Here is a 56,988-nt window from a genome sequence, read left to right on the forward strand (position 1 = left end):
TCTAATCGAATGGCAGACGGTATGAAGGAGGAGAGAGACATGGCACAGCTTATGACGGAACTTCTCCTTCGACCGTACAGAACGGGAGTGTGAAAACGATGTCTTCAAATCAGGGAACAGAAGTATTGATGCCGCAGTTGGCAGAATCCCTTGTACAGGCGACTATCGGCAAATGGCTGAAACGTCCAGGGGAGACCTTTGATGCGTATGAACCGATTTGTGAAGTGATTACAGATAAGGTCGTAGCTGAATTGCCGGCAACAGAAGCAGGCATTATGCAAGAAATTGTGGCGCATGAAGGCGAAACCGTTGCGGTAGGCACGGTGATCTGCCGTGTTCAGTCACAAGCTGCTGCATCTGTGCCATCGTCAGCTGCAGGTGCCTCTGAGCAGAATCAGGGCCATTCAGCGGATGCTTCAGTAAATCAAACGGGGCAGGATATGCGCAATCGGTATTCACCCGCCGTGCAGCGACTTGCGCAGGAGCACGGAATTGATTTGCAGCGAGTGGCTGGTTCTGGATTGGGCGGCCGCATTACACGCAAAGATGTAATGGCTGCAATTGAAGCTGGTGGAGAAACCGTAGTAACACCATCAAGTGCTGCTGCAGCTGGCAATGCACCAGCCTCATCGTCTGGTATAGAAATAGCTGGTGGAGCAAGTGCAGCCCCGCAACCAAGTGCGGTGCAGCATGCAAGCGGGCATGTGCGCAACACCGGACTTCATCTTACAGAAACGCCGCGCATTCCTTCGATTGAAATAGAAGGAAGAACACAAGCTGGCAATGGAGAGACCTTCATTGACGTCACACCGATTCGGCATACTATCGCAACGCGTATGCGCCAGAGCGTCTCTGAAATTCCGCATGCTTGGACGACAATTGAAGTCGACGTTACGAATCTTGTACAGCTTCGCAACAAGATTAAGGATGAATTCAAGCGCAAGGAAGGCATTAACCTGACTTATTTGGCATTCGTGCTGAAGGCGATCGTCAATGCGATCAAGGATTATCCGATTATGAACTCGGTGTGGGCTGTCGATAAGATTATCGTGAAGCGCGACATAAACTTGTCTTTGGCTGTAGGTACAGAAGATTCTGTATTAACGCCTGTCATTAAGAAGGCTGATCAGAAGAACATTGCAGGGTTGGCACGAGAGATTGATGAGCTGGCACGGAAGACAAGAGAGGGAACTTTGTCTCCGAATGATATGCAGGGTGGGACATTTACCGTGAATAATACGGGGTCGTTCGGCTCCATCCTGTCTTATCCGATCATTAATTATCCGCAGGCTGCCATTCTTACCTTTGAATCGATCGTGAAGAAGCCTGTTGTGATTAATGACATGATTGCCGTCCGCTCGATGGCGAATATGTGTCTGTCGTTGGATCACCGGATATTAGATGGCGTAATTTGCGGTAGATTTTTACAACGCGTGAAAGAAAATCTCGAAAGCTTCTCATTGGACACGAAAGTGTATTAAAATAGAATCAGCACGAATCGACGGAAGAAAGCGTGATGACAATGAATAATGAATGGAACAAAGCGGATAAGGCTCTTCGTGTAACCCATATGGGGCGTGTCGATTATGGCGCAGCATGGGATATGCAGAAGGAACTCGTTCACGCCATTGATGGTGGTACGAGAGAAGATACGCTGCTGCTATTGGAGCACCCTCCTACGTATACAATCGGTTCACAGCGCCACCCGGAGCATTTGCTGCTAAGCAAGGAAGAACTGGAGAGACAAGGAATTGCACTGTACGAGATTGATCGTGGCGGGGATATTACATATCACGGTCCAGGACAGCTGGTTGGTTATCCGTTAGTGCTATTGGATGGGCCACAGCTTGATCTTCACGGGTATTTGCGATCATTGGAAGAAGCGATTATTCAATTTCTTGCGACATTCGGTGTAATCGGAAGCCGCAAGCCAGAGTATACCGGTGTGTGGGTTGGCAATGTTAAGATAGCTGCGATAGGTGTGAAATTCAATAAATGCAGACGCCGTCGTGGCTTCGTAACCAGCCATGGCTTTGCACTCAATGTGAAGAGCGGCATCCAGCATGAAGGGTTCTCAGGCATTATTCCGTGTGGAATTAGCGAGTATGGGGTAACATCACTGGAGGATTGCACAGGTCAAACCTTCACAGTGGAGCAAGTAGGCCAATTGCTGCTGCCTCATCTTATTCATGTTTTCGGATTCGAAGCGGCCAAGCTTGACACTTCGCTGTTGGTTTAGGAGGCCGCAATAAGTTCAAGCCATGCGATTGCTCGCATGGCTTGTCCCGTAGCTGCTCTGCTTATGTGGTTGCAAGATGAGATGCAGCTAGGTACCCCTAGCATGGATCAGCTTGAAGCACTAGCCATATATAAATGGCTCGACAATCACAAGCACGGTGGATGCGAGCATCGCGGCGAGCATGACATATATAATGATTTTAAACCATCGTTTGGATTGCATAAGAACAGAGAACTCCTTTCATCAATAAGATCATGAGTTATTCTCTATTGTACCTTAAATAAACGTTTGGAGGAAAGAGATATGGTTCAACAGGAAAGACTTGTAAAGCACTTTATGGAATTGGTTCAAATTGATAGTGAGACGAAAAACGAACGTGCGATCTGTGATGCGTTGAAACAGCAGTTCGAGGCACTTGGCCTCCAAGTAACGGAAGATGATACAACGTCTGCAACGGGACATGGAGCAGGAAACCTGATTGTGAACTGGCCAGCAACAGAAGGTCAAGAGAGCGCAAAGCGTTTGTTCTTCACCTCCCATATGGATACTGTTACACCGGGCAATGGCATTAAGCCGCAGCTTGGCGAAGATGGATATATCCGCAGTGACGGTACGACGATTCTTGGATCAGACGACAAGGCAGGCCTTGCTGCTATGTTCGAAGCGATCCGACTCATTCAAGAATCGAATACACCACACGGTTCGATCCAGTTTATCATTACAGTAGGTGAGGAATCCGGCCTTGTAGGTGCTCGTGCAATGGACAGCAGCCACTTGCAGGCTGACTTCGGTTATGCGCTGGACTCAAATGGTGAGATTGGAGCAATTGCAGTTGCGGCTCCTACGCAAGCGAAAATTACAATGGAAGTGTTCGGTAAGTCCGCGCATGCAGGCGTGAATCCGGAAGATGGCATCAGTGCAATTCAAGTTGCCAGCAAAGCGATCTCCCGTATGCCGCTTGGACGTGTTGACCACGAAACGACTGCGAACATCGGCAAATTCGAAGGCGGTGGAGCGACGAACATTGTATGCGACTATGTGAAGCTGCATGCGGAAGCACGCAGTATCGTACAGCATAAGGTTGAAGCTCAAGTGAAGGCAATGAAGGAAGCGCTCGAGAGTGCTGCAGAGGAATGTGGAGCAAGAGCCGAGTTCCACAGTGACATCGTGTACCCTGCATTCCAATTCACAGAGAAAGATGAAGTTGTGCAGCTCGCTAAGCGTGCTATTGAGAGTATTGGCGCAACGACGCGCTTGTTCCATTCAGGCGGCGGCAGTGATGCAAATATCTTCAACGGCATGGGTGTACCTACGGTTAACTTGGCAGTAGGATACTTGGACATCCATACAACGAAGGAGCGTATTCACGTATCCGACCTGGTGAAGACGAGTGAATTGGTAGTCGCGATTATTCAACAAGCTGCACAAGTATAATGCACGACATGTAGCTTGCTTCTGAATGATTATTGCAGGAAATGAATGAAATGATTATCATACTCAGCAGTTGTGCTGCATAGGAGAAGCCCTTGTTCGATACCATTCATGAACAAGGGCTTAATTGTTTTGAAACGGTTCGATTGTGCATAAGATGCAGGGGGATTAAGCATGGTAAGGACAGAACAGCGGAAGCCGCCAAGAGGTAAGCTATTTGCTCGGTAATTTGCGGGTGGCGGGTTGGTTGTCCAATATCTGAGACAGTGGAGTGTTTCCACCATGGCGCATCATGAGACGACGCAGTTCGACGATTACTTCTTGCTTCTTGCCTACTAACAGCATTTCCTGTGCTTGATATATGCGTTGCATCCATTCATCACTCCCGGATCGAATCGGACAAGCCGTAATGATATAATGGGTATGTTCAGCGGAACGGAAATATGTACATAAAGGAGCACGAATATATGAATGAGCAACGAGGTTCTGAACGGGCAAGCAATCCCTTAGAAGAAGTTACAATAGAGACGAAGCCTATTTTTGATGGGAAGATCATTAAGCTTCAGGTAGATACGGTTACGCTTCCTAACGGTTCGACTGCAACAAGGGAGATTGTCCGTCATCCAGGGGCTGTTGCGGTATTAGCGATCAAAGAGGATAAAATGCTTGTTGTTGAACAGTATCGCAAGCCTCTTGGGCGCAATCAGGTTGAGATTCCAGCAGGCAAGCTTGATCCGGGTGAAGAGCCAATCGTAGCTGCAATGCGTGAGCTTGCGGAGGAGACAGGCTATCGTACAGAACATCTCATTCCATTAGGCTCATTCTATACATCGCCTGGTTTTGCGGATGAAATCATTCATTTGTACGCAGCAGATCAATTGATAGCCGGCGAAGCACATACGGACGAAGATGAATTTTTGGAAGTAGATGCGATGACGCTAGAGGAAGCATTTGCTGCGATGCGCGCAGGGCGAATTAGCGATGCGAAGACTATCAATGCGATGTATGCATGGCAAATTTACAAACTAACAGGAAAGTGGCCGGTATAACCGAATGGAGAATGCAGCAAGAAGTGGACAGCATGAAGAGTTGCATACCATGTATGGTGACTTCCATATTCATATAGGCAGTACCTCGGAAGGACAGCCTGTGAAAATCAGCGCGAGCCGCAACTTGACCTTCGAGGCAATAGCACATGAAGCTTCCGAACACAAAGGGGTTCATCTGATTGGCATCATTGATGCGCATGCGCCGGGTGTACTGCGGGATATCGCAACGCTTCTTGATAAAGGCGAGATGGAGGAACTTCAGGATGGCGGTATCCGGTATAAGAACACCACGATATTTCTAGGAACCGAGCTCGAAATTCGTGAAGAAGGATATGGCATTGCACATGTGCTGTGTTATTTGCCGAATATCCATGCTATGGAACGATTCTCGAATTGGCTATCCCCTCATGTCACCAACATGAGTTTATCGTCCCAGCGTGTGTACTTGCCAGGGCGAGCACTGCAGGAAGAAACTGCGGCATATGGGGGATTGTTCGTGCCTGCGCATGTGTTCACACCTTTTAAAAGTATATATGGGAACTGTGCTGACAGAATGGCAGATGTGCTCGATCTGGAGATTATAGATGCTGTGGAGTTGGGCTTAAGTGCTGATACGGAAATGGCGGGATGTATCTCTGAGTTGGATCGATTTACATTGCTGACGAATTCAGATGCACATTCACTAAGTAAAATTGCAAGGGAGTACAATGCACTTGCCATGGCTTCACCAACATTCAAGGAGTGGGCAATGGCCTTGCGTAGGGAAGCTGGTCGCGGGGTTACAGCCAATTATGGTCTTAATCCGCGGCTTGGTAAATATCATCGCACTTCTTGTGCGAAATGTGGCCACGTTGTAGACAGTACTGCTTCCGTAGAAATCACAGATACCCACGCGAATCAGGTACAGCCAAGATGTCCAGAATGTGGTTCAACGAAGTTCATCCGTGGTGTATCCGAGCGGATACGTTCTATCGCAGATCGCGAACAATCGGAGATTCCAGCTTATCGCCCACCATATTGCATGCAGATTCCGCTTGAATTCATCCCTGGTGTAGGGAAGCGAACGCTTGCCAAGCTGCTGGAGCATTTCGGAACGGAGATGAACGTACTGCACCATGCAACGGAGGAGGAACTCAAGCAAGTGGTTGGACAAGCTACAGCAGAACTTATTGTGCTCGCTAGGAGCGGACAGCTGTCTCTACAAAGCGGCGGCGGAGGCACATACGGCAAAGTAATTACAGGAGAATAGTTCGAATCATAAAGGGACGAGCATGAGCATAAGCTGGATGGACGAGATATTCGTCGCTTCAACTTATTCGAAAGGGGCATCATCCATGAAGCCTATTGCTCACTCTTTTCGCTCTCAGCTCCATTTATATATTTTCGTGTCCGTTCTCTTCCTCGTCGGCGTTGTGTTTGGTTCCTTGCTCGTGAATGCACTGACATTGGAACAACAGCAGGATATCGGGAACCATGTGAGTCAGTTTGTGTCCACAATGGGACAAGAGTCTGCTGCTTCTAATCAGGTGGGGAATAGTGGAGAGACGTTTTTGAACTCGACGATGTTCTACGTCAAATGGATTGCATTAATTGCATTGCTTGGCATATCTATAATCGGATTTCCGCTTGTGCTTGCACTTGTATTTGCGAAGGGTGTGTTTATCGGATTCTCGGTGGGGACACTCATCAGTCAGTATGCATGGAAAGGCGTATTATTCGCATTAGTATCAGTCGCCCCGCATAATATTATTGCGATTCCTTTTCTGATGATTGCAAGCGTTGCGTCTATGGTATTTGCCATGCATATTCTGAAAAATCGATTGTTCGTTCCTAGGATGCAATCCTTGCGTGAGCCTCTGCAGCGCTTCATGACACTGCAATCTGTATCCTTAGTAGGAATGGCAGGAGTTGCAGCTGTTGCAACTTGGGTGTCACCTCTTCTAATGAGATGGGTTGTGCCAATATTGACAACGTGATCAGGAATAGACAACACCAAGAATATTGACTTTGTGCAATTCATTTGACACTGCTTGCGTTCTCCCCCTATAATATATAGAAGTGATACAAATGAAACGTGGATGGCAGGCAAGGGGGGAGACCATTGGAAGCGCGGATTGAGAAGATTAAGCAGCAACTTCAATCCCAAGGGTACAAGCTGACACCACAGCGCGAGGCAACCGTGCGCGTCCTGCTCGAGAATGAAGAAGATCATCTTAGTGCTGAGGACGTATTCATGCTCGTGAAAGAGAAAGCGCCTGAAATCGGTCTTGCCACCGTATATCGTACATTGGAACTGTTAAGTGAGCTGCATGTCGTGGAGAAGATGAACTTCGGCGACGGCGTTGCACGATATGATTTGCGCGGTGATACGAATAAGCACCATCATCACCATTTAATATGTGTCCAATGCGGCTCTATGCAAGAAATCCGTGAGGATTGGCTTGGGCCATTGGAAGAGCGCTTGGAGCGAGAATTTCAATTTTCTGTCGTAGATCATCGTTTGGATTTCCAAGGCATTTGTAAGAATTGTCGGGAGAAGCAAGCAGAAGAGCAGGCGGAATAACCGCAAGCATTCAACAGGGAATTGAAATGGCGCTACGCTATGACAGCAGGTCGATAGCAGCGAATGAGCGAATGAAGATGGATATGATGAGGAAGCCTCGGCAGGACTGCCGAGGCTTTATTGCTTGAGCAATTACATAATTGAAGGATTCGTAGATACCCTTCTTCTTCGCTGCACTTGCCGTTTGCGATGAGCGGCAGAGGTGCTTTTGGCGCCGATGGAGGAATGCCGCGGGACAACAGCTTGAGAATGACGGACGGCACGTTGACGATTGCGGCGACGAATTACCAGCACCTTTGACCTGTGTTTGTGTCGGGAAGCGGCTGCAGCCTGAATAGGGATGGCTGGAGTCGAATGCGCTGATTCGAAACCCTCGCTGGCTTCTGCTTCTTGCTGAGCGGCAATAGAGAGTGAAGAGAAGGCGCGGTCTGCTTGAATAAGGCCAGATCCTTGTGAATGGCGAGAGTAGCCGTTCAGAGGCCTCGCAGTATCCATGAGCAGCTTGCGAATAAGGGAAGGTTTTACCTTGCGGTTGTGAGCAAGCAGCAATGCAGCTGTACCTGATACATGCGGGGCAGCCATAGATGTTCCTGAATTTGTGATGAATCCTTGTTTATTGCTTGTGGATACAATATCGCTGCCGGGCGCAGCAACATCAATTCCGCGTCCGCGGCTGCTAAATGATGCAATGCGATTGTTTTTGTCAGTGGCGGCTACTGCGATGACTTCCGGGTAGCTGGCAGGCTGATCGATTTTACCGCTGTTTCTTCCTTCATTTCCAGCTGAGGACACGATCACGATGCCCTTGCGATGAGCACGTTTGACCATAGAGCGCAGCGATGCACTGGCGCCATTCAGTCCTAAGCTCATATTGATGACATCCATGTTATTGCGTATGCACCATTCCAACCCTTCCACAATATCTGACACATATCCGTCACCAGACTGATCCAGTACCTTTACAGCATACAGAATGACCTCTGGGGCAACGCCATACTGCATACCACTTTTTCCAAGTGCAGCAACAATCCCGGCTACATGTGTTCCATGACCATTATCGTCTCTATAGGAACCTCCCTTGCGAATCGTGTTCACACCACCCGCAATATTGAGATCAGGATGAGCCGATATCCCTGTGTCGACTACGGCTACCTTTATGCTCTTCCCCTGGGATGATTTCCATACTTCTGGAGCCTGTATACGCTTGACGCCCCACGGAATTTGCTTGCTGGAAGTAGGTTCTGCTGTAACAGAATTCAGGATCTGACTAGCAGGATAGTACGATAAGGGATAAATATGTGCCCTTACTCTCGCATCCGTTTCAATTCTGCGGACGCTGGGGTGCTTCCTTAATCGCTGCAAGGCATGATGGTTGCCGTCCATATGACAGCACAGCATGTTAGCTGAACCTACTTGTTTTACTGGGGTAATGCCAAATTTTTTGAGTTCGAGTATGCATGCATTGTAGCTTTTTTCGTCTTTTAAAATGATCATTTTACGTACAGCTTTACGATGAGGACGGCTGCTTACAGCCGCCTTCAACATGCGTGATAAGGTGCGCATGCTTGCTAGCCCTCCAGTTCGAAACGAATTTGTGCAACTTCTTAGACTAGTGGAATGGAATGCCTTGTTGTATCGTATGAGACAAATATAGAACGGTGAAATGTTTTAGCAGCGAATTTCAAAAGGGAATACGGAGAGAACCGCATATCCTAAGGCTTGGCATCATATGTTACAGGAGAGTCGAACTTGCCCAGCGGAAGGGGATGAGCAGTGTGATAGTGCCTTTGCGAGCTCTATTAAGACGAATCAAGTTTATGGCGTTATTCCTCATGATGACCTATGCGGTTGCTTATATTATGGGGGCCGTCAGTGACTGGATTTATCCAGTGGACAAGTACCGCGAGCCACATGGCAAGGCAGTTAAGGTCTTCCGCTGGGAGGATGGCTTGGATAGAGAGCATATGACGTTCACAGAACGATTGCGGTTGTACTATTGGTTGGGCGAGTAGCGAACTGTTCGGACAAGGGAAGGGATTTACACTCGTGTTGTTGAATTATTGTAGAGCAGTTGCTTAGATTTGCAGATGTGAAAGTCGCAAGGTAAGGAGTATAGTACGATGGCAGGCTTAATCGAACAACAGGTGGAAGCATACCGAGATTATTTAATACATGAACGGCGAGTGTCCTCGAATACGCGAGAAGCCTATATGCGTGATATACAGATGTTCATCGCATCAGTCGCCGACAATGTGAGCATGGTGGACGACATTCGTGCGTATCATGTGAATCATTATATGTATCAATTGAAGCGGGATGGACGTGCAGCCTCGAGTATTGCGCGCATTGCGGCCTCACTGCGATCCTTTTTCCATTTCTGTATCCGTGAAGGAAATTTGAAGCTGGATCCATCCTATGAAGTAGAGCGCCCGAAGGCATCTTCCAAAGCGCCAGAGATCTTGTCATTGCAAGATACAGAGCGGTTGCTGGCATTACCTGACGAGAGCAATCCGTTAGGGATTCGTGATCGGGCGATGCTGGAGACTTTATATGCGACAGGGGTTCGAGTGTCGGAGCTTATGTCGCTTAATATGGAGGATGTTCAGCCTAAGCTGGGGTTTCTGCGCTGCATGAGCGGCAAGGAGCGTGTTGTGCCTCTCGGACAGGTTGCGGTTGAAGCGTTGGAACGATACTTGAACGATGCACGCCCTCAATTATTATCCTCCTCTTCACAGGCTGATGGATTGGAGATTACAGAGCATAATGCGCTCTTTGTCAATGTGCGTGGACAAAGGATGTCACGGCAAGGCTTCTGGAAAATGATCAAAAAATATGCAGAAGAGTTGGAGTTATCCTTTCCCATTGCGCCCCATACGCTGCGGCACTCGTTCGCTGTTCATATGTTATCGAATGGCGCGGATGTGCGGGCAGTGCAAGAAATGCTCGGGCATGCAGAGCTTGCGACCACACAGCGGTATGTGGAGCATATGAGAAAGTCAAGTATGAAGGACGTATATACCTCCGCCCATCCAAGAGCGAAGAAGAAATAGCGGGAGTATGGTTCAAATCTCCTTAACATAATCTAAGACAAAGAAAGAGAAGGAGTGGTAACCGTGGATAGAGAGAGCAAGCAATTTGGACGCATTGCAGTTATTGTTCTGGACAGTGTTGGCATTGGGGAACTGCCGGATGCTTCGCAATTTGGCGATGCGGGTACACATACCTTGGGACATATCATAGAGCATAAACCGAGTATTAAAATTTCGAATTTACAGCGCCTTGGCTTAGGCAATATCGCCGATCTTGGCAGCTTGAAGGCTGCAGAGTGCCCAGAAGGCGTATATGGCAAGATGGCGGAGATTTCAGTCGGCAAAGACACGATGACCGGTCACTGGGAACTGATGGGTCTTCGCATTACTTCACCTTTCAATACGTATCCAAATGGATTCCCACAAGAGCTGATTGAAGCATTCGAGCAAGAAACGGGCCGCAAAGTGTTGGCCAACAAGCCAGCATCAGGCACCGAAATCCTTGACGAGTATGGTGAGGAACAGATGGCGACTGGATCGTGGATCGTATACACATCTGCGGACAGCGTGTTCCAAATTGCTGCGCATGAAGATATTATTCCACTTGATGAGCTATATCGTGCTTGTGAGATCGCCCGGAAGCTGACATTGTGTGAACCGCACACTGTCGGCCGTGTTATCGCACGGCCTTATATTGGCAAGCCAGGTGCATTCACGAGAACGCCGAATCGCCATGATTACGCAATCAAGCCTCCGGCAAATACCGTGCTCAATCTGCTGCAGCAGGCAGGCAAGGATGTTATTTCGGTGGGGAAAATCAATGACATTTTCTCAGGAGAAGGGATAAGTGCTTCTTATCCGACCAAGAGCAATGCACATGGCATCGACACGACGATCGAGTTGCTAGATCAATCATTTGAAGGGCTGCTGTTCGTCAACTTAGTGGATTTCGATTCATTGTACGGACATCGCCGTGATCCGGCAGGGTATGCGAAGGCATTGGAGGAGTTCGACGCCGCCCTACCTAAGATGATGGATAGAATCGGGCCGGATGATTTATTAGTCATTACGGCAGATCATGGCAATGATCCGACACATACGGGTACCGATCATACGAGGGAGTATGTTCCACTTCTGCTGTACAGCCCTTCCCTGCATGCGGGGCAATCACTTGGGGTTCGTACCACATATGCGGATTTGGGTGCTACGATCGCAGATAATTTCCGAGCAGGCCAACCTCAAGTAGGCACTAGCTTTTTGCATGAACTGTAAAGGGTATGGGCAACAATGGGGAACAACACATTTTGAAAAGCATGATGAAGACGATGTTACAACCGATCGATTCTGATCGGACAATGATGAATGGGGGAAATAAGATGAGCAACACAATTACACACGATCATATTCAAGAGGCAGCGACTTATATCCAATCTAAGATCAGTGATACGCCTGAAGTAGGTTTGATTTTGGGATCTGGACTAGGTGTGCTGGCAGATTTGGTGGAACAGCCTGTAACGATTGCATACGGGGACATTCCGCATTTCCCTGTATCGACTGTAGAAGGCCATGCGGGCGAGCTTCTGATCGGCAAGATCGCAGGTCGTACGGTAGCGATGATGAAGGGCCGCTTCCATATGTACGAAGGATATGGACCAGAGCTGACCGCATTCCCGGTTCGCGTTATGAAGGCGATTGGCGTATCCAAGTTGCTCGTAACGAATGCGGCAGGCGGGATCAACACTTCCTATAAGCCTGGGGATCTGATGATCATTTCCGATCATTTGAACATGACTGGGCGCAATCCGCTGATTGGTGCGAACGACAGCCGTCTCGGGGTACGCTTCCCGGATATGTCTCAGGCATACAGCCCGCAGCTTCGCCAGAAGGCGAAGGACGTTGCAGCTTCGCAGGGTGTTGAACTGCAGGAAGGTGTATATGTCGGCTTTCTTGGCCCGAACTACGAGACGCCTGCGGAAATCCGCATGCTTCGTGTGCTAGGTGGCGACGCTGTAGGGATGTCGACGGTATCCGAAGTAATTGTTGCACAACATGCAGGCATGGAAGTGCTCGGTATTTCCTGCATCAGCAACATGGCGGCGGGCATTCTGGATCAGCCATTGTCGCACGATGAGGTCATGGAGACGGCAGAGCTCGTTCGAGACCAATTCCTTAAGCTTGTTATCGGGATTATCCCTGTGATGTAAAGGGAACCTATTATGTGAAAAAAGGCCGCTGCATGGCTGTCCGTTGATCGGGCAGCAGCAGCGGCCTTATCTTATGGTTCCAGCAATATAAAATGAGCGAGTCCATTCGAAGAAGGCAATTGTATAACGTTCAATTCGATGAGCTGGTTAGTCACATAAGTATATAAAAAATGATAATACCAAATAAAATACTCCTCGAAGGAAGTTTCTTCAGCGAAAGGAGAGGCGTGATACGCTTGAACTAGCATAGAACGATAATCCTCGAACAGTCTGATCAAATCCGCCGTAATAAGATTGGCAATGCGATGCAGTGCTTGATATTCCTCGTTGTTCAGTACAGGGATCATCAGCTTGCCGTTCTTCCACAAATGTAACTGCTTCAAACCCTTTCGTATCTCACTGTCAATCGAACCGTTGCCAGATGAGCTTTGAATAATGTGATCGATTATCGTTGGAATTGCAGCCTTATTTTCTGATAATTCAGGGCCAAATAAAGTACATACCTGTTCCTTGCTGAACAGGGGAAGAAGAGGCTGATTGTATCTGTTATTCCCATACGCGCAATAGTACGCCGAACCGATAGGAACACAGTGGTTTCCGTAAATTCCGAACGGCTCTAGCTGCTGATCAGCATGTTTTTCCAACAAACCATAGTAATAGTTCTTTCCATTGCGAGACGGTCTGTCGGACTTGAGGAATAACTGTTCCACATAGTCGATTTGCACGAAATCTAATAATACATCGCTCATTATAAATAGGGAGAGATCAGCAAATTCAAAATTGTGCAATGCCGGGATCTTGAAAGTCTCTTGCTGGATTCGATTCGCGTTGTGATTGATTAGAGATACGATGTCATTTCCGATTGCGATGCTAAGCTGGTAGAACTGTTGCCCCGCCTCATGTGAGATGACCGGAAATGTCGGAACATATCGCCCCTCTACTTTTTTGGCGAGACCTTCACCATAGAGCAGATCGATGCTCTTCTCCCACTGTGCTTGCGAAATAGAGAGCTCCTTCATTAGCTGTTCCTCTGAATAGCCCAGATGCAGCCCGATACAGATGCGATCAAGGTTATCCTTAGTAAAATCAAAATTCGGGAAATTCAACCCCCGCGAGATCATTTTGTGTTCAAATTGCGACTGAAGCATGATGTCATCCTCTCTCGTTGTGTACTGCATTTCATTTTCATAGGCATAAATTTATTTCCCAAATTTTTTCGACATCATGACATGATAAACCTTCCAAGATCTGCTCTATCTTTCGATAAGAGTGGAATATTTTGCTTCTGAAAGGTAACACTGGATAGAAAGTGCATCCTGCGCATGTAATGCGCTCAGAATGTACGCTATTTAGATAGGAGGGGACAATCTGTGAACAAATGGCTGTGTGCTAGCCTTAGCTTTTTATTTGCTGCCGCTTGTATATTGCCTTCTTCGGCGAACGCATCTTATGCACGGGCAGACTTGCCGCCTTGGACAAATTCAGAAACGCCAAGCCAAGCAACATCCTCTGCTGCGCCGGAAGCCCAATTGGCGGATAACGCGCGCTCAGCGGTGCTTATGGATGCGGACACGGGAACGGTGATTTTCGAGAAAAATAGCCACGATCGGCTTCCGCCAGCGAGTATTACGAAAATTATGACGATGCTGCTTGTCATGGAAGCCATTGACAAAGGAAAGCTGAAGATGACGGACAAGGTGGCAACAAGCGAGTATGCCGCGTCTATGGGCGGATCGCAAATCTTTCTGGAACCGGGCGAAGAGATGACGGTTGAGGAAATGATGAAGGGAATCGCAATGGCCTCAGGCAATGATGCATCGGTTGCGATGGCTGAGAAGATCGGCGGCTCCGAGAAGGCGTTCGTACAAATGATGAACGATAAGGCTGCAGAGCTTGGCATGAAGGATACACATTTTGTAAATTGCAATGGCCTCCCTGCTGAGAATCATTATACGTCAGCGCATGATATTGCCTTGATGTCGCAAGCGTTGTTGAAATATCCGTATGTAACGAAATTTACAGGTGCATATGAGGATTATTTGCGACAGAACACCAGCAAGAAATTTTGGCTTGTCAATACGAATAAGCTTGTACGGTTCTACCAAGGTGCAGATGGGTTGAAAACAGGCTTTACTTCAGAAGCTCGTTATTGCCTGTCTGCGACAGCGAAACGGGATAATATGCGTGTGGTAGCTGTTGTGCTTGGCGAGCCGAATACGAAGACACGCAATGCAGAAGTCACGCAAATGTTCGATTATGCCTTCGCTCAGTATACGAATGTTCCGCTGCTGAAAAGCGGAGATAAGATTGGCGATATTCGTGTGGAGAAAGGGATGGTCGAGAATATTGAGCTAAAGGCTCAGCGTCCATATCATGTTTTACTCAAAAAAGGCGAGGGCACTGACAATCTTCGCTTCGAACTGGAAGGTCCGAAATCTGTAAAGGCTCCAGTAGCGGCGGGTCAGTCGCTTGGGAAACTTGTCGTTTATCAGGGAGATAAGAAGGTTCGTGAATATCCTGTCGAATCCACCGAGGAAATTGCGAAAGCTGGCTGGTGGACACTCTTTAAACGTACGTGCGGCAAGTTGTTTTTTGTCAATTAACGGCGTGCAGCTTCTAGTTTTGTCGTCAGGCAGGAATTGGTTATCCCATTGACGAACTGTATCGGCATCATGGGGAGGAGAGTGAAGCGCCATGAATCTGCAGGTGGAATTGGAACACCAGCGCAACGTATTGATTACCCGTCTGAGAGGGGAACTGGATCATCATACGTCTGAGTACGTACGAATTCAGCTCGACGAAGCGATTCAACGCAAGCAAGTGAACCATGTCGTGCTAAGCCTTCGTGATTTGACGTTTATGGACAGTTCGGGTTTGGGGGTCATTCTAGGAAGATACAAGCAGATCAAGGGACGAGGCGGAAAAATGGCGGTATGCGATATGAATCCCGCGGTACGACGTCTGTTCGAATTGTCTGGCTTGTTTAAAATTGTGCATGTTTACGATAATGAGCGCAAAGCGCTTAATGGGTTGGAGGTCGTATCATGAGTGTACAATCAGACACGAACGTAATGACGCTGCAATTTTCCAGTCGTTCCGAGAATGAAGCATTTGCCCGTGTGGCTGTTGCAGCCTTTGTATCGCAGCTGGATCCGACAATGGACGAGCTGACAGATATGAAGACCGTAATCTCTGAGGCAGTGACGAATTGTATCATCCACGGATATGATAATGATCCTACTGGGATGGTTACGATTTCAGCGGTTATTTCCGGTGAGGAGATTATGCTGACCGTATCAGACAATGGACGAGGCATTGAGGATCTTGAGCTTGCAAGACAGCCGCTGTATACGTCGAAGCCGGACATGGAACGCTCTGGCATGGGCTTCACGATCATGGAGAACTTCATGGATGAATGCGAAGTAACTACCGAACTGGGCGTGGGTACGAGCATCCGCATGAAGAAGCGGATTGAATCGAAAAAAGCGCTCTATAATTAGGGGTTGAAGCCATGGAAGCTGATTTGAAGCAGTCGTCGCCCAATTATTTGGATGACGCGGAAGTGAAGCGTCTGATTGCACTCAGTCAGACAGGTGACTCGTTAGCGAGAGAAACACTTGTCAATTGCAACATACGCCTTGTCTGGTCCGTCGTTCAGCGCTTTATGAATCGAGGATATGATCCAGATGATTTGTTCCAGATTGGTTGCATCGGATTGCTGAAATCTGTTGATAAATTCGATTTATCATATGACGTGAAGTTCTCGACTTACGCAGTGCCGATGATCATCGGTGAAATTCAGCGTTTTCTGCGTGATGATGGAACGCTGAAGGTGAGTCGATCACTGAAGGAGATGGCGAACAAAGTTCGCAAGACGAAGGATGAGTTGTCCAAGCGGCTCAATCGGCTTCCAACGATTAAGGAAGTTGCAGCGGAGCTTGGGGTATCACCGGAGGATGTTGTGTTCGCACAAGAAGCGAATAAACCACCGACATCCATTCATGAGACGGTATTCGAAAATGATGGTGATCCAATTACGTTAATGGATCAAATTGCCGATGATACGCAGGACAAATGGTTTGATAAGCTTGCGCTGAATGAAGCGATAGAAGGCTTGAGTGAACGGGAGCAGCTTATTGTCTATTTGCGGTACTATCGGGATCAGACGCAATCTGAGGTTGCCAGTCGCCTCGGAATATCGCAGGTGCAAGTGTCACGGCTGGAGAAGAAAATATTGCAATCCATCAAAGCCCAGATCGCTCAGTGAGCCAGAGAGGGTATGAGGAGCAAACCGCAGGGAGATGTCCTTGCGGTTTTTTTGCTGTCTATTCAACCATACTAACACTATGGAGGAAGGAGGGGGATGAACATGGCGACTTTGGATGAGTTGCCTGATTCCGGCAGTACCTGCTATATCCGGCTGCGCAAGCAATCTTCGGTCAAGCCAGATCATCCGATTCGACTTAAGGATGTAGCTGAGGTCATTGCAGACGATGCATGGTACACGAAATTAAGAGAGCTTGTGCTGAAGGAACCAAAGACAAGCGACGGCAACATGATATTGATTGACATGATGCACATTACGAGGGCAATTAAGGAACTGTGTCCGAGAATGACCATAGAATGCTTCGGCCAGCCGCATACATTAGTTGAGGTTGTGACGCAGGTGAAGAAGCCAAATATCGCCCTAATTGTTCTTGTCTGGCTGCTGCTGTTCTTCGGTTCAGGCCTCGCGATCATGAACTTTCACGCCGATGTAAGCATGCTCCCTGTACATAAACGAATTGTAGAAATGCTTACGGGTCGGAAGGATGCGAATCCATTTTGGTTCCAAGCCTGTTATTCCATTGGCATCGGTCTTGGGATGGTCGTATTTTTTAATCACTTTTTCCGCAAGAAGTTCAATGAAGAGCCGACACCGCTTGAAGTTGAGATGTTCCTATATCAGGAAAACTTGAACCAGTACATGATAACCGAGGAATACAAGCGATTGCGCAAGGAGGATTTGAAGCGTGACTGAGACTTGGCTGTATGGTCTTGCACAGCTGCTGGCATCGTTCGCGGGAATCGCTGGCGGGATTACGGTTGGGGGCGCGATGGTGGCATTATTTGTCGTGCTTGACATGCTTCCACGGCTAGCACAGCTTACTCGCTCCTTCCACTGTTCGTATTGGTTTGAATACGCCATTATTGCGGGCACGCTGTTCTTTACCGTAACAGATTTATGGAGTATCCGATTCTTCTATGCGGGATGGTTCTCTCCATTCATCGGACTGCTGGATGGGGTATTCGTGGGACTCTTGGCTGCAGCGCTGACGGAGGTATTGAATGTTTTTCCGATATTGGCGAAACGGCTTGGTATGACACATGCGCTCCCTCATCTACTGACCGCAATGGTAATTGGCAAGGTTCTTGGATCTTGGTTCGACTGTTTTAAATACCCGCATTGAAATTTCTGTGTGAATGATGAGAATCTCGCAATGAAGGATATGCCAAGATATGGAGATTCAATAAGAAGGAGGATATTGCCCAATGACAGAGCAGCAAACTGAACAAGAATCGTCGCAAAAGGACGTACTTTCCCCTCCTCATTCGAAATCACCGAAAGAGCAGTCTGAGGATGGGGGCAATCATCAGCATGCATCTGAGCAAGGCAGCTTGCATGACAGAAAAAAGCAGCGTGAGAAGTCCGATACGATAGAAGAGTCCATCATCTATTGGCAGGACAAGGACGAAATCTCCAAGAAGCTGGACGAGACGAAACGAACGCTGCAACAGGTAGTTGGACTTGGGGAGTCGTTCGATATCGTGCTGCGCGAGATGGTCTTCGGCGAGCGGCGGGTAGGTCTGTTCTATGTGAATGGTTTTGCTAAGGACGAAGTGATGACGTTAATCTTGTCCCGAATGTCATACTTGGATAAGGAAGAAATGTCGCCGAACGCACTCAAATCCTTGTTCGAACGCTATATCCCTCATGTTCAAGTAGAGCGGGAGAATAAGTTAAGCAGCGTCATTAATAAAGTGCTCGCTGGCAGCAGCGCTTTCTTTATTGATCATGAATCAAGTGCGATTATTGTGGACTGCAAGACTTTCCCTGTGCGGGGTCTTGAAGAACCGTCGCTCGAGCGGGTGGTTCGGGGTGCACGTGACGGATTCGGCGAGACACTGCTTACGAACGTTACCCTTGTCCGACGCCGCTTGCGTGATCCGGGGCTTATGTATGAAATGGTGCAGGTGGGACGGCGTACCCGTACCGATGTGTGTATTGCCTATATAGATGATATTGCTGACAAGCGTCAAGTGGAGTCGGTTCGTAATAAAATAAAAGCGGTGAATGTGGATGGTCTGCCACTGGCCGACAAGCAACTGGAGGAGGCGATTATCAATAAGGCGTGGAACCCTTATCCGCTAGTACGATACTCGGAACGTCCAGATGTTGTCGCTTCCCATTTGATGGATGGCAGCATTGTCATATTTGTCGACACATCTCCATCTGTCATCATTTTACCGACGACGTTTTTCGACTTATGTCAGCATGCAGAAGAGAATCGACAAACTGCATTTATGGGAACCTATTTGCGGAGTGTGCGCTTCATCGGTATTTTTGCATCGCTCTTCATTCTCCCATTGTGGCTGCTGCTCGTTATCGAGCCGGGATTAAAGCCTGCCGCCCTACAAATTATTGGACCGCAGGAGACAGGGAAGATACCGCTCATTTTCCAGTTCCTCATCGCAGAGCTCGGCGTGGATCTCATGCGAATGGCGGCTGTTCATACTCCGTCGCCGCTTGCGATAGCATTGGGCTTGCTAGCTGCGATACTCGTAGGTGACATAGCGGTCAAAACAGGAGTGTTCGTCAATGAGGTTATTTTGTACATGGCTGTTGCTGCCGTAGGGATGTTTGCGACACCGAGCTATGAGCTGGCGCTGGCCAATCGAATCGTGAGGCTCGTGCTGCTTGTTTCGGTTGCGCTATTCAGAGTTCCCGGACTCGTCATTGGTACAACCGTTTGGCTGCTCTGGCTGACCCTGCATCGCTCGTACAATGCATCATACTTATGGCCGTTCATTCCGTTCAATGCCAAAGCGATGTACAATATCATCGTGCGACAGCCATTCTTGCTGATAAAGACGCGCCCTAGCTTGAATCAGACGCGAGATAATACAAAGATGCCGCCAAGAACGAAGCGATAGCTTCAACGTTTGGAAGGCAATGTGTTTGTCCCTTGACAACCTCTATAATGCAAATGATGGACGGAAAAATCCATTCTTTCAAGATCGAATAAGCTGATATACTCGATGTAATATTTTCACCAACAATTGGAACAACATGAGGGGATAGACATAGAAGATCGAGTGGGAGTGGGGAGAAATGACGATGTACTTACACGGAACGAGCAAGATTAATGGGAATGGACATTTAGAAATTGGCGGTTGCGATGTAACCGAATTGAAGCAGCAATTTGGTACTCCGCTTTATATTTTTGACGAAGCATTAGTCAGAGAACGCTGTGGACAATACATGGAAGCATTTCGCGAGTCTGGGTTAACCTTTCAAGTTGCATATGCAAGCAAAGCATTCTGTACAACAGCAATGTGCCGGTTAGTCGACCAAGAGGGGCTGTCGCTAGATGTTGTATCGGAAGGGGAATTGTATACAGCCTTGCAGGCTGGATTCCCGGCCCAGCGAATCCACTTCCATGGGAATAATAAGACGCCCGAGGAGATCGAAATGGCGCTTGATGCCCGCATCGGCTGCTTTGTTGTTGATAATTTCACGGAGCTGAAGCTGTTGAATGCGATTTGCCAAGAACGCAATCAGTCCGTACCTGTGCTGCTCCGCGTTACACCGGGTGTTGAGGCACATACGCATGAATACATTTCGACAGGTCAGACGGATTCGAAGTTTGGCTTTGACATCGGCAATGGTACGGCGCTTGAGGCTGTGCGTCATGCGGCGGATGCAACTCATTTGGAGCTGCTGGGCATCCACTCGCATATCGGATCTCAAATATTCGAAACTGAAGGATTCCAAATGGCGGTTGAACGCGTTGCACAATTTGCTCGTGGGGTGAAGGAACAGCTAGGGATCGCATTCCGGGTTGTGAACTTGGGCGGCGGTTTCGGCATCCGCTATGTAGAAGGGGATACGCCTCTGCATGTTCGCGATTATGTAAAGGCCATTACAGATGCTGTAAAGCAGCATTTTGCTGACATCGGAGAATGTTTGCCTGAAATTTGGGTAGAGCCAGGCCGCAGTATTGTTGGAGAAGCGGGAACAACACTGTATACAGTTGGCTCTGTGAAGGATATTCCAGGAGTGCGCAAATATGTAGCTGTTGATGGAGGGATGACCGACAACCCTCGACCAGCGCTGTATGAGTCTCGTTATGAGGCACTGCTTGCTAACCGTTCGACTAATGAGTCCACGGAGACAGTGTCGATAGCAGGAAAATGCTGCGAAAGCGGCGATATGCTGATTTGGGATGCTGTGCTTCCTGCCGTCCAGCAGGGCGATCTGTTGGCTGTGTCCTGCACAGGTGCGTACAATTATTCGATGGCAAGCAACTATAACCGTATTCCAAGACCAGCTGTCGTGTTCGTGCACAAGGGGGAAGCGGATATTGTTGTACGTCGTGAGTCGCATGAAGATATCGTGCGCAATGACTGCATTCCAGCTCGTCTACGCAACGAGCCAGCGCTGAAATAGTACGGGATGTGACGATTGCAAGCTCCACGGCAGCAGTTGAATTTCACATCCGAAGTTACACCATATATGGAAATTAATACAACACCCAATCTTCTGTCTTGTCGTGGCATAACGATGAGGCAGAAATCGGGTGTTTTCTTTTTGTTAAGAAATAACGTATAATCGGATGAGCAAGCGTGAGCATTGTACATATGGAAGGAGACGATACATGATGAGCAAATATGCATTGATTGAATTGGAAAAAGGCGGCACGGTGAAAATCCAGCTCCATGAGCAAGAGGCACCAGGTACCGTTGCAAACTTTGAGAAGCTGTCCAACGAAGGTTTCTATAACGGCTTGACATTCCACCGTGTTATTCCGGGCTTTGTAGCGCAAGGCGGTTGCCCGCACGGAACAGGTACAGGCGGCCCAGGCTACACAATCAAATGTGAGACAAAAGGCAACCCGCACAAGCATGAGCGTGGTGTACTTGCGATGGCGCATGCCGGCAAGGATACAGGCGGTTCCCAATTCTACATCACTTACGATGCATTCCCTCACTTGGATGGCGTGCATACGGTATTTGGCAAAATTGTAGAGGGCATGGAGCATGTAGATGCTGTTAAGCAAGGCGACAAGATGAAGCAAGTTACCATCGTGGAAGAATAGAAATAATTGAGGGAAGGCGTGTATGCAGCTTGGCTGCTGCACGTCTTTTTTATTTGAACGCATCTGAATGGTTCCATGCGGTGAAGCGACACAAGTTGCATTTTACCAGGTCAGGTGGTACACTTCTAAGTGCAACATCTTAGAAACTAATTTTATAGCAATACGAATGACAGACCTTCAGGGCAGGGTGAAATTCCCGACCGGCGGTGATGAACCTATTCTTGCGTGTGCAAGGTGTTCTTAGTCCGTGACCCGGGTGGATTCGTCCACACGGTGGATCTGGTGCAACTCCAGAGCCGACAGTATAGTCTGGATGGGAGAAGGGGCGTCAGGAGAGAAGAACTCGATAATTAGTTCTTTCAAGTTCTTATTTTCACAATTTCATGAGCATTCCAGGCGAAATGGACGGCGAATACCTGCGTAAGCGCGAGGTTTTCTATTCATCTATCGTCGTATTTGACATATGCGAAATCGATGCAGTTTGCTGAGAACATCCTTGTTGTCGGTTTTATTTGTCATATACAAATGGAAATTATGCTTATGTGCGACTATTGTGAAATTAAGTACATACCTGTAAGCTCAATCAATCATGCCCTTCGGAGGATCCGAAGGGCTTTTTTGCGTTAGCCTTGATCTGTTTGTGGAAAGGAGGATACCCAATGTCTGCTGTTATCAATGATGAACTGTACATGCAGCTCGCTGTGAACATGGCAGAGCAGGTGCTTGGACAGACCGATGTGAACCCTGCAGTTGGCTGTGTCATTGTGAACGAGGGACGAATCGTCGGTCTTGGAGCTCATTTGCGGCGTGGTGAAGGCCATGCGGAAGTCCATGCTTTACAGATGGCTGGTGAAGCGGCCAGAGGAGCGACTGCGTATGTGACCCTTGAGCCATGCAGCCACTATGGGAGAACACCGCCTTGCAGCCTGCGATTGATTGAAGCGGGAATCGCCCGTGTCGTGATCGCTTGCGTCGATCCGAATCCAGCGGTTGCAGGGAGAGGAATTGCTCTACTGAAGGATCATGGAATTGGGATAACGTTGGATGTGCTTCGGGAGAGAGGTCTCGCACTGATTGAAATGTTCGCTAAGCATATTACGACCGGCATTCCGTTCGTTACCCTCAAGACAGCAAGTACGCTGGACGGCAAGATCGCCACTTTGACTGGTGACAGCAAGTGGATCTCGAATGAGCGAAGTCGTGAACTCGTTCATTCGATGAGGCACCGTCATCAAGCGATTATGGTAGGCATAAGCACTGTACTTGCGGATGATCCATCGCTGACAACACGTCTGTCAGTCCCTGGGGTAAACCCAGTGCGCTTGATTGTAGACTCGAAGCTTCGGATCCCTATGGACGCCAAGGTCGTAACCGATCAAGCTGCACGAACCTGCATCTTCACAACTGCACGGGCAAGCGGGGAGAAGCGGCGTGAATTGGTGTCCCGAGGCGTAGAGGTCTTCGAGTGCGGAGAAAGCGAGAAGGTAGACCTTCAGCAGATGATGGAATGGTGCGGCCAACATGAGATCGGATCCATACTCCTTGAAGGTGGAGGTCGATTGAATGGGGCGATGCTAGAGAAGAAGCTGGTCGACAAAGTTGCAATATTTATGGCTCCGATTGTCGTCGGCGGTCAGCATGCGCCTGGTAGTTTTGTGTTTGAAGGTGTAGAGCGGATGCAGGATGCATACCGGCTTCAGCATGTGGAGGTTGAGAAGCTCGGAGATAATATCTGCATCACTGGATATCCGTTCGGCAAGCGTGAGGTGGAGCATTTGACTCATTCCAGCATTAAAGGAGGAGCATAGCAATGTTCACCGGACTCATTGAAGAAGTGGGCTCACTGCAGTCTGTGATGAATCGGGGCGAGGCGATGGTGCTTCATATCCGAGCATCTAAGGTTCTAGAAGGCATGAAGCTGGGGGATAGCATCGCCGTCAATGGTGTTTGTCTGACCTCAACGTCCTATGATGGCAGCTCCTTCATGGCGGATGTGATGCCGCAGACGTTCCGCCATACGAATTTGAAGGATTTAAGGCCGGGCGATCCGGTCAATCTAGAGCGTGCAATGACAGCAGGCGGACGATTCGGCGGTCATATTGTACAAGGACATGTAGATGGTCTTGCAACGATTGTGGGACGAACAAGAGATGCGAATGCTGTTGTCATCGAATGTCGGGCGAGTCGGCCTGAGATGGCGAAATATATGATTCCACAAGGTTCTGTCACCATTGACGGCATCAGCTTAACCCTAACACGAGCAGAGCATGGAGAGTTTGCCGTATCGATTATTCCACATACGTTGGCGCAAACCGCTCTTCAGCGCAAGCAGCCGGGTGATACCGTCAACATTGAATGTGATGTGCTTGGCAAGTATGTGGATCATTTGCTCCGGTATGGTAGATCAGGGCCGGAGAACGAGACAAAGGATTCGGATCGTTCTGGTTCTGGAGGTCTTAATGCAGCGTTTTTGGCAGAGCATGGTTTTATGTAATGGTGAAAGGGGAGGAACAACATGAAGGAAGCATTTCACTTTGATTCGATAGAAGATGCAATTGCAGATTTGAAGCAGGGCAAGGTCATCATTGTGGTTGATGACGAAGATCGGGAAAATGAAGGCGACTTTATCGCGTTAGCCGACAAGGCAACACCGGAAGTTATTAACTTCATGATTACAGAAGGCCGAGGATTGGTATGCGTACCTATTACGCAGGAGCGTGCCGAGGAGCTTGAGCTTCACCCAATGGTTGCACACAATACGGACAATCACGGTACGGCATTTACCGTATCCATTGATCACGTAGATACGACTACTGGCATTTCAGCGCACGAACGCTCACTAACGATCCAGAAGATGCTGGATGCGGACGCCAAGGCAGAAGATTTCCGCCGCCCGGGTCATATCTTCCCGTTAATAGCGAAGAGTGGTGGTGTGTTGCGCCGTGCAGGGCATACGGAAGCAGCGGTTGATCTCGCCCGGTTGAGCGGATCTGCACCTGCTAGTGTCATCTGCGAAGTGATTAAGGAAGATGGCACGATGGCTAGACTGCCCGACTTGATGGAACTGAAGGGGCAATGGGACTTGAAGCTCATCAGCATCAAGGATCTCATTCATTACCGTAATGAGAAGGAGAAGCTGGTTCAACGTGAGGTCGAGGTGAACATGCCTACTGACTTCGGCATATTCCGAGCTATTGCCTATACGAATGGTGTAGACAATAAGGAACATGTTGCCTTAGTGAAGGGCGACATTGATGGAACTCAGCCAGTTCTTGTTCGCGTTCATTCGGAATGCTTAACCGGGGATGTATTTCATTCACATCGCTGTGACTGTGGCCCTCAATTCGCCGCTGCGCTTTCACAAATAGACAAGGAAGGCAACGGCGTCCTGCTCTATATGCGCCAGGAAGGCCGCGGGATTGGACTTATTAATAAGCTCAAAGCTTATAAGCTTCAGGAGCAAGGGCTAGACACGGTGGATGCCAACTTGGAGCTTGGATTCCCAGCGGATCTGCGGGATTACGGCATTGGAGCTCAAATCTTGAAAGATCTCGGCATATGTCAAATTCGCCTTCTTACAAATAATCCTCGCAAAATTAAAGGGTTGGAAGGCTATGGTCTGGAGGTCGTTGAGCGCGTCCCGATCCAAATGCAGGAGAATGAAGACAACACAAAATATTTGCATACGAAGGCTGCGAAGCTCGGGCATATGCTCGTATTCGACGATATTGAACAGGATGAACAAGCACGCAGATAAGCCCTGAAGGAAATGAAGTACCGCAAGCGTGCGATAACCTTATCGTTATGATTCAGTTATTTATCACAGAGGAGGACTTTACTTATGCCACATGTATTTGAAGGACACTTAGTTTCCGAAGGATTAAAATATGGAATTGTTGCTGGTCGATTCAATGAATTTATTGTCAGCAAGCTTGTTTCGGGAGCACTTGATGCGCTGAAGCGCCACGGGGTTAAAGATGAAGAGGTAGATATTGCCTGGGTTCCGGGTGCATTTGAAATTCCACTTATTGCGCAGAAAATGGCGGAGAGCGGGAAATATGATGCCGTGATCACACTTGGCGCAGTTATTCGCGGCTCCACTCCGCATTTCGATTATGTGTGCAGTGAAGCGGCTAAAGGCGTTGCGCAAGTGAATATGAAGACAGGGGTTCCGACCATATTCGGAGTGCTGACAACAGACTCCATCGAGCAGGCAATTGAACGTGCAGGAACGAAGGCAGGCAACAAGGGTTGGGAAGCTGCGTCTACTGCAATTGAAATGGCGAACTTGACGAATCAGTTAAAATAGTGCTTATTTAATGTAGTGCCCTTTTTGCAAGGGCGCTACATTTGTTTTATTGCTCAGGAGGTTATCACGGGGTGACCGTAACGTATAAGCTGGAACAGTTTGAAGGACCGCTCGATTTGCTCCTGCATTTAATCGACCAAGCGGAAATTAATATTCAAGATATATCGATTAGTGAGATTACCGATCAATATATGGAATATTTGCACAACATGCAGGAATTGGAGCTGGAGATTACGAGCGAGTTTCTCGTTATGGCGGCAACGTTGCTGTCCATGAAATCACAGCAGCTGCTTCCCAAGCCTCCGGTCATGGAATGGGACGACTATGAAGATTATGTGGATGATGAGCCTGATCCGCGGGCAGAGCTTATACGCAAGTTGATCGAATACCGAAAGTACAAGGGAATTGCGGAGCATCTCCGGGAACGCGAGACAGAACGAAGCATGATTTTTTCCAAGGAACCAGAGGACTTAACGCCATTTATGCCAACAGCTCCTGATAATCCAGTGGATGGATTACATGTCACAGACTTGATCGCAGCATTCCGCAAGGCACTTAGCAAAGCGTCGCGCAGAACGCAGGTCGCAACAATTCACCGGGATGAAATATCGGTGAAGGATCGGATTAAGAGCATTATCGACACGCTGCGTCCATTTGGCAAGGGAGGTAAGATGATGTTCTCTAACTTGCTTAGCGAGCATCTCACGCGTTCGGAAATTGTCGTTTCCTTTCTCGCGCTGCTGGAGCTGATGAAGATGAAGCAAGTTCGCTGCTACCAGGATAGCCTCTTTGAGGACATCGTGATTCAATGGAGTGGGGAGGTGGACACGGAAGATGGACTTTCAGATGCTGAAGTCGATTATTGAGGGGTTGTTGTTCATGGCTGGAGATGAAGGCTTGAACATTAAGCAAATCTCAGAAATTACAGAACAGCGCCCAGAGGTTATAGAGGAAGCGATGAACGATCTGCGCGCGGACTTCGAGCGCTCGAAACGTGGTCTGCAAATTGTTGCAATCGCAGGGATGTACGAGCTAGCTACATTGCCAGAACATGCCCCGTATTTTGAGAAGATGGCATATTCGCCATCGCGTTCTTCTCTGTCGCAAGCAGCCCTAGAGACCTTGTCTATCGTTGCCTATCGACAGCCGATTACCCGTGTTGAGATCGAAGAAATCCGCGGCGTAAAATCGGATCGTGCGATTCAGACGCTAACGAACAAGGGTTTGATCGAAGAAGTTGGACGAGCAGAAGCGATCGGAAGGCCGATTTTGTATGGCACAACGAAATCATTCTTAGATTATTTCGGATTAGCAACAATTAAAGAACTGCCGGATTCCTCTGCTTTTGAACAAATGGATGGGTTAGAAGAGGAAACGCAGCTCTTGTTCGAGAAGTTAGATGGACGCCAATTGACGATTGAAGACGTGAAGGAAGTTGAAGAACAATTGGAAGCAGGAGTTCAACATGAGCACGAGGAAGAGATACGATAAGAACTTCTGCGTATGAAGCTGTTGAATATGCAAATATGAGGAGGAACTGCTTTGAACATTCATTTCCACGGTCATTCCTGCATTCAGCTTGTTACCGAACAGCATAGTATTATCATTGATCCTTTCTTGACTGGCAACCCTGCAGCAGTCACACGCTCAGAAGAGATTCATGCGGACTATGTGCTGCTCACACATGGACATGGCGATCATATTGGTGATGCGGTATCCATCTCCAAGCGCTGCAATGCGCCTATTATTGGCATGGTAGAGCTTACGAACTACATGGAATCGCAAGGTGCGCAAGCTATAGGCATGAACCTAGGTGGACCAGCTCCATTCGAATTTGGATCGGTTGCGCTAGTGCCTGCCCTGCACAGTTCCTCCGTTACAGTCAATGGTCAGGATATTTATATGGGTAACCCTGCAGGGATTGTCCTGCAAACAGAAGGGCTAACGATTTATCATGCCGGAGACACTGCATTGTTCAGCGATATGAAGCTCATTGGCGATCGCTACAAGCCAGATATCGCCTTCTTGCCAATTGGCAGCTTCTTCACGATGGACCCGGAAGATGCATTGCTAGCTGCGCAGTGGGTACAGGCTAAAGTTGTCATCCCCGTGCACTACAATACATTTCCTCCTATTCAACAGGATGGGGCAGCATTTGTGACGAAGTTACAGGAGCTTGGAATTCAAGGACTGGAACTTTTGCCTGGTCAATCTATTGATCATTCCAAGCTGATGCTGTAAAGAGGCGCTTGTCCCTAACATTCAAAGAAACTTGCTTGAACGAGGAGCATCAATATGTTCTAATGCTTGCCCGTCAGCTTCGTATGCGATAATACGAGCTGCCGGGTTTTTTATTTGGTAAGGTCACTCGGAATTATGCTCCTCGTGCATGCTAGTTTGGATAAAAGGCCATAATACGGATAGTTTAGGAAATGGAGGCGCATGACATGATAGGATGGGCGATTGCTGGAGGGATAGTAGTTGTCTTGCTTGCCCTCATTGTCTTTTCGTCCATTGAGTGCAAAATCATCATTCACAAATCAGGAAAACATGAGCGAGTTGTTCTATTGATTCGGGCATGCTATGGACTGCTTCGTTGGAAATATGAATGGCGATCCATTCGATTTATTAACATGGAAACAGGGGTTCACCTGCATGTAAAAGCTAAGGATAATGTCGGAACAGGTCATGCAAGTCGAGATGAAACTCAGGTCGATAAAAAATTGATAGAGAGATATAAGCACAACGTGCGGCGACTTCTACGTCATACGCGTTGCATCATTCTATGGCTCAAAGAAACTCTCCAGCGGGTACAGTGCAGCATGTTTACTTGGGATACGGAGATTGGACTGCTTAATCCAGCAACAGCTTGTCTATTGACAGGGGCATCATGGTCAGTGAAGAGCATGCTGGTAGGAGCATTGTCTCACCATATTCGATTTCGAAGACATCCTCAGATGGAAGTGAATCCGCAATTTCACACCCCTTTTTTTTCCACTAGGATCGTTTGTATAACCAAAATTCGCATCGTGCACGCTATAACTGCTGTAATCAAGTTGATTATTCGCATCGTTCGCGCAGAAGGAGGAATACGAACATGGCGGAACATCCTATCGAGGGCTTAATGCATGCAGCCTTTAACAATATTAAGGCTATGGTAGATGTAAATGCAATCGTGGGCGATCCTGTCCAAACACCTGACGGCAGTGTCATTTTGCCGATAAGCCGTGTTGCATTTGGCTTTGCGGCAGGAGGCAGCGACTTCCGGTTGGATGAGAGACACGACAGGCACGACAGACATGACAGACCAGCCTCAGAACGTGGTGAGGCCCGTACAGTTCCTGCAGCCTATGCCTATGGTTCGAAGCCATTTGGAGGAGGTAGCGGCGGTGGCGTCTACATAACACCGATTGCCTTTCTCGTCGTTGGCAGGCGGGGCATTGATGTCGTGTCGCTCGACAATCAGACGCATTTGCTGGAGAAAATTATTGATGCCGCACCTAATGTGCTGGATCAAATCAGTTCGATGTTCAAGAAGCAGGAATCAACGACGGCCGAGGATATTATTATATCGGATCGGTAGGAATATGGCGTCAGGCTTGATTGTTGCTGCCGTTATTGCCGGTAAAATGGCGATGCAGTCAACGGGAGCTTGACGCTATTTTTCATTAGAACAACTCCTGCTTGCTTAAGTAATCGTAAGTGATGGACATACTCGGTCTCGAACAAGCATACATATGGAACAACTTGACCGGTATACAGATTAAGGAGGAACGTATGAGCAAGCATCCATACGTAGGACAAGTTGGAAAGATGATTGCGTTGTGTGCACTGTTGGGCTCGGTTCTGGCATATAATTTGTATGGACGTGCCGCGTCAGCTGATCCATCCGTGGACACAAGTCGCACACAGCGTGAGGCTGTACAGGAATGGTCTGTCCCGCTGCAGGTTGAGCCATCGAATGCAACTGCTTCGGCTCGAATCGCGCCTCCATCTACTGCGGCAAGAGCAGCAGCCTTAATAGATGTAGCATCTGGAAGAGTGCTGTACAGCCATAACGGGAAGCAGGAGCTTCCAATGGCGAGTACGACGAAAGTGATGACCGCGATTGTGGCAATTGAGCATGGCCGGCTGGAGGATAAAGTAAAGGCGACTTCTCGTGCTGTAGGCAAGGAAGGCTCCTCCATTTACTTGAGACTTGGAGAAGAGATGAGTCTCAACCATTTGTTGTATGGCCTTATGCTTCGTTCAGGCAACGATGCTGCGGTGGCGATTGCTGAGCACGTTGGAGGCTCGGAAGAAGGCTTCGTCCACTTAATGAATGAGAAGGCGAAGCTGCTCGGGTTGGAGCATACCCAGTTCCGCAATCCTCATGGTTTGGATCAGAAGGGTCACTATACGACTGCGGAAGATCTAGCTCGTATATCAGCATATGCACTGCATAATGCAACCTTCCGTGAAATCGTGCGCACCCGTACGAAGAAGGCGCCTAATACAATCGACAATTGGGATTATGTGTGGGGCAATAAGAATAAAATGCTTCACTTGTATGAAGGAGCAGATGGTGTGAAGACAGGTTACACGAAAGGTGCATTGCGGTGTCTAGTCAGTTCTGCCACACGGAATGGCCAGCAGCTTGTTGCTGTAACGCTGAATGACTCCAGAGATTGGGAAGACCATAGAAGGATGCTCGATTACGGCTTTCAAGCGTTTCCGCAAGCGAAGATTGTAGAGGAAGGCCAACATATTGAGGGTCAGCCATTCGAAGCTTCTAGATCGCTGACGTATCCGCTTGGATATGGGGAGCAATCGAAATTGTCTGCCAAGCTCGTCGTACCGGCTAACGGTAGTCTCGAAGCAAGGTTAGGTCATCAGGGACGCTTGACGATGTATGTGGACAAGGAACCGATAGCCAGTGTAGATGTTCGAAGAATTTCTCCAGATGAATCTGCGCCAACTCGAGGTGGTTCAGCCGAACACACTTCTGCAGTTCCAAGAGAAAGTAAGAGCGGCAACGTACTCAGTGAATGGATGCTGGTACTAAAACGTGTAACAGGCAGACTATTTGGCGCAGCTTGATCGCCCATGGGAAGGGAGACGGTTGTCATTGTAAATGCGATATGGATGTTCATGCTGCTTGTGGGATTCATCGCTGCTGCCGCTCAGGGAAAGATTGACGTAGTGACGGAAGCCGTGTTCGAGGGAGCGAAGACAGGAGTATCTGTAAGCTTTGGACTCATCAGTGTGATGGTGTTCTGGCTAGGGATCATGCGGATTGCAGAGGATGCAGGGCTGCTGAAGCGGCTTGCCAAGGCTCTTGGTCCAGTCGTTAGGTATTTGTTTCCCGATGTACCTCGCAACCATCCTGCTCTCGGCTTCATTATGTCGAATATGAGCGCGAATTTGCTTGGGCTAGGCAATGCAGCTACACCGATGGGGATAAGAGCTATGCAGGAGCTCCAGAAATTAAATCCGAATAAAGATACGGCTACACCTGCCATGTGCACGCTGCTTGCAATCAATACGTCAAGTATAACCCTAATCCCAACAACATTGATTGCGATAAGGATGAATTTCAACTCTGCTAATCCTGCCGAGATTGTAGGTACTACGCTGCTTGCGACCATTGTAGCAACATTTGCAGCGATCTTCGCGGATCGATGGTACCGAAGAAAGGATGCGAAGCGTCCGCCCCCGCAACAATTAAAGTCTGACAAAGGGCGGTATACGGAATCTCAGGGAGCGGGATATCATACACCAGCTAGTTGAACAATGATTTGATGATTATGGCATCATGACCTTACTTCCAGCCTCGAAATGAAGTAGAAAGGATGGTCCGGTTATGTATGCATTTGTTTCCTCTATATCCGCTTGGGCTATACCGGCCATTATCGTTTTTATTCCGCTGTTTGCCTATTTTCGGCGTGTGCCCGTATATGAGACCTTCGTTGAAGGGGCGAAGGATGGATTCCAAACTTCAATCAACATCATTCCAACCTTAGTAGGCATGATGGTTGCGATCAGTGTATTCCGTGCATCTGGTGCGATGGATTGGATGGTGGGGCTGCTGCGTCCGATACTCGATTGGGTAGGCATTCCTGGTGAGGTGATGCCGCTCGCTTTCTTGCGGCCCATTACAGGAGCTGGCTCTCTTGCCTTTACTACCGATCTGATTAAGATGTACGGGCCTGATTCCATGATTGGAAGAATTGCTTCAACGATACAGGGGAGCACTGATACAACGATCTATGTGTTGACCGTATATTTCGGCGCTGTTGGGATTAAGAAAGGCCGGTATGCACTAAAAGTTGGCCTATTCTCTGATTTGGTCGGATTTATTGCAGCAATTGTCGTCTGTTTCCTTGTATTTGGTTTCATTACAGGGTAATATCATAATAGCTTGAATAATGTAAGTTAATGACAAGCTCGCGCCCTCTTGGCAGCGGGCTTTTCTCTTCAATGAGGATACTAATAGTTTGAGGTGACAGACATTCATGGAAGAACGTTTACAGAAGATTTTGGCGAACGCGGGCGTCGCATCGCGTCGAAAGTGTGAAGAGCTTATTAAGGCAGGTAAGGTAGAAGTTAACGGAGAAGTCGTAACAACTCTAGGCGTAAAGGCAGATCCGTCAAGCGATGTGATTACTGTTAGTGGGAGAACGATATCGGTTAAGTCCGACAAAATAGTATTAGCCTTCCATAAGCCAAAAGGCGTTATTACAAGTACATCAGATCCAGAAGGCCGCAAGACAGTCATGGATTTCATGAAGGGTGTAAAGGCACGAGTATATCCGGTAGGACGCCTCGATTATGAAACAGAGGGGCTGCTGCTGTTTACAAATGATGGTGAGTTAGCCAATATGCTCATGCATCCGCGCCATCATGTGGAGAAGACCTATCATGCAACCGTGAAAGGCGTACCTCATGGGGATAAGCTGGAGCAACTGAGAAAAGGGGTTAAACTTGAGGATGGTATGACTCAGCCAGCTGCGGTGGAATACCATGATGTTGACTTGGAGAGCAATACGGCAACCATCAGTATAACGATCCATGAGGGTCGCAATCGTCAAGTTCGCCGCATGTTCGAGGTGATTGGCCATCCTGTCACCAAGCTGAAGCGTGTGAAGTTCGGCAATATTACGCTGCAAGGAATTGCCCGTGGCAAACACCGTGTGCTGACGAAGTCGGAAGTCAACGAACTCCGTATGGAGATGAAATCCAACCGTACCATGCATACGTAAATCGGATAGAGCAGTAAATCGCTTTTATTGCACCCCGCCCAGTATATGGTGACACATAATTTTCATATTGAGGAAGATATGTCCGCTAATCTATGAATTATAATAGTCGTGGATGGTGTAATGCAATTGTTGCAATTATGTCGTCTGAATGTGAAATATGTCATAGAAAGCAAGTGTTCAATCTATATCAATTGAACCACATCAAGAAGGGGCGATGATATTGGGCAAGAGAAACAAGACAGTCCAGATTCTCATACTAGCTGTCATTGCGATACTTGGCGGGATTGCAATTAGCAATGCGTACAGTAAGCCTACATACCCTGAGGTTGGCAGCCGCATACCAGATGTGTCGCTTCATACGCTGAAGGGCGATACTGTGCAGCTGAGTGATTACAAGGGAAAGTCCCTGGTGCTTAATTTCTGGGGCTCCTGGTGCGAACCGTGTGAGCGGGAGATGCCTACCTTGCAGAAGGCAGCAGATGATTGGAAGGATCGCAACGTGGAAGTCGTCGGCATCAACTATGGAGAAGATGCGATCGTTGTGGACAATTATATGAAAGCGGTAAATGTTCATTTCACGATGCTGCTCGATTCAAATAAGAGTGTAACCAAAGCCTTCGGTGTCCGTCCATTGCCGACCACATTCTTCATCAAGCCTGATGGCAAAGTCCATGCTATTCATACTGGGGAAGTCACTACAAGCCAGCTAGAGTCCTATTTGGAACAAATGGCGAAAGAATAGGGCTTGAAGGGGAGGAGGACTAGGCTGTGCGGTTTGAGAATACGAAGTGCGAATGCGGCCATCAGAATGCAGTAGGAACTGTATTGTGCGAGGCCTGCGGCAAGCCGCTATTTGAAGGGGATGAGGTGGATTCCGTACTGGAAATGCGTTATGACGGGGTTGCGCGTAAGTCACAGAAGGCAAGTCCGTCATGGATTGATCGCATTTGGAATTTCTTCTCCTCAGTAAAAGTGGCGGTTATTCTTATCGTCATTACATTAATTGGTGCGTCACTCGGCACCATCTACCCACAGGAAAGCTCATTTCTCAGCATAGACCCGACACAATATTATAAGAGCACGTACGGTACATTGGGACAAATCTATTATATGCTTGGCTTGTCTCATACATACGAATCCTGGTGGTTCATTACATTGCTTGTCATGATCGGCGCCTCACTGGTCATTTGCAGCATTGATCGTGTACTTCCGTTATATCGTGCATTACATCGGCAGAAGATACGTAAGCATGTCCAGTTTATTTCGAGACAGCGGATTGTCTATGAAGGATCAATAAACCAAGATGCTGAAGCTTGGCTGGATAACATGTCGAACGTACTCAAGAAGAAAGGCTACCGAGTTATTAAGGATAATGAGGCGCTATTAGCTGAGAAGAACCGGTTCAGCCGCTGGGGGCCGTACATCAACCATATCGGACTTATTCTTTTCTTGCTTGCTATACTTGCACGCAGCATCCCAGGCTGGCATTACGATTATTATGACGGCTTTCCGCAAGGAGAAGCCCGTGAAATACCTGGAACTCCCTATTATTTGCAGAATGATAAATTTACAGTTGAATATTACGGCAAGGAAGATATGCCTGAGCAGTTCGTGAAGGAAGGGCGTGTCATACCGAAGCTGTTCGAGACGAAGGCGACACTGTTCAAGTGTATGGACAAGTGTGGTGATGCGCGTGTGAAGCCTGTGCTTGAACAGGTAGCTCAGCACAATATTCAGTTGAATTCACCGCTTGAATATGAAGGGCTCATGGTCTATCAGAGCGACTTTGAATCGCGTCTCGTTGCGGTAAGCCCTGTACTTAGCAATGTGGACACAGGAGAGGTATTCGGCAAGTTTGAACTTCGGGTGCAGAATACGGCTACGGAGTTTCAAGCAGGTCCATATTCACTGAAACTGACAGGGAAATACTTGGATTTTGCAATTGGCAAAAACGGAGAACTGACTACAAAATCGCAAAACCCGAACGCACCTGCATTCAGCTTCTTGATTAAGGGGCCGAATCTCCCAAGTGAAGGCTTGCCTTACTTGTATTTCGCGCTGCCTAAGGACAAAGATCAATTTCATCAGGATGACATTAATGCCAAGCTGAGAGAGAGTTTAGGGTCTGGCTCGATGCCCAATCTTCACATCGGATTAGAATCCATGAAAGATATCATCTATACGAATTCAATCAGTTATATGACCGTGCGTAAGGAGACGGCGCTGCCACTCATCTGGATTGGGGCTGGTATCAGTATGATCGGTCTAGTTATGGGCTTCTATTGGCAGCATCGCCGCATATGGCTTCGAATCGACGGCAATCGCTTGCTGCTCGGTGCCCATACGAATAAAAACTGGTATGGAATTCGGAATGAGGTGGCGAGTGCACTCGGAGCTGTTCACGTAGAAGTAGATGCCAAATCGATCGATCGTGGGGGGAATAAGGCGTGACTTTGCAATGGAGTCAGGACGCATATATTATCGCGTTTTTCTTGTTTTGTCTTTCCTTTATTTTGTACGTCGTGACTGTTGCTGGCCGGAAGATGAAAACTCGCGATCCCGTTCGCTTCGAACGCAGATGGGGAGCAATTTCATTTGGTGTAACGATACTTGGATTTATTAGCCAGATCGTTTATTTCGGATTGCGCTGGGCATACGCTGGGCATATCCCTGTCAGCAATATGTATGAGTTCATGTCATTTTTGTCGATGATGATTATCGGTGCATTTATCGTTGTATACCTTATTTACCGAAGTACCGTATTAGGGCTCCTTGCTGTACCGCTCGCCTTCTTGATGATGGCGTATGCATCGGTCTTTCCAAGCGAGGTACAGCCGCTTATTCCACAGCTGAACTCGGTATGGCTGAAGCTTCATGTGACAATGTCGGCACTTAGCTATGCTTTCTTTGCGGTAGCCTTCGTTGCAGGACTGCTCTACTTATTGCGTACCGTACGTTGGGATGCTGGAAGTTCGCGCAAGCCGCAGCGCTGGCTTGAGTTCACAATGGGCTGCATCGTTGTATTCATCGGCTTTATCGTGGTCGTATACAGTTTTCGTGCTGCAAGCTATGAGGTGGTTATAGGACAGAAAGTTGAAACGGTCAAGACCGGAGGGGAGATCGAGACAGGCTTGGAGATGGTCACCTATACAATGCCGCCGCTTGTGGCTCCGCATTTAAGTGATGAAGCTACCTTGCAATCACTACCCTCTTTCCTAGGCATGAAGCTGCCGTTAATGGAAGCACCGGGCTGGATGAAGGGAGTTCAAGCGGGTCGGAAGCTGAATACGGTAGTATGGTCGGTCATCGCAGGACTGATCTTGTACGGATTAATTCGCTTGCTGCTGCGCAAGCCAATCGCGAAGGCCCTCCAACCCTTGTTCCATGGGATTGATCCAGATACTGTGGATGAGATTAGCTATCGCTCAATTGCGATAGGATTCCCAATCTTTACGTTAGGCGCACTTATTTTTGCAATGATCTGGGCCCAGGTTGCATGGTCAAGATTTTGGGGCTGGGATCCGAAGGAAGTATGGGCGCTTGTGACTTGGCTTGCGTACAGCGCTTACCTGCACTTGCGTCTAGCACGCAGCTGGCAGGGAACTAAGTCTTCTTGGATGTCGGTAATTGGATTTATCATCGTCATGTTCACACTTGTTGGGGTGAACTTGGTGATATCAGGCCTGCATTCCTACTCAGGGGTATAAAAATAAAGGTTAACAAATGGCAAAAAGATGAAACGACTGGGATTACGAACAAGGAGTACCCCAGTCGTTCACATTTTTGCTATAATAGAGCCAAGTATCAAGGCGACGGCGAGAGGAGCATCCTGCGAGTTGCCTGCTTATATTACAGCTAGAGCTACCAACCTCATCAATTGCAGCCGCACTTGGCTTCGCTTGAGGTTTTCTTTTATGGTGGAAAGGGGAGTCATACATGTCCGAGCAAGTGAATCGAATCTTGATCGTCGATGATGAAGAGCGGATACGCCGACTGTTGAAAATGTACCTTGAAAAAGAAGGTTTTGAAATTGAAGAGGCGGAAGATGGAGAAGCAGCGCTGCGAATGGCTGTAAGTGAAGAGTATGACCTCATTCTTCTTGACTTGATGCTGCCAGGCATCGACGGTGTAGAAGTATGCACGCGCTTAAGACAAGTGAAGGCGACGCCAGTCATAATGCTGACAGCCAAGGGGGAAGAGATTAACCGAGTGCAGGGCTTCGAAGTTGGTGCAGATGATTATGTTGTCAAGCCCTTCAGTCCGCGCGAGGTCATCTACCGGGTGAAGGCAGTCCTGAGACGATCTTCGGCTACAGCCTTTTTGACAAGCGATCCGAAGGCGAGCAACAACATTGTATTCCCGCATCTCATTATTGAACATGATGCACATCGTGTGACAGCAGGGGGCCAAGAGATTAGCTTGACGCCTAAGGAATATGAACTGCTGCATTATTTGGCGGTATCTCCGGACAAGGTGTTCTCAAGAGAAGAGCTGCTGAAGGATGTATGGAATTACGAGTTCTTTGGAGACCTTCGTACTGTAGATACGCATGTGAAGCGCCTGCGTGAGAAGTTGAATAAGGTCTCGCCAGAAGCAGCTACTATGATTACTACGGTATGGGGTGTCGGCTACAAGCTCGAGGTGCCAAAATAACGTGAAATTTTGGCGAAGCATTGTCGGCAAGTTGTGGATGACCATTATTGGTCTAGTTGCTTTTGTACTTATCATTTTAGGTCTGTATTTGCTGCATTACATTGACAGCAATTTCGCGCATCCGAACGATATCAAGCAGTTGTTCGTATATACAGGAATTATTGGATTTTCACTTACAACTTTCTTTGCGTTCTTCTTATTTACGAAGATTACGCAACCGCTTCGTAAGCTGAAGCAAGCGGCCGATACGATTCGTCAAGGCGATTACTCCACACGAGTAACACTTCGCTCCTCTGATGAAATCGGGGAGTTGTCCCAGACGTTTAATCATATGGCGGAGGAACTGAACTCCACTATTTTGGATTTGCAGCATGAGAAGGAGCATCTAGCGAGTATTTTGCGCAGTATGACGGATGCTGTTATTACCTTTGATGCATCGGGACAGGTGCTGCTCGCGAACCCGCATGGTGAAACAGTCATGAGCCGCTGGAATGGAATGGATTGGGCGATCGATGAAGATATGACAGGTGCATCCGGAGTGCCGGAGCCGTTAAGACTCATTTTTCATACCGTTATTTCTGAAGCTCGGGAGGTTACGACCCGTGTTCATGTGAAGCAGCAGGTTTGGTCTGTTGTGATGGGGCCTCTGCATGCAGACAGCCGCGTACGCGGTGCCGTAGCCGTATTGCGGGATGTGACCGAAGAAGTGCAGCTGGAGAAGCTGCGCAAAGACTTCGTCGCGAATGTATCGCACGAGATTCGTACGCCACTGTCCATGCTTCAAGGATATAGTGAGGCATTATTGGATGATATAGCTGCTTCGCCAGAGGAACGCAGAGAGCTTGTTCAGGTTATTCATGACGAGTCCTTGCGTATGGGAAGGCTGGTGAAGGATCTGCTCGACCTAGCTCGCATGGAGGCGGGCCATCTGCCAATGCACAAAGCAGAGACGGATGTTCACGAACTTGCTTCCCGAGTCTATCGTAAATTCACAGTACTTGCGAAGGAACGTAATATACCGATTGAAATGAAACTTCATGCGATGGATCCAATTCTTCCTGAAGCGGATGAAGATCGGTTAGAGCAAGTGTTGACGAATTTGCTGGACAATGCACTACGCCACTCCTCTGAAGGACAACCGATTCATATTCGGACGGAACGTACGGACAATGAGTGGTTGTGGATTCACATTGAGGATCATGGTCAGGGTATTCCGTCAGAGGATGTCCCGTATGTGTTCGAACGATTCTATAAGGCTGATAAGGCGCGCAAACGCGGCCCTTCAGGCGGCACAGGACTAGGTCTAGCGATTGTCAAAAATATTATCGAAGCACATCAGGGTCATATCCGAGTTGACAGCATATTAGGGAAGGGAACTACATTCTCCATTGCTCTACCCGTACAGCCAACACAAACCAGTATATGACACAAAACACCCTATTGCGCAGTTCATCGGCAATAGGGTGTTTTTTTGTAGAATGACGATTGGAATATGTGTCAGACGAGGGCACAATTTTCCGATTAATCTTGATGCTCGTGGAACAGTTTCCACTACTCCACGAGCTGATGAAGGATAAGTTCGGTTTACAGCACAATTTCTTTGGCTTTTTTAATGTCTGTAGTTTCTTTCAGTTTTGCGATTACCTCTTCTGGAATGGCTTTGTCGACGGAAAGCACCATGATGGCAGACCCTCCGACAATTTTCCGACCAACTTGCATGGTTGCGATGTTAACACCATTTGATCCAAGTAGTGTACCGACAATTCCAATTACGCCAGGCTTATCATCATGCGAAATTAATAGCAGATGCCCTTCTGGCGAGAGGTCTACAGGGTACTTGTCAATTTGTACGATACGTTCCCCATATCCGTTCAACAATGTACCAGCTACGAGTCGTTCTTCTGTGTTCGTCTTCAAAGTTACGGACAACAGATTTGTAAACCCTTTGGCAACGTGGGATTGCTGAACGATAATATGAATATCGCGCGTTTTGGCAAGGTGAACAGAGTTGACGATGTTCACATCTGAGCCAAAATGCTGGGTGAGAACGCCTTTCACGATATGTCTCGTAATAGTTTGCGTATCGACCTCAGCCAGATCACCAGAGTAGTTAACAAGGATTTCAAGAATTGGGCTCTTTGTCATTTGTGAAGCGAATTGCCCCAGCTTCTCCGCAAGTGTGAAGTAAGGTTGGATTTTATTCAATACAGCCGGCGCAACCGGCGGCATGTTAACTGCATTCTTGAACGGTTCATTGCGTAGAATATGCAGCACCTGCTCCGAAACATCGACAGCCACGTTCTCTTGCGCCTCAACAGTGGATGCGCCAAGGTGAGGTGTGACGATAATCTTCGGATGACCCAAGAATGGGTGATCCGGTTGTGGAGGTTCAACCTCGAATACATCGAATGCGGCTCCTGCCACAATGCCTTCATCGATTGCTTCGACAAGTGCCATTTCATCGATAATTCCACCGCGTGCGCAGTTAATAATGCGCATACCGCGTTTCATGACCTCGAATTGTGGACGAGCAATCATATGCTTCGTCTCAGGCGTCAATGGTGTATGAACCGTCAGGAAATCGGCTGCGCGAATAATCTCATCAACTGTGCCAAGTTTAACCCCTAATTTTTCAGCACGCTCTTCTGTCATGAATGGATCATATCCGATGATGTCCATGCCAAATGCCTTCGCTCTCTTGGCAACCTCGCTGCCGATACGACCCATACCAAGAACACCAAGGGTCTTGTTCATCAGCTCGACACCTAGGAAAGTCTTGCGATCCCATACTCCATTGATTGTCTTTGCATAAGCCTGAGGGATATGACGAGATAATGCCATCATCATGGCAAAAGCATGCTCACAAGTTGTAATCGTATTCCCATCAGGAGCATTGATTACGATAATTCCGTGCTGTGTGGCTGCTTGCAGATCAATGTTGTCTACACCGACTCCCGCACGGCCCACAACTTTAAGATTCTTACCTGCTTCCATGACGCGTGCTGTAACGCGAGTCTGACTGCGAACGAGCAGAGCATCATAATCTGCGATAATGCCAACCAGCTCGTCCTCCGACAACCCTGTTTGCTTCACGACTGTAATATCCTCTGCGTCAACAAGCTTCTGAATCCCGAAATCGCTAATCGGGTCTGATACTAATACTTTGAACATGGAATTCTCCCTCCTGAGCATAGCTATATATTGTATTAGAAACGGCAATGCCGTTATCTTGCTGTTGAAATGAGGCCTTGGTTATGTATCCAGAATATAGCAAAAAACTCCCGTCCACATACTACGACCGTAGTAAGGGACGAGAGTTCCATCTTCGTGGTGCCACCCTAATTCGCTGCTTATTCGCACAAGCAGCCTTACGCGTCTATGCTAGACGCCGAACGTTAACGGGTTCGATTCGGTTACGCCTACTGCCATCAGGGTTCGACGCAACAACTCCGGAACGCTGGAACAAGTCAATCCGCCACCGATTCGCACCGACCATCGGCTCTCTGCAGGCTTCACTGAATGTTCGTTTCCTTCACCGTTTGACTCATGAAATTTTACTTAATGTACCATGCAAATGTTAGGGTGTCAATAGATTTTTATACGAACATAACTGTAGAATATTTGTAAATTGTACGGATTATGATGATTTGCCGGATTCCTTAAGAATATGTTTTATACAGGCGTCTATTGCGATTTGGGAAGAATGGATCAGTTCTTCGTTTTCGGACTTTGTTCGGATTTTTAATGCTTTTTCAAACCAAGGGAGAGCTGATTCGTACTTGTATTGGTCATATAGATTTTTACCATAATGTTGATAGAGAAAGTCAAGCAAATTGAAATGTTGATCGTTCGAAATCGCATGTTCCAGTAGATCGTCGAACATGTGGTTCGATGTGTGGAAGTCACGCATCCATTGATAGGTATGAGCGAGACGGAGCTTATTGATCCACACCTGCTTAGCATTGTTCATTGCAGAATGAATAGAGATTGCGGAAGTTAAGTACGTAATGCTGTCCGCGTAATTGCCGACAATTCGGCTGTAAACACCCAGCATTCCGTATTGTCTTCCTAATTCCTCTTGATTCTGCTGATCAGATTGGGTCTGTTCTTTTATATAAGCAATGGCATTACACATATCAGAGAGGGAGTGCGGAACCTCTCTCAGATCGTCATCGAAATAGAAGGTACAATTGAAATGCATAGATGCAGGCAAAAAAATCGGTCTCCTTTCGTGTGAAGTGCATTTATTTTACAAGGCAGTGTCGCATTAGGCAATACAATCGCACATTTTGCAGATTCCTCAACTTGAATGAACCATCTTCAATCTGATATGATGCATCTATTGAGGGATATAATATGGATTGCTAACTCGTTAGGCAGGGATGTAATGAAACAGAAATGGAATGATTTCAAATCTCGACAAGTAGACATACAACAGTTAGATGATAAGGTGCTTCTTCTTAATTTGTATGTAACACAGGGAATCACACTGATTCTCGGTTTGGTGTGGATTTGGCTTCAAGGCAGAAATCCTTTCTTATTGCTAACTACACAGACATCGAATCTGTCATGGCTATGGCTTGGAGCGGGATTGGCTGCTCTAGTTATTGTTGTTGACATCGCGGTTTCTAGATTTGCTCCTGATGATATGACGGACGACGGTGGGGTGAATGAAAAGCTCTTCCGCAATCGTCCAATATGGCATATAATTGCTATCTCTTTTATCGTTGGCGTATGTGAGGAGATGCTCTTTCGCGGGGCAATACAGCACGCATTTGGTGCATATTGGACGAGTATTATTTTCGCAGCTATCCATGTACGTTATTTGCGCCATTGGTTACCAACTGGAATGGTGTTTCTAATTAGCTTTGCTTTGGGTACTATTTATGAGTGGACAGGAACCCTGTGGGCTCCTATACTAGCACATTTTATCATTGATCTCATTATGGGACTCATTATACGATTTCGGAGGGAAGTATGAGCGAGAATCACCCACACCCTTTATTTCGAGGGTTCTCTCGCAAGCAAGAGCCAGACCTACATAGCCCGGCACTAGATGCTTTACGTTCATTGAGAGAAAATTCATCGAAGAAAGACACACATACGGAGCAACAAGACAGCAACCATGCGATATCGGAAGAACAGCTGCTTCATCTTGCAGAGAATATCTCCGCATCAGATGAAGATATGGATGATCGTTCATTGCCGTCACGCAAGAAGTTATTTCCGTCGAGTTATGTTAGACTGACAAAATGGTTTTATAATTTTCTATTTTTATTATTTGTAGGATTGTTAATTGGACTACTATTTTGGGGTCGTCATAAGCTGGGGCTGGAGGGGTAATCGATGATGGTTGCTTTTACTGTCATTGCAGGCTTGCTGGCAGCAGCCGGAGTGCTTGTTGTTTATATGTTATGGGAAGCACGGGGGTTTACAATTACAGAAGAAGAAGTGGTGCTGAAGCGGTTGCCGTCGACATTCGACGGGGTCCGCTTGTTTTTTATAAGTGACTTTCATCGAAGGGAATTGACTGACAGACATATTGAGCAGATTTTGGGTCATCAACAGGCTTCTTTGTTTCTGGTCGGTGGGGATATGACTGATCAAGGTGCTCATCTGGAATCTAGTGTGGAGAATATAGCGAAGCTGCGCCAATTAGGGCCTGTGACGGCTGTACATGGCAATCATGATTATAAGGCCAATGTTCGGGAGTTAGATGATAAGCTGAATCAGCTAGGTGTTAAGGTGCTGGACAATGAAGCAATGCGGTTGGAGCAGAATGGTCAATTTATATGGCTTGTTGGTTGGGATGACTATAGCTCGAAGCGAACGAATGTGAAGCTTGCTATGAGTGAGCCTAAACAAGAGCCTAGCTGCACCATTGTTCTGACACATGATCCGCTGTCCTTGCGCAAGGCTGAGCTGCAAGGGATTGATCTCGTATTGTCAGGACATACGCACGGAGGGCAAATTTACCTGCCTGGATACGGGCCGCTTCGCACCTCTAAGTTTTACCGCAAATATCTATGCGGCTGGCATAATTTTCTTGGACAAGGTTCTACAACATTGTTTATCACGAAGGGGTTCGGCACCTCGCATGTTCCTTTTCGTTTATTATGTAGGCCTGAGGCACATTTTATTACGCTTCGTTCGGGCATTGATGGCCAGATTTCCTGATTTTTTACCGGATGGTTCGATACAGTTGCGCTCACACTACAATTGATCCTAACGAATTGAAGGAGGGAACAACAGTGAAAGTGACATCGTTCATTTCTGGTGCAGCTATTGGCATTCTGGCTGGTATGTACTTGGCTGACAGACGTTCGCTGGCTAATTTGCAATCCAAATTGCAGGTTGCAGGCAATGTCGTCCAGGATGTGGTTGGCAAAGCGAAGGATAAGGTTATGGATGTGACGACGTCCAATATGCCGGATATTGCTTCCTTGCTCGACATGAAGAAGTTGTCCAAAGAGGCATCTAAGTCGGACTCATTCAGCTTGGATCGCGTCAAGGAACTGATTGAGCGGGATCCAGAAGTGAAGCGCAAGGTGGATGCGATTTTGCGTGAAAATGGGCTGGCTCCGACGCCATCCGATTTGTCAGCTGTGAAAACAGAAACGTCTACTACAACAGTATCTAGCGTTTCCAAAACGCAAGCTGCTCCACGCAGCAAGCCGTTCGAAGAACAACAGTCCACTCACTGATAGCTGAGGAAATTTTATCTTAGAAGCTGCCGAATTTCTTCGGCAGCTTCTTCAATGTTTGGTACATTTACTCTCTGACAACTATTTTATGTAGTGCAAATCCATACAAGAAATGATAACATGAATTACATAGAACCATTTTCAGCACATATTATATGTTGCTTCATAATCTGTTATAACCGAAGTTGCAAAGGAGGGTCCTGTCATGAAGATCGAACGTATCAGTCAAGACAAGATTCGAATTTTCCTTACGTTCGACGATTTGTCTGAGCGCGGGATCAAACGCGACGATCTGTGGCGGGAAATGTCTAAGCTGCAGGAACTGTTCGCGGAAATGATGGATCAGGCGTATACCGAACTCGGATTTGATGCGACGGGACCATTAGCCGTAGAAGTATTCGCAATGCCTGCACAAGGTATGGTAGTTATCGTAACGCGAACGCAGTGGAACCATGCTTCAGGTCATGGTGACGGCATTGAGGATGACGAGTTGGATGATGTATATGAAATGGAAGTAACGCTTGAGGAGAGCGATACGATCGTATTCGCATTTCGAGATTTTGAAGACTTCATCGAGGCGGCACATACGGTTCATGGCAATTTTACCGTACCAGGTGCGCTCTACCAATATAATGGACAGTGGATTTTCCATGCGGAGCCGGCAAATACGGATCCTCAGCGATTGCAAGCCTTCATTGCAATCATGGCTGAGTATGGAGAAGCGGCGTCAGTGACGACAGCTGTTCTGGAGGAGTATGGGAAGTGTATCATTGCAGAGGATGCCATCGACGTTACTTGTACACATTTCAGTCCGCGTCGCGCGTAGGACAGTTTAATATGCGTCCGTGAACAGGGGGGCTTGAGATTTTTCATGGCAAGTGAAAAATTCGGGCTCCCTGTTTCGTGTTTTTCCAGCAGATGGCTACGTCAACCAATATATGCATTTTCCAATGATTTGGACACTGCCCGTTTCGATATCTTCATTTGAAACCATCATTATTCCCTAGCATTCGACAGGGTAAGCGTACATTGCAAACGTATGGTATACTTACTGTTATCCAAATGATCATAATTTTTATGTATAGCCGCCAAAGGAGGATGTGAAGGTGACTTTGCTAACTGCTATCGGCATGCTAGTCGCAGACACTTCTCAGATGGCGGCACAATCTGGTGAAGCTTCGACGCCTATATTGCCTTTGCTTACAGCAGCAATCGCTCCAGGAATTGCATTGCTGGCGTATTTCTACTTGAAGGATCGATATGACTATGAACCGATTCATATGGTCATTCGTGTCTTTCTACTCGGGTTTCTTATTGTATTCCCAATCATGATTATTCAACATGGCCTTGTGTTGTGGTGGGGAAACAATCCGTATGTGTATTCTTTTCTAATTTCGTCCGGTGTAGAGGAATTTGTCAAATGGTTCGTGCTGTACCACATGATCTACAATCATGTAGAGTTCGATGAACACTATGATGGGATTCTGTATGCAGTTGCGGTGTCGCTCGGATTTGCGACCATAGAGAATGTCATGTACGCATGGCTTAATCAGACGTCATTCTCTCAAATGCTCATGCGTGCCTTGCTGCCTGTATCCGGACATGCCTTATTTGGTGTCATCATGGGCTATTACATGGGAAAGGCAAAATTCCTTGGCGGTCGATCACGTAAATATTTAATGTACTCGATTGGATTACCGTTGTTCTGGCATGGAGTGTATGATCTTATCCTAATGATGTCCACCCGTTACTGGCTGTGGTTCATCGTGCCGCTGATGCTGTTTCTCTGGTATTATGGCATGGGGAAAGTACGTCGTGCCAATGCCCGATCTCCGCTCCGATTAATGAATCCGGAAGATGAGGTTAATATGGAGCAATAATGGGAATGCTATATGTACATGCTCAAGTTGTGCACCGCACGAACGGGCGCAGTACATGGTAGCAAGGAGGGCTCATGTGAGGGTGAAGGTAACCATTCGCTGCCAATGCTGCGGCGAAAAATTCATTCTACGTGGCAAACGGGAAAAGGGTCGAATTGAAACGGGCTTCAAACAATGCATCTGTGATAATCGAGATGCATTTCATATTGATGAAGAGCCAATATAAGTATCGTAATAAGAGTGCAATAATGGGAATCGATGCATAAACCTCCCTGATATCCAGCAAACTAACATCACTATGATGTATAAGTAGCTGTGAAGGGAGACGTTTGTACCATGTATAAACGATTAAGTGCAGTGATGTTTCCGATTTTTGCGCTCTTATTTATTGGGGCGATTGTATGGGGATATCAAGAGCATCAAGAGAAGAACTCTATATTGATTAAGGCAGAGAACCAATATCAGCGTGCCTTTCATGATTTGACGTATCATGTTGATAAACTGCATTCTGAACTGGGACAGACACTTGCAGTTAACTCCAAATCGCAAGCGATGCACCGCAAAGGCCTTGTGAATGTATGGAGAATTACAAGCCAGGCGCAAAATGAAATTAATCAGCTGCCGTTGACGCTGCTGCCATTTAACAAGACAGAAGACTTCTTATCACGGATCTCAAACTTCTCATATCGAGCTGCTGTAAGAGATATGACGAAGCAGCCTCTTAGTGATGATGAGGTGAAAATTCTGAAGACACTGCACCAGAATGCTGCTCAAATCTCACAAGACTTGCAGAAGGTTCAGAATAAAGTCATCAGTCAAAGTTTGCGCTGGATGGATGTTGAGACGGCAATGGCCTCCGAGAAGAAGACGATGGATAATACAATTATCGACGGCTTCAAAACGGTGGATAAAAAGGTTAGCGAGTACCCAGAGCTGAACTGGGGACCTTCTATATCAAGCGTGTATACGAAGCGCTCCGTGAAGATGCTGAAGGGAAATCCACTATCAGAGCAGCAAATTAAAGAAAAAGCAGAGAAATTCCTAATTAAGAAGCCAAATGAACCCGTTCAAGTTAGAAAGAACGGCAAAGGTACCGAATATGAGTCGTATACCGTCTTCACGAAATATAAGAACGATGGCAGTGCACTCACTTTGGACTACACGAAACAAGGCTTTCTGATGTCATATATGGACACGCGTCCCGTTGGCAAGAAAAAGTTGACGATGGCGCAAGCCGAAGAGTCAGCGAAGCGATTCCTGAAGAAGAATGACTATCCTGACATGGCTGCAGTTCGTTATGATGAGTATAATAATACAGGCAGTCTTACACTAGTTCCGGTTGCTGATGGCGTATATCTATATCCGCAGCAGGTGACAGCTCGCGTAGCATTGGACAATGGCGAAGTTACCGGGCTGCAGGCAGCTGATTTCGTCTATGAAGGCAAGGAGCGCAAGGTTGGCAAGCCGAAGTTGGGCAAAAAAGAGGCGCAAGCAATGCTGAATCCTGACATGGACGTTCTGTATGACCGCATGTCGCTTATTAAAAATGATCTGTCTGAAGAAGTGCTCTGTTATGAGTTCGGAGGCAAAATTAATGGCGGTGCTTACCGTGTGTACATTAATGCCGACAATGGAACAGAAGAACAGATTGAAGAGATGAAGCTTCTCAAATCATAAATGAAGGCTAAATAAAGGTTCCAATTCCTAGCAAGGGAATTGGAACCTTTTTCTTTTTGGCATATTGGTATCATGGTATAATCTTCATGGAGGGGAAGCATATGTTACCGAATGTCAGTGACACCTTGTACGTGCAGCCAGTTCGGGAAGAAGTGGACGGGTTTGCCTATAAGGCGAGAGTAACGGAGATAAATGAACAGCTGATCTGGATGGAAATCCCGCTGTCGGAACAGACGGGTAAATACGGCTTGTTCTCCAATGGAGAGGAGCTGAATGTCTACTTCTCGCAATCAGATGGGGTAAAGTGGCATTTTCGTACACAGGTAATGGGCAGGCGCAATGAAACCATTCCGATGATGTCAATTCGGAAGCCTGAGCCCCATTGGGTATCACGAATGCAGAGACGCAACTATTTGCGTGTACAAGCGTCGTTGGAGATGGCAATCAGTACGTTGGATGGTGTGAAATTTCTAGCATTGACAGAAGATATTAGCGGTGGTGGCCTCTCCTTTGTTACCGAGTCCAAATGGGGGCTGCGCGAATCACAAATCATCCAAAGCTGGGTTGCAGTACCGTTCCGCAGCGGTACTATCGAGCATGTTTTCTTTACTGGGCAGATTGTTCGTGTTCAGCCTCTCAATGATGAGCGCCAGTTAATCATGCTTAAGTTTGACCAGATTGCGAATGTAGAACAGCAGAAACTGATTCGTTATTGTTTTGAACGGCAGTTGGATTTACGGAAATAACATACATATGTGTTGAAACTGTGCATAGCTTGATTGCAGGGTTGCCATACTACTTCCAAAACGAAGGGGTGACTTCTTATGCACAGACGATTGAAGAAGAAACCAAACCGTAAAATAGCATGGCGCACTTATTCAAAACATATCACACATCCTGAGCTATGCGGCTTATTATCGAAATGGCTAGTTCGCTCGTTATTATGGTTCGTACTCTGTGTTGTAGCCGCCCAATCCTTACTGCTTGTTGATACGTTTCGACCGTGGGTATCGCCTGTGGATAGGCTGGAAGGGGTTCCTTTTCATCCTCCTTTTGAGGAAGAGAATCTATCATTCGATAGAGGCTTGCAGAAGAGGTGACTGCGATTCCCTTTTTGCATCCCTATTCTATGTGTGGTATAATTTTCACGTCGCAGGCAACGCCTGCTTTTTTCTTGAATGGTGCATGAAATGTTTTTCTACGAAGGGAGTCAGCCCCGTTGACACAGTCAGATCACAGCAGACATCACATAAATATTGCCATCGACGGGCCTGCGGGAGCTGGTAAGAGTACGGTTGCACGCCTAGTTGCGCAAGAGCTTGGGTATGTATACATAGATACCGGTGCGATGTACCGGGCGATATCTCTTCACATGTCACGAGCTGGCATTCAACCCGATGAGGCAGCAGCGCTCTCTGAAGAACTGAAACGAGTCACCTTGGAACTGAAGCCGGAAGGCGAGCGGCAATTTGTTATTTTGAATGGTGAAGATGTTACGGATGCAATTCGTACGTCTGAGATCAGCCGCTTGGCATCTAATTATGCCAAATCCCAAGTCGTTCGTGAGCAGTTAGTACATATGCAGCGTCAAATGGCAACACGCAAAGGTGTCGTTATGGATGGACGAGACATCGGTACACATGTACTTCCTGATGCAGAATTGAAGTGGTTCATCACAGCCTCTGTGGAGGAACGAGCCCGCAGACGTTATGCAGAATGGAAGGACAAGGAGAACGCTTCTCTTGAGACGTTTATCCAAGAGATTGCGGATCGGGATCGTCAGGATGAGACGCGTGAGGTGTCCCCACTTCGTCAAGCTGAAGATGCCGTTCTGCTTGATACGACAGGAATGGCAATTGCTGATGTTGTTTCGACGATCGTTGAGCGTGCTAATTTACAAAAGAGTTGGTGAGCTGTAACAATTATGTTCTATACGTTTGCAAGAGCATTGCTTCGAGTATTATACCGGTTCTTGTTCCGACTTGAAGCGAAGAGGAAGGATTACGTTCCTAAAGAGGGCGGTGTAGTCCTCTGCTCCAATCATATAAGCTTATTAGACCCTCCAGCAATCGGGATTATGTTGGATCGTAAGGTTCGTTTTATGGCGAAGGCTGAACTATTCGACGTCCCCGTGCTGGGTAAGATTATAAACGGTCTCGGAGCCTTTCCGGTTAAGCGCGGCGGAGTGGGCAAAGAAACCATCCGAACTGCTTTTAACCTGCTTCGCGACGGAGACATTATGGGGATCTTCCCGGAAGGCACACGCAATACAGATGGTGCTGTCGCAGCGAAGAAAGGTGCAGCGATGATTGCCTTGAAGAGCGGGGCTGCCGTTGTTCCTGTTGCCGTAATTGGGGAATATAAGCTGTTCCGCAAGACGAAGGTCGTATATGGTCCGCCGATTGATATGTCTGACTTATTGGAGCATGGAAGCGGCGCACTTGAGCTAGCGACTGAACGCATTATGGAGCATATCCATCGCATTATACTTGAGGAAAAGGCTGCATCGTAATTCATGCATGTTTTTGCTTCGATGGTATGATACTACAGGTATTATTTTTCTGGTATGCAGTGACCAATAGTTGGTAAGGAACTCTGCTTCATTCGTGGAGCGGGTTTTGAATAAATGGGGTTCAATCGAGGAGGTATTTCACATGTCTGAAGAAACAAAAGTTAACGAAACTGCCGAAACGGCAAGCCAAGAAGCGTTGGAGAACATCGTTTCCTTGAAGAAAGGTGACACCGTAAAAGGCACAATCGTCAAAATCGATGACAATCAAGCAGTAGTAAGCATTGGCTATAAATACGATGGCATCATTCCTGTACGCGAGCTAACTGCGGTATCGGTTGACAATGCTGCAGATGTGGTTGAAGTGGGCCAAGAAGTTGAATGCAAGGTTGTTAGCATTGACGATGAGAAGGAACGTCTTGTTCTGTCCAAGCGTCAAGTTGACAGCGAACAGGCTTGGGACGACATGCAGAAGCACTTTGAAGCACAGGATGTGTTCGAAGTAACAGTCGCTGATGTTGTAAAAGGCGGCGTTGTAGCTGATGTTGGCGTTCGTGCATTCATCCCTGCATCCATGGTTGAACGTCATTTCGTTGAAGATTTCAGCGAATACAAAGGCCGTACGCTCCGCGTGAAAGTAAAAGAAATTGACCACGAGAACAACAAGCTTATCCTCTCCCAAAAGGATGTATTGGAAGCGGAATTTGAAGCTAATAAAATTCGCGTTATGGAAGGCTTGACTGAAGGCCAAGAGCTCGAAGGAACAGTTCAACGCTTGACTCAATTTGGTGCATTCGTTGATGTTGGCGGTGTTGATGGACTTGTTCACGTGTCTGAATTGGCATGGAGCCATGTTGAGAAGCCTTCTGATGTTGTATCCGAAGGTCAAAAGGTAAAAGTAAAAGTACTGAAGGTTGATCCTGCTAACGGCAAAATCAGCCTAAGCATGAAAGCAACTCAACCAGGCCCTTGGGAACAAGCGGGCAACAACATCAAGACAGGCGATATCCTGACGGGTGAAGTGAAGCGTTTGGTTGATTTTGGTGCATTCGTTGAAGTGGCTCCTGGCGTGGAAGGTTTGGTTCACGTTTCCCAAATCGCTCATCGTCACGTTGCTACACCTTACGAAGTATTGAAGCAAGGTCAATCTGTGCAAGTAAAAGTGCTTGATTTCAACCCTGCTGATAAGCGAGTAAGCCTCAGCATCAAGGAAACAGAAGAAGCTCCTGCAACACCAGCACCGAAGGCTGAGAAAAAAGTAAAAGAAGAATTGAACAACCCAAATGTATCCCTTACGAACCAAGCAATGAGCGTTACGCTTGCTGAGCGTTTTGGCGATATGTTGAATAAGTTCAAAAACTAATCTATTCATAAATGCAAATAACGGCGGACTCTTTAGAGTCTGCCGTTTATTTTTGTACTGTGCATCAAATAATAGCATCAGACAAGGAAGGGGGCGCGGTCTCGATGACTTCATCAGGTGTGTTATCAGTAGCGGTGTGGGTTTGCTTTGCAATCTTGATAGCAAGCGGTTGGCGTACGCCCCTATTCGCGGCTGTTACGCGGTCACAGGTGATTATTGTCGGACTTAGCTGGCTGCTTCTTCACAATTGGACGATAGCGTTGTCATACGGCAATCAAATAAATGGTGCATGGGTGCTATGGATGGTGTTGGCTGTATTTTTCCTTGGGCAACAGTCAGGTGGCAAGCTCATTGCCGTATGCGGCCATGTCGCCATGCTAGCTGCAATTTGGATGTGGCTCGAGCTATTAAGCCGATTTTCCATGCAAATGTCGAATTCTCAAACAAACATTTGGCTGATATCAGGCATCTTCTCGTGCTATATTCTGTTGTTTACAACGAATTGGCAGCTGCAATGGATCATTTTGACACTTGGGTTAACCTTAGGAGAAGTTCTCATTCATCTGCGTCTGCATACGTTAATCACTGCTGGAGAAGGGCAAGTTCAGGATGTATGGTGGCTGTCGTTTCTGCTTGTTCGTTTGATGTCAATTATGATGGTGTGGATGAAAGAACGGTTTTTGAAAGGGCTTCTTGGCTCCGAACAATAGTGGGGAATGCGCTTTCTTCGAGTATTTCAACCATTTACGTTAGCCAAGACCCGCTTTTTTTGATATGATGATGTACGTGTATAGTTGCAAAATATGAAGGAGTGAACTGCATGGCAAAACCCATTGTTGCCATTGTCGGGCGGCCGAATGTCGGCAAGTCCACCATTTTCAACCGAATCATCGGCGACCGATTGGCTATAGTGGAGGACAAGCCTGGTGTAACTCGTGACCGTATATACGGAACGGGAGAGTGGATTGGCAAGCCGTTCAATATTATCGACACAGGCGGAATCGAAGTTTATGGTGAAGATGAAATGCTGCGTTCCATCCGCGTGCAAGCGGAGCTTGCGATAGAGGAAGCAGATGTAATTGTATTTATGTGCGAAGCGAAGTCCGGCGTAACGCAAGCGGATGAAGAAGTGGCACAGATGTTATTCCGCTCAGGCAAGCCGATTGTTCTAGCGGTAAATAAAGTCGACAACATGAGTCGTATGGATGACATTTATGAATTCTACAGCCTTGGCTTTGGGGATCCAGTTCCGATTTCAGGATCTCACGGTACAGGGATTGGTGATTTGCTGGATGAAGTCGTAAATAATCTCCCGGATTTATCGGATGAAGAATATGATGAAGATGTCATTAAGGTAGCCTTGATCGGCCGACCGAACGTAGGTAAGTCTTCTCTGGTTAACGCAATACTCGGCGAAGAGCGCGTTATCGTCAGTGATGTAGCGGGGACAACACGCGATGCAATCGATACACCGTTCGAGAAGGACGATCAGAGGTTCGTGCTCATCGATACGGCGGGTATGCGCAAGCGTGGCAAGGTATATGAGACGACTGAAAAGTACAGTGTCATGCGTTCGATGAAGGCAATCGAGCGAGCAGATGTCGTACTCGTCGTCATTAATGGTGAAGAAGGCATTATTGAACAAGACAAGCATATTGCAGGCTATGCGCATGAGGCAGGCAAGGCGGTGCTGTTCGTCGTCAATAAATGGGATATCGTTAATAAAGATGATAAGACTATGCAGCAATTCGAAACCAAGATTCGCGACCATTTCTTATTTATGACGTACGCACCGATTGTGTTCTTGTCTGCGAAGACTAAGCAGCGTTTACATAAACTGCTTCCTGTCGTACAGCATGTTGCTCAGCAGCATGCCAAACGCATTCCAACACATTTGTTAAATGACGTTGTAACTGATGCAGTCGCCTATAATCCGCCGCCAACGGATAAGGGAAGACGTCTCAGAATCAATTATGCGACGCAAGTTGCGGTTAAACCGCCAACGATTGTCGTATTCGTTAATGATCCTGAACTGATGCACTTCTCCTATGAGCGATATTTAGATAATCGTATCCGTGCAGCGTTCGACTTTGAAGGGACACCGATCCGGATATTCACACGCCGGAAATCCGACGAAAGTTAGGAGCGAGCGGAATTGACGCTATCTATTATCGCAATTGTAGCGAGTTACCTTCTTGGTTCAGTCAGCTTTAGTCTTCTGATTGGAAAGTGGCTTCGTGGTATTGATATCCGTCAACACGGGAGCGGTAATGCGGGCGCGACCAATACGTTGCGCGTATTAGGCAAAGGGCCAGCGGCTGGGGTTCTCCTGCTTGATGCGGCCAAAGGAATGGTAGCCGTTCTTATGGGGTATTTGCTATCGGATTACACATGGGTCATGGTGCTAAGCGGGATTGCAGCCATCGTTGGTCATAACTGGCCCGTTTATTTTCGCTTCCGCGGGGGGAAGGGGATTGCTACCACAATTGGGGTGCTGGCCGTTCTAGCTTTTTGGCCAGCCCTATGTGCTGGCATTATCGCGATTGCTTCAATTGCTTGGAAACGTTATGTTTCGTTAGGATCATTGCTTTTTGCTGGACTGACTCCGATATTTATTTTGGTATTCCAATATGATTGGAGCATTTTCTGGGGCAGTTTGCTGTTATGCCTATTTGCATTCTATCGTCATCGGAGCAATATCGTTAAGCTGGTTCAAGGGACTGAGAACCGGCTTGGCGCGAGCAAAGGGGGCGTGTCCCGTGTCCGTTAAAGTTGCTGTATTCGTAGCCGGAAGCTGGGGGACTGCCCTAAGCGAGGTTCTCGCCCATAATGGACACGATGTGTATCTATGGACGAGAAATGAACAGCAGGCAGAAGAGATCAATACGGTGCATACGAACGGGAAATATCTGCCGAACGTTACCTTGCATCCCGGCATTCGGGCAACCAATTCCGTCGAAGAGGCTATGAGCGGTGCGAAGGCTTGCGTTGTTGTAGCACCATCTGCTGCGATGCGCCAAGTTGCGGGAATGATGAAGCCGTATTTAACGGACGAGATGGTTGTCGTACATGCGACGAAGGGATTTGAAACCGAAACGTTAAAGCGCATGTCAGAGGTGCTTGTAGAGGAGCTTGGATGCAGCTCAGATCGAATAGCTGTGCTGTCAGGTCCGAGCCATGCCGAAGAGGTTGTGAAGCAATGTCCAACAACGGTAGTCGTTGCATCAACCAGTACGAAGGCTGCTGAACAAGCACAGGATTTATTTATGAACGAATCCTTCTTTCGTGTCTATACCAATCCAGATGTGATTGGTGTGGAACTTGCAGGAGCGCTCAAAAATATAATTGCATTAGGCGCAGGCTTATCCGATGGACTGGAGTTCGGAGATAATGGCAAGGCTGCTTTATTAACACGCGGCTTGGCTGAGATTGCTCGGCTCGGAGTTGTGATGGGAGCGAATGCGATGACATTTGCCGGCCTTGCGGGCGTTGGCGATCTAGTTGTAACTTGTACGAGCAGACATAGCCGGAACTGGAGAGCTGGCTCGCTGATAGGTCAAGGTATGGCGGTTGATGAGGTGTTGGCTCATATGGGGATGGTCGTTGAAGGTATCCGTACAACGAAGGCGGCTCATTTCTTGGCTGATCGATATGACGTCCAAATGCCGATTACAGAGCAGTTATATCGAGTATTATTCGAATCTCGTGATCCAAAGACAGCAGTTGAATGCTTAATGGGTCGAGTTCGTAAGAACGAAATTGAAGAAGTGGCCACATCGGATTGGTCATCCTAGATATTGATGGGCTTGCACGGACTCTATTATTGGCTAGTATCCTTATCACCTTCATTTATTCGTCGACATACACTGTATAGAGTACAGACCCGAGGAGGGGCGATATGTCGAATAAATTTCCGAAGGATGCATTGAATGCAATCAATAAGAAGTCTGGCAAGAACATAACGGAGAATCAAATCAAGAAGCTTGCAGGTACGGTGAAGCCTTCGACGATGCAGAATGAGGCGCAGTTGCGGCAGTTGATTAAGCAAGTTGCTTCAATGGCCAAACTACCTGTCTCAGAGTCGACAATAAATGACATTGTCAGCACCGTGAAGAAGAGCGGAGTTAACGCAAACAACCTGGAAGCATTGATGAAGTTGATGAAGAAGTAGCAGGCACAATCGATATGATGTAAAAAGAAGACGACACGACAGCGAGTAGCTGATTGTGTCGTTTTTTTGTGCATGTTCGTGCAAAACGTTTCTCTTCTATTTCATCGAATGGTATAATGAGAGCAGTTTGAACGAATGGGAGAATCGGGAAAATGGACAGTATGACAAAAATGTGGGTATCCTTTATAGGAATAGGCCTAATGGCCTTTTCTGCACTGCTCATTGCTTTTGCCAGAAGTAAGACGAGAGGCTGGGTACGAGGTATTCTTTCGCTTATTGCGTTCATTATGCTGCTTGCAGGTATGGTATATGGATTTTTCTCCATCTTGTAGGCGTAATTAACACTTTACTCAATACATATCGTCATTGACGATAAGACGGTCGAAGGAGTGTGATTGAGGATGGTGGACATCCTATTCATAGGCAAGACGAAGCAAGCGAGTATATCTGTACCTGTAGGTACTACTCTGCTGGATGCCGCAAAGGAATCTGGAGTAGATTGGAATTATGCTTGCACGCGCGGAACATGTGCGAGATGTCGCTGCTTAATCGAAGAAGGACGAGAATATGTATCCGAAGTGACGGATGCAGAGTGGAACCGTATGGA

At 47.4% G+C, this 56,988-nt stretch carries 65 protein-coding genes and 1 riboswitch (2 of these 66 running past the window's edge); of the genes, 58 read left to right on the top strand and 7 right to left on the bottom strand.

Going from position 1 to position 56,988, the window contains the following annotated elements:
• From RQP50_RS07140 to lipB, 3 genes are all read left to right on the top strand, one after another.
• Positions 1 to 5: the final stretch of an alpha-ketoacid dehydrogenase subunit beta gene (locus tag RQP50_RS07140; protein WP_315744277.1), read on the top strand. The gene continues 979 nt to the left of window position 1, outside the view; only the last 5 of its 984 coding nucleotides appear in the window; the start codon falls outside the window, past its left edge; the stop codon is at positions 3 to 5.
• A gap of 93 nt (positions 6 to 98) precedes the next feature.
• The gene (locus RQP50_RS07145) at positions 99 to 1,481 is read left to right on the top strand and encodes a dihydrolipoamide acetyltransferase family protein (RefSeq protein ID WP_315744279.1); all 1,383 of its coding nucleotides are present in this window, start codon (positions 99 to 101) and stop codon (positions 1,479 to 1,481) included.
• 41 nt (positions 1,482 to 1,522) lie between these two features.
• On the top strand, positions 1,523 to 2,239 hold the full coding sequence (gene lipB, locus RQP50_RS07150) for a lipoyl(octanoyl) transferase LipB (RefSeq protein ID WP_036590568.1): 717 nt from the start codon (positions 1,523 to 1,525) through the stop codon (positions 2,237 to 2,239).
• Positions 2,240 to 2,359: 120 nt separating this feature from the next.
• On the opposite strand, the gene prli42 is transcribed toward lipB, so the two are convergent.
• Entirely contained in the window at positions 2,360 to 2,461 is a 102-nt protein-coding gene (gene prli42 / locus RQP50_RS07155; protein WP_005546772.1) for a stressosome-associated protein Prli42, read from the bottom strand.
• Positions 2,462 to 2,542: 81 nt separating this feature from the next.
• Between prli42 and RQP50_RS07160 the strand changes: the two genes are divergently transcribed.
• Positions 2,543 to 3,673, top strand: coding sequence for a M20/M25/M40 family metallo-hydrolase (locus RQP50_RS07160; protein WP_315744282.1), 1,131 nt, complete (start codon positions 2,543 to 2,545; stop codon positions 3,671 to 3,673).
• Between the two features lie 210 nt (positions 3,674 to 3,883).
• On the opposite strand, the gene RQP50_RS07165 is transcribed toward RQP50_RS07160, so the two are convergent.
• Positions 3,884 to 4,042, bottom strand: a complete 159-nt coding sequence (locus RQP50_RS07165) for a hypothetical protein (RefSeq protein WP_315744284.1) — start codon at positions 4,040 to 4,042, stop codon at positions 3,884 to 3,886.
• A 95-nt stretch (positions 4,043 to 4,137) separates the two neighbouring features.
• On the opposite strand from RQP50_RS07165, the gene RQP50_RS07170 reads away from it, so the two are divergent.
• From RQP50_RS07170 to fur, 4 genes are all read left to right on the top strand, one after another.
• Entirely contained in the window at positions 4,138 to 4,719 is a 582-nt protein-coding gene (locus RQP50_RS07170; protein ID WP_315744286.1) for an NUDIX hydrolase, read from the top strand.
• Between the two features lie 4 nt (positions 4,720 to 4,723).
• The gene (locus RQP50_RS07175) at positions 4,724 to 5,968 is read left to right on the top strand and encodes an endonuclease Q family protein (protein WP_315744288.1); all 1,245 of its coding nucleotides are present in this window, start codon (positions 4,724 to 4,726) and stop codon (positions 5,966 to 5,968) included.
• 85 nt (positions 5,969 to 6,053) lie between these two features.
• Positions 6,054 to 6,695, top strand: a complete 642-nt coding sequence (spoIIM, locus tag RQP50_RS07180; protein WP_072728491.1) for a stage II sporulation protein M — start codon at positions 6,054 to 6,056, stop codon at positions 6,693 to 6,695.
• Between the two features lie 125 nt (positions 6,696 to 6,820).
• Positions 6,821 to 7,282 (top strand): ferric iron uptake transcriptional regulator, encoded by a 462-nt coding sequence (gene fur / locus RQP50_RS07185; protein ID WP_065290817.1) that lies wholly within the window; start codon positions 6,821 to 6,823, stop codon positions 7,280 to 7,282.
• Positions 7,283 to 7,414: 132 nt separating this feature from the next.
• Here fur and RQP50_RS07190 read toward each other — a convergent pair whose 3' ends face one another.
• Positions 7,415 to 8,845, bottom strand: a complete 1,431-nt coding sequence (locus tag RQP50_RS07190; RefSeq protein ID WP_315744294.1) for a S8 family peptidase — start codon at positions 8,843 to 8,845, stop codon at positions 7,415 to 7,417.
• A gap of 203 nt (positions 8,846 to 9,048) precedes the next feature.
• Between RQP50_RS07190 and RQP50_RS07195 the strand changes: the two genes are divergently transcribed.
• The 4 genes from RQP50_RS07195 to RQP50_RS07210 all read left to right on the top strand — a co-directional run bounded on the left by RQP50_RS07195 (position 9,049) and on the right by RQP50_RS07210 (position 12,515).
• A complete protein-coding gene (locus tag RQP50_RS07195) occupies positions 9,049 to 9,294 on the top strand; it encodes a DUF4227 family protein (RefSeq protein ID WP_227774397.1) in 246 nt (81 codons plus the stop codon).
• 108 nt (positions 9,295 to 9,402) lie between these two features.
• The gene (locus RQP50_RS07200) at positions 9,403 to 10,332 is read left to right on the top strand and encodes a tyrosine recombinase (RefSeq protein WP_072727915.1); all 930 of its coding nucleotides are present in this window, start codon (positions 9,403 to 9,405) and stop codon (positions 10,330 to 10,332) included.
• A gap of 63 nt (positions 10,333 to 10,395) precedes the next feature.
• Positions 10,396 to 11,583 (top strand): phosphopentomutase, encoded by a 1,188-nt coding sequence (locus tag RQP50_RS07205; RefSeq protein WP_315744297.1) that lies wholly within the window; start codon positions 10,396 to 10,398, stop codon positions 11,581 to 11,583.
• Positions 11,584 to 11,687: 104 nt separating this feature from the next.
• Positions 11,688 to 12,515, top strand: coding sequence for a purine-nucleoside phosphorylase (locus tag RQP50_RS07210; RefSeq protein ID WP_028533120.1), 828 nt, complete (start codon positions 11,688 to 11,690; stop codon positions 12,513 to 12,515).
• A 71-nt stretch (positions 12,516 to 12,586) separates the two neighbouring features.
• Here RQP50_RS07210 and RQP50_RS07215 read toward each other — a convergent pair whose 3' ends face one another.
• The gene (locus RQP50_RS07215; protein ID WP_315744300.1) at positions 12,587 to 13,663 is read right to left on the bottom strand and encodes a hypothetical protein; all 1,077 of its coding nucleotides are present in this window, start codon (positions 13,661 to 13,663) and stop codon (positions 12,587 to 12,589) included.
• 222 nt (positions 13,664 to 13,885) lie between these two features.
• On the opposite strand from RQP50_RS07215, the gene RQP50_RS07220 reads away from it, so the two are divergent.
• The 27 genes from RQP50_RS07220 to RQP50_RS07350 all read left to right on the top strand — a co-directional run bounded on the left by RQP50_RS07220 (position 13,886) and on the right by RQP50_RS07350 (position 39,503).
• Entirely contained in the window at positions 13,886 to 15,118 is a 1,233-nt protein-coding gene (locus tag RQP50_RS07220) for a D-alanyl-D-alanine carboxypeptidase family protein (RefSeq protein ID WP_072727919.1), read from the top strand.
• A 91-nt stretch (positions 15,119 to 15,209) separates the two neighbouring features.
• Positions 15,210 to 15,563, top strand: coding sequence for an anti-sigma F factor antagonist (gene spoIIAA, locus RQP50_RS07225; protein WP_021252942.1), 354 nt, complete (start codon positions 15,210 to 15,212; stop codon positions 15,561 to 15,563).
• Positions 15,560 to 16,015: an anti-sigma F factor gene (gene spoIIAB, locus RQP50_RS07230; protein WP_021252941.1), complete on the top strand. Its 456-nt coding sequence runs from the start codon at positions 15,560 to 15,562 to the stop codon at positions 16,013 to 16,015. Before spoIIAA ends, spoIIAB begins: the two co-directional genes overlap by 4 nt.
• An 11-nt stretch (positions 16,016 to 16,026) precedes the next feature.
• A complete protein-coding gene (gene sigF, locus RQP50_RS07235) occupies positions 16,027 to 16,782 on the top strand; it encodes an RNA polymerase sporulation sigma factor SigF (protein ID WP_021252940.1) in 756 nt (251 codons plus the stop codon).
• A 102-nt stretch (positions 16,783 to 16,884) separates the two neighbouring features.
• On the top strand, positions 16,885 to 17,535 hold the full coding sequence (locus RQP50_RS07240; protein ID WP_065290824.1) for a stage V sporulation protein AA: 651 nt from the start codon (positions 16,885 to 16,887) through the stop codon (positions 17,533 to 17,535).
• A complete protein-coding gene (locus tag RQP50_RS07245) occupies positions 17,528 to 17,965 on the top strand; it encodes a stage V sporulation protein AB (protein WP_021252938.1) in 438 nt (145 codons plus the stop codon). Before RQP50_RS07240 ends, RQP50_RS07245 begins: the two co-directional genes overlap by 8 nt.
• 82 nt (positions 17,966 to 18,047) lie before the next feature.
• On the top strand, positions 18,048 to 19,709 hold the full coding sequence (locus RQP50_RS07250; RefSeq protein WP_072727920.1) for a spore germination protein: 1,662 nt from the start codon (positions 18,048 to 18,050) through the stop codon (positions 19,707 to 19,709).
• A gap of 184 nt (positions 19,710 to 19,893) precedes the next feature.
• On the top strand, positions 19,894 to 21,225 hold the full coding sequence (gene lysA / locus RQP50_RS07255; protein ID WP_072728492.1) for a diaminopimelate decarboxylase: 1,332 nt from the start codon (positions 19,894 to 19,896) through the stop codon (positions 21,223 to 21,225).
• A 211-nt stretch (positions 21,226 to 21,436) separates the two neighbouring features.
• Complete coding sequence (locus tag RQP50_RS07260; RefSeq protein WP_021252935.1) at positions 21,437 to 21,874, top strand: peptidylprolyl isomerase; 438 nt, start codon at positions 21,437 to 21,439, stop codon at positions 21,872 to 21,874.
• A gap of 169 nt (positions 21,875 to 22,043) precedes the next feature.
• Positions 22,044 to 22,203, top strand: a riboswitch (FMN riboswitch).
• A 330-nt stretch (positions 22,204 to 22,533) separates the two neighbouring features.
• Complete coding sequence (gene ribD, locus RQP50_RS07265) at positions 22,534 to 23,682, top strand: bifunctional diaminohydroxyphosphoribosylaminopyrimidine deaminase/5-amino-6-(5-phosphoribosylamino)uracil reductase RibD (protein ID WP_315744304.1); 1,149 nt, start codon at positions 22,534 to 22,536, stop codon at positions 23,680 to 23,682.
• A 2-nt stretch (positions 23,683 to 23,684) separates the two neighbouring features.
• A complete protein-coding gene (gene ribE, locus RQP50_RS07270) occupies positions 23,685 to 24,368 on the top strand; it encodes a riboflavin synthase (protein WP_072727922.1) in 684 nt (227 codons plus the stop codon).
• Between the two features lie 21 nt (positions 24,369 to 24,389).
• Positions 24,390 to 25,631, top strand: coding sequence for a bifunctional 3,4-dihydroxy-2-butanone-4-phosphate synthase/GTP cyclohydrolase II (locus RQP50_RS07275; protein ID WP_072727923.1), 1,242 nt, complete (start codon positions 24,390 to 24,392; stop codon positions 25,629 to 25,631).
• 84 nt (positions 25,632 to 25,715) lie between these two features.
• On the top strand, positions 25,716 to 26,183 hold the full coding sequence (ribH, locus tag RQP50_RS07280) for a 6,7-dimethyl-8-ribityllumazine synthase (protein ID WP_021252931.1): 468 nt from the start codon (positions 25,716 to 25,718) through the stop codon (positions 26,181 to 26,183).
• A 71-nt stretch (positions 26,184 to 26,254) separates the two neighbouring features.
• Positions 26,255 to 27,049 (top strand): segregation and condensation protein A, encoded by a 795-nt coding sequence (locus RQP50_RS07285; RefSeq protein ID WP_028533111.1) that lies wholly within the window; start codon positions 26,255 to 26,257, stop codon positions 27,047 to 27,049.
• Entirely contained in the window at positions 27,018 to 27,674 is a 657-nt protein-coding gene (gene scpB, locus RQP50_RS07290; protein WP_072727925.1) for an SMC-Scp complex subunit ScpB, read from the top strand. Before RQP50_RS07285 ends, scpB begins: the two co-directional genes overlap by 32 nt.
• Before the next feature lie 51 nt (positions 27,675 to 27,725).
• The gene (locus RQP50_RS07295) at positions 27,726 to 28,424 is read left to right on the top strand and encodes a metal-dependent hydrolase (protein WP_072727926.1); all 699 of its coding nucleotides are present in this window, start codon (positions 27,726 to 27,728) and stop codon (positions 28,422 to 28,424) included.
• A gap of 206 nt (positions 28,425 to 28,630) precedes the next feature.
• A complete protein-coding gene (locus RQP50_RS07300; protein ID WP_021252927.1) occupies positions 28,631 to 29,308 on the top strand; it encodes a DUF2953 domain-containing protein in 678 nt (225 codons plus the stop codon).
• A complete protein-coding gene (ytfJ, locus tag RQP50_RS07305) occupies positions 29,281 to 29,766 on the top strand; it encodes a GerW family sporulation protein (RefSeq protein ID WP_021252926.1) in 486 nt (161 codons plus the stop codon). The genes RQP50_RS07300 and ytfJ overlap by 28 nt, the downstream gene beginning before the upstream one ends.
• Before the next feature lie 194 nt (positions 29,767 to 29,960).
• On the top strand, positions 29,961 to 31,262 hold the full coding sequence (locus RQP50_RS07310; protein WP_315744312.1) for a D-alanyl-D-alanine carboxypeptidase family protein: 1,302 nt from the start codon (positions 29,961 to 29,963) through the stop codon (positions 31,260 to 31,262).
• Between the two features lie 27 nt (positions 31,263 to 31,289).
• Positions 31,290 to 31,952, top strand: coding sequence for a nucleoside recognition domain-containing protein (locus tag RQP50_RS07315; RefSeq protein ID WP_072728493.1), 663 nt, complete (start codon positions 31,290 to 31,292; stop codon positions 31,950 to 31,952).
• A gap of 73 nt (positions 31,953 to 32,025) precedes the next feature.
• Positions 32,026 to 32,571 (top strand): spore maturation protein, encoded by a 546-nt coding sequence (locus RQP50_RS07320; protein WP_268623313.1) that lies wholly within the window; start codon positions 32,026 to 32,028, stop codon positions 32,569 to 32,571.
• A gap of 106 nt (positions 32,572 to 32,677) precedes the next feature.
• Positions 32,678 to 33,424: a pseudouridine synthase gene (locus tag RQP50_RS07325; RefSeq protein WP_021252922.1), complete on the top strand. Its 747-nt coding sequence runs from the start codon at positions 32,678 to 32,680 to the stop codon at positions 33,422 to 33,424.
• Between the two features lie 214 nt (positions 33,425 to 33,638).
• Positions 33,639 to 34,166, top strand: a complete 528-nt coding sequence (locus RQP50_RS07330) for a redoxin domain-containing protein (RefSeq protein WP_227774399.1) — start codon at positions 33,639 to 33,641, stop codon at positions 34,164 to 34,166.
• A gap of 26 nt (positions 34,167 to 34,192) precedes the next feature.
• Entirely contained in the window at positions 34,193 to 35,875 is a 1,683-nt protein-coding gene (gene resB / locus RQP50_RS07335; protein WP_315744319.1) for a cytochrome c biogenesis protein ResB, read from the top strand.
• Positions 35,872 to 37,131 (top strand): cytochrome c biogenesis protein CcsA, encoded by a 1,260-nt coding sequence (gene ccsA / locus RQP50_RS07340; RefSeq protein WP_021252919.1) that lies wholly within the window; start codon positions 35,872 to 35,874, stop codon positions 37,129 to 37,131. Before resB ends, ccsA begins: the two co-directional genes overlap by 4 nt.
• Before the next feature lie 229 nt (positions 37,132 to 37,360).
• Positions 37,361 to 38,077: a response regulator transcription factor gene (locus tag RQP50_RS07345; protein WP_021259234.1), complete on the top strand. Its 717-nt coding sequence runs from the start codon at positions 37,361 to 37,363 to the stop codon at positions 38,075 to 38,077.
• Between the two features lies 1 nt (position 38,078).
• Positions 38,079 to 39,503: a sensor histidine kinase gene (locus RQP50_RS07350; protein ID WP_072727930.1), complete on the top strand. Its 1,425-nt coding sequence runs from the start codon at positions 38,079 to 38,081 to the stop codon at positions 39,501 to 39,503.
• Positions 39,504 to 39,661: 158 nt separating this feature from the next.
• Here RQP50_RS07350 and serA read toward each other — a convergent pair whose 3' ends face one another.
• The 3 genes from serA to RQP50_RS07360 all read right to left on the bottom strand — a co-directional run bounded on the left by serA (position 39,662) and on the right by RQP50_RS07360 (position 42,290).
• On the bottom strand, positions 39,662 to 41,248 hold the full coding sequence (gene serA, locus RQP50_RS07355; RefSeq protein WP_315744325.1) for a phosphoglycerate dehydrogenase: 1,587 nt from the start codon (positions 41,246 to 41,248) through the stop codon (positions 39,662 to 39,664).
• 210 nt (positions 41,249 to 41,458) lie between these two features.
• Positions 41,459 to 41,593 (bottom strand): hypothetical protein, encoded by a 135-nt coding sequence (locus RQP50_RS29445; protein ID WP_436971853.1) that lies wholly within the window; start codon positions 41,591 to 41,593, stop codon positions 41,459 to 41,461.
• A gap of 121 nt (positions 41,594 to 41,714) precedes the next feature.
• The gene (locus RQP50_RS07360) at positions 41,715 to 42,290 is read right to left on the bottom strand and encodes a tetratricopeptide repeat protein (protein WP_315744326.1); all 576 of its coding nucleotides are present in this window, start codon (positions 42,288 to 42,290) and stop codon (positions 41,715 to 41,717) included.
• A 174-nt stretch (positions 42,291 to 42,464) separates the two neighbouring features.
• Between RQP50_RS07360 and RQP50_RS07365 the strand changes: the two genes are divergently transcribed.
• From RQP50_RS07365 to RQP50_RS07455, 19 genes are all read left to right on the top strand, one after another.
• Positions 42,465 to 43,058, top strand: coding sequence for a type II CAAX endopeptidase family protein (locus RQP50_RS07365; RefSeq protein WP_315744328.1), 594 nt, complete (start codon positions 42,465 to 42,467; stop codon positions 43,056 to 43,058).
• Entirely contained in the window at positions 43,055 to 43,420 is a 366-nt protein-coding gene (locus tag RQP50_RS07370; protein ID WP_021252914.1) for a hypothetical protein, read from the top strand. Before RQP50_RS07365 ends, RQP50_RS07370 begins: the two co-directional genes overlap by 4 nt.
• A gap of 3 nt (positions 43,421 to 43,423) precedes the next feature.
• Positions 43,424 to 44,254 carry a metallophosphoesterase gene (locus tag RQP50_RS07375; RefSeq protein ID WP_315744330.1) on the top strand — a complete coding sequence of 277 codons (831 nt, stop codon included), beginning with the start codon at positions 43,424 to 43,426 and terminating at the stop codon, positions 44,252 to 44,254.
• A 74-nt stretch (positions 44,255 to 44,328) separates the two neighbouring features.
• Complete coding sequence (locus tag RQP50_RS07380; protein WP_315744332.1) at positions 44,329 to 44,781, top strand: DNA-directed RNA polymerase; 453 nt, start codon at positions 44,329 to 44,331, stop codon at positions 44,779 to 44,781.
• 205 nt (positions 44,782 to 44,986) lie between these two features.
• A complete protein-coding gene (locus tag RQP50_RS07385; protein WP_021252911.1) occupies positions 44,987 to 45,607 on the top strand; it encodes a genetic competence negative regulator in 621 nt (206 codons plus the stop codon).
• A gap of 328 nt (positions 45,608 to 45,935) precedes the next feature.
• A complete protein-coding gene (gene prsW / locus RQP50_RS07390; protein WP_051249867.1) occupies positions 45,936 to 46,661 on the top strand; it encodes a glutamic-type intramembrane protease PrsW in 726 nt (241 codons plus the stop codon).
• Positions 46,662 to 46,997: 336 nt separating this feature from the next.
• Positions 46,998 to 48,338, top strand: coding sequence for a germination protein YpeB (gene ypeB, locus RQP50_RS07395; RefSeq protein ID WP_072727933.1), 1,341 nt, complete (start codon positions 46,998 to 47,000; stop codon positions 48,336 to 48,338).
• Between the two features lie 101 nt (positions 48,339 to 48,439).
• On the top strand, positions 48,440 to 49,084 hold the full coding sequence (locus RQP50_RS07400) for a flagellar brake protein (protein WP_072727934.1): 645 nt from the start codon (positions 48,440 to 48,442) through the stop codon (positions 49,082 to 49,084).
• A gap of 78 nt (positions 49,085 to 49,162) precedes the next feature.
• Positions 49,163 to 49,438 (top strand): hypothetical protein, encoded by a 276-nt coding sequence (locus RQP50_RS07405; RefSeq protein ID WP_174808432.1) that lies wholly within the window; start codon positions 49,163 to 49,165, stop codon positions 49,436 to 49,438.
• A gap of 119 nt (positions 49,439 to 49,557) precedes the next feature.
• Positions 49,558 to 50,250 (top strand): (d)CMP kinase, encoded by a 693-nt coding sequence (cmk, locus tag RQP50_RS07410; protein WP_315744336.1) that lies wholly within the window; start codon positions 49,558 to 49,560, stop codon positions 50,248 to 50,250.
• Between the two features lie 12 nt (positions 50,251 to 50,262).
• Positions 50,263 to 50,850: a lysophospholipid acyltransferase family protein gene (locus RQP50_RS07415; RefSeq protein ID WP_021259221.1), complete on the top strand. Its 588-nt coding sequence runs from the start codon at positions 50,263 to 50,265 to the stop codon at positions 50,848 to 50,850.
• Between the two features lie 142 nt (positions 50,851 to 50,992).
• Complete coding sequence (gene rpsA / locus RQP50_RS07420; RefSeq protein ID WP_315744339.1) at positions 50,993 to 52,210, top strand: 30S ribosomal protein S1; 1,218 nt, start codon at positions 50,993 to 50,995, stop codon at positions 52,208 to 52,210.
• Between the two features lie 104 nt (positions 52,211 to 52,314).
• A complete protein-coding gene (locus RQP50_RS07425) occupies positions 52,315 to 52,920 on the top strand; it encodes a hypothetical protein (RefSeq protein WP_315744341.1) in 606 nt (201 codons plus the stop codon).
• Positions 52,921 to 53,030: 110 nt separating this feature from the next.
• Positions 53,031 to 54,353, top strand: a complete 1,323-nt coding sequence (gene der, locus RQP50_RS07430) for a ribosome biogenesis GTPase Der (protein ID WP_021252902.1) — start codon at positions 53,031 to 53,033, stop codon at positions 54,351 to 54,353.
• A gap of 12 nt (positions 54,354 to 54,365) precedes the next feature.
• Positions 54,366 to 54,980 carry a glycerol-3-phosphate 1-O-acyltransferase PlsY gene (gene plsY, locus RQP50_RS07435; protein ID WP_072727937.1) on the top strand — a complete coding sequence of 205 codons (615 nt, stop codon included), beginning with the start codon at positions 54,366 to 54,368 and terminating at the stop codon, positions 54,978 to 54,980.
• Positions 54,970 to 56,004, top strand: a complete 1,035-nt coding sequence (locus RQP50_RS07440; RefSeq protein ID WP_021252900.1) for an NAD(P)H-dependent glycerol-3-phosphate dehydrogenase — start codon at positions 54,970 to 54,972, stop codon at positions 56,002 to 56,004. Before plsY ends, RQP50_RS07440 begins: the two co-directional genes overlap by 11 nt.
• 104 nt (positions 56,005 to 56,108) lie before the next feature.
• The gene (locus RQP50_RS07445; protein ID WP_021252899.1) at positions 56,109 to 56,381 is read left to right on the top strand and encodes a stage VI sporulation protein F; all 273 of its coding nucleotides are present in this window, start codon (positions 56,109 to 56,111) and stop codon (positions 56,379 to 56,381) included.
• 152 nt (positions 56,382 to 56,533) lie between these two features.
• Complete coding sequence (locus RQP50_RS07450; RefSeq protein WP_065290844.1) at positions 56,534 to 56,713, top strand: DUF2768 family protein; 180 nt, start codon at positions 56,534 to 56,536, stop codon at positions 56,711 to 56,713.
• Positions 56,714 to 56,782: 69 nt separating this feature from the next.
• Positions 56,783 to 56,988, top strand: the 5' portion of a protein-coding gene (locus RQP50_RS07455) for a 2Fe-2S iron-sulfur cluster-binding protein (RefSeq protein WP_021252897.1). It continues 94 nt past the right edge of the window; only the first 206 of its 300 coding nucleotides appear in the window; its start codon is at positions 56,783 to 56,785; the stop codon falls past the right edge of the window.

The organism is Paenibacillus suaedae, assembly GCF_032337355.1.
Classification (GTDB): Bacteria; Bacillota; Bacilli; order Paenibacillales; family Paenibacillaceae; genus Paenibacillus_B; species Paenibacillus_B suaedae.

What these genes read in the sequence shown, in the direction of transcription:
- spoIIAB (WP_021252941.1), top strand. Translation starts at nt 15,560, where the DNA reads ATGAGTGTACAATCAGACACGAACGTAATGACGCTGCAATTTTCCAGT.
- der (WP_021252902.1), top strand. Translation starts at nt 53,031, where the DNA reads ATGGCAAAACCCATTGTTGCCATTGTCGGGCGGCCGAATGTCGGCAAG.
- RQP50_RS07385 (WP_021252911.1), top strand. Translation starts at nt 44,987, where the DNA reads ATGAAGATCGAACGTATCAGTCAAGACAAGATTCGAATTTTCCTTACG.
- lysA (WP_072728492.1), top strand. Translation starts at nt 19,894, where the DNA reads ATGTACTTACACGGAACGAGCAAGATTAATGGGAATGGACATTTAGAA.
- serA (WP_315744325.1), bottom strand. Translation starts at nt 41,248, where the DNA reads ATGTTCAAAGTATTAGTATCAGACCCGATTAGCGATTTCGGGATTCAG.
- ribD (WP_315744304.1), top strand. Translation starts at nt 22,534, where the DNA reads ATGTCTGCTGTTATCAATGATGAACTGTACATGCAGCTCGCTGTGAAC.
- spoIIAA (WP_021252942.1), top strand. Translation starts at nt 15,210, where the DNA reads ATGAATCTGCAGGTGGAATTGGAACACCAGCGCAACGTATTGATTACC.
- prsW (WP_051249867.1), top strand. Translation starts at nt 45,936, where the DNA reads ATGGCGGCACAATCTGGTGAAGCTTCGACGCCTATATTGCCTTTGCTT.
- ypeB (WP_072727933.1), top strand. Translation starts at nt 46,998, where the DNA reads ATGTATAAACGATTAAGTGCAGTGATGTTTCCGATTTTTGCGCTCTTA.
- RQP50_RS07145 (WP_315744279.1), top strand. Translation starts at nt 99, where the DNA reads ATGTCTTCAAATCAGGGAACAGAAGTATTGATGCCGCAGTTGGCAGAA.
- RQP50_RS07370 (WP_021252914.1), top strand. Translation starts at nt 43,055, where the DNA reads ATGAGCGAGAATCACCCACACCCTTTATTTCGAGGGTTCTCTCGCAAG.
- RQP50_RS07415 (WP_021259221.1), top strand. Translation starts at nt 50,263, where the DNA reads ATGTTCTATACGTTTGCAAGAGCATTGCTTCGAGTATTATACCGGTTC.
- ytfJ (WP_021252926.1), top strand. Translation starts at nt 29,281, where the DNA reads ATGGCGGAACATCCTATCGAGGGCTTAATGCATGCAGCCTTTAACAAT.
- sigF (WP_021252940.1), top strand. Translation starts at nt 16,027, where the DNA reads ATGGAAGCTGATTTGAAGCAGTCGTCGCCCAATTATTTGGATGACGCG.
- RQP50_RS07250 (WP_072727920.1), top strand. Translation starts at nt 18,048, where the DNA reads ATGACAGAGCAGCAAACTGAACAAGAATCGTCGCAAAAGGACGTACTT.
- RQP50_RS07320 (WP_268623313.1), top strand. Translation starts at nt 32,026, where the DNA reads ATGTATGCATTTGTTTCCTCTATATCCGCTTGGGCTATACCGGCCATT.
- RQP50_RS07275 (WP_072727923.1), top strand. Translation starts at nt 24,390, where the DNA reads ATGAAGGAAGCATTTCACTTTGATTCGATAGAAGATGCAATTGCAGAT.
- RQP50_RS07200 (WP_072727915.1), top strand. Translation starts at nt 9,403, where the DNA reads ATGGCAGGCTTAATCGAACAACAGGTGGAAGCATACCGAGATTATTTA.
- rpsA (WP_315744339.1), top strand. Translation starts at nt 50,993, where the DNA reads ATGTCTGAAGAAACAAAAGTTAACGAAACTGCCGAAACGGCAAGCCAA.
- RQP50_RS07365 (WP_315744328.1), top strand. Translation starts at nt 42,465, where the DNA reads ATGAAACAGAAATGGAATGATTTCAAATCTCGACAAGTAGACATACAA.
- lipB (WP_036590568.1), top strand. Translation starts at nt 1,523, where the DNA reads ATGAATAATGAATGGAACAAAGCGGATAAGGCTCTTCGTGTAACCCAT.
- prli42 (WP_005546772.1), bottom strand. Translation starts at nt 2,461, where the DNA reads ATGCAATCCAAACGATGGTTTAAAATCATTATATATGTCATGCTCGCC.
- RQP50_RS07260 (WP_021252935.1), top strand. Translation starts at nt 21,437, where the DNA reads ATGAGCAAATATGCATTGATTGAATTGGAAAAAGGCGGCACGGTGAAA.
- RQP50_RS07240 (WP_065290824.1), top strand. Translation starts at nt 16,885, where the DNA reads ATGGCGACTTTGGATGAGTTGCCTGATTCCGGCAGTACCTGCTATATC.
- RQP50_RS07300 (WP_021252927.1), top strand. Translation starts at nt 28,631, where the DNA reads ATGATAGGATGGGCGATTGCTGGAGGGATAGTAGTTGTCTTGCTTGCC.
- ribE (WP_072727922.1), top strand. Translation starts at nt 23,685, where the DNA reads ATGTTCACCGGACTCATTGAAGAAGTGGGCTCACTGCAGTCTGTGATG.
- RQP50_RS07165 (WP_315744284.1), bottom strand. Translation starts at nt 4,042, where the DNA reads ATGCAACGCATATATCAAGCACAGGAAATGCTGTTAGTAGGCAAGAAG.
- RQP50_RS07445 (WP_021252899.1), top strand. Translation starts at nt 56,109, where the DNA reads ATGTCGAATAAATTTCCGAAGGATGCATTGAATGCAATCAATAAGAAG.
- RQP50_RS07195 (WP_227774397.1), top strand. Translation starts at nt 9,049, where the DNA reads ATGAGCAGTGTGATAGTGCCTTTGCGAGCTCTATTAAGACGAATCAAG.
- RQP50_RS07450 (WP_065290844.1), top strand. Translation starts at nt 56,534, where the DNA reads ATGGACAGTATGACAAAAATGTGGGTATCCTTTATAGGAATAGGCCTA.
- RQP50_RS07425 (WP_315744341.1), top strand. Translation starts at nt 52,315, where the DNA reads ATGACTTCATCAGGTGTGTTATCAGTAGCGGTGTGGGTTTGCTTTGCA.
- RQP50_RS07210 (WP_028533120.1), top strand. Translation starts at nt 11,688, where the DNA reads ATGAGCAACACAATTACACACGATCATATTCAAGAGGCAGCGACTTAT.
- RQP50_RS07375 (WP_315744330.1), top strand. Translation starts at nt 43,424, where the DNA reads ATGATGGTTGCTTTTACTGTCATTGCAGGCTTGCTGGCAGCAGCCGGA.
- scpB (WP_072727925.1), top strand. Translation starts at nt 27,018, where the DNA reads ATGGACTTTCAGATGCTGAAGTCGATTATTGAGGGGTTGTTGTTCATG.
- spoIIM (WP_072728491.1), top strand. Translation starts at nt 6,054, where the DNA reads ATGAAGCCTATTGCTCACTCTTTTCGCTCTCAGCTCCATTTATATATT.
- RQP50_RS07345 (WP_021259234.1), top strand. Translation starts at nt 37,361, where the DNA reads ATGTCCGAGCAAGTGAATCGAATCTTGATCGTCGATGATGAAGAGCGG.
- RQP50_RS07170 (WP_315744286.1), top strand. Translation starts at nt 4,138, where the DNA reads ATGAATGAGCAACGAGGTTCTGAACGGGCAAGCAATCCCTTAGAAGAA.
- RQP50_RS07325 (WP_021252922.1), top strand. Translation starts at nt 32,678, where the DNA reads ATGGAAGAACGTTTACAGAAGATTTTGGCGAACGCGGGCGTCGCATCG.
- RQP50_RS07175 (WP_315744288.1), top strand. Translation starts at nt 4,724, where the DNA reads ATGGAGAATGCAGCAAGAAGTGGACAGCATGAAGAGTTGCATACCATG.
- RQP50_RS07330 (WP_227774399.1), top strand. Translation starts at nt 33,639, where the DNA reads ATGATATTGGGCAAGAGAAACAAGACAGTCCAGATTCTCATACTAGCT.
- RQP50_RS07400 (WP_072727934.1), top strand. Translation starts at nt 48,440, where the DNA reads ATGTTACCGAATGTCAGTGACACCTTGTACGTGCAGCCAGTTCGGGAA.
- ribH (WP_021252931.1), top strand. Translation starts at nt 25,716, where the DNA reads ATGCCACATGTATTTGAAGGACACTTAGTTTCCGAAGGATTAAAATAT.
- RQP50_RS07405 (WP_174808432.1), top strand. Translation starts at nt 49,163, where the DNA reads ATGCACAGACGATTGAAGAAGAAACCAAACCGTAAAATAGCATGGCGC.
- RQP50_RS07190 (WP_315744294.1), bottom strand. Translation starts at nt 8,845, where the DNA reads ATGCGCACCTTATCACGCATGTTGAAGGCGGCTGTAAGCAGCCGTCCT.
- RQP50_RS07215 (WP_315744300.1), bottom strand. Translation starts at nt 13,663, where the DNA reads ATGCTTCAGTCGCAATTTGAACACAAAATGATCTCGCGGGGGTTGAAT.
- RQP50_RS07310 (WP_315744312.1), top strand. Translation starts at nt 29,961, where the DNA reads ATGAGCAAGCATCCATACGTAGGACAAGTTGGAAAGATGATTGCGTTG.
- RQP50_RS07160 (WP_315744282.1), top strand. Translation starts at nt 2,543, where the DNA reads ATGGTTCAACAGGAAAGACTTGTAAAGCACTTTATGGAATTGGTTCAA.